At 70.5% G+C, this 46,541-nt stretch carries 28 protein-coding genes and 1 pseudogene; 13 read left to right on the top strand and 16 right to left on the bottom strand.

Features of this window, described 5'->3' with window-relative positions:
- Window positions 1-436: 436 nt before the first annotated feature.
- The 7 genes and pseudogenes from ACTMS2_RS28365 to ACTMS2_RS28335 form a co-directional block, all read right to left on the bottom strand.
- Window positions 437-1,474 (bottom strand): hypothetical protein, encoded by a 1,038-nt coding sequence (locus tag ACTMS2_RS28365; RefSeq protein ID WP_441178121.1) that lies wholly within the window; start codon window positions 1,472-1,474, stop codon window positions 437-439.
- Window positions 1,471-3,981, bottom strand: a complete 2,511-nt coding sequence (locus ACTMS2_RS28360) for a hypothetical protein (protein WP_441178120.1) — start codon at window positions 3,979-3,981, stop codon at window positions 1,471-1,473. Before ACTMS2_RS28360 ends, ACTMS2_RS28365 begins: the two co-directional genes overlap by 4 nt.
- Before the next feature lie 67 nt (window positions 3,982-4,048).
- Window positions 4,049-4,429: pseudogene (locus ACTMS2_RS28355) on the bottom strand (DUF7669 domain-containing protein); the annotation flags it as partial.
- 24 nt (window positions 4,430-4,453) lie between these two features.
- Entirely contained in the window at window positions 4,454-7,549 is a 3,096-nt protein-coding gene (locus tag ACTMS2_RS28350; protein ID WP_441178119.1) for a C-terminal helicase domain-containing protein, read from the bottom strand.
- Window positions 7,546-9,297, bottom strand: coding sequence for a hypothetical protein (locus ACTMS2_RS28345; RefSeq protein ID WP_441178118.1), 1,752 nt, complete (start codon window positions 9,295-9,297; stop codon window positions 7,546-7,548). Before ACTMS2_RS28345 ends, ACTMS2_RS28350 begins: the two co-directional genes overlap by 4 nt.
- Window positions 9,284-10,549, bottom strand: a complete 1,266-nt coding sequence (locus ACTMS2_RS28340) for a DUF6361 family protein (RefSeq protein ID WP_441178117.1) — start codon at window positions 10,547-10,549, stop codon at window positions 9,284-9,286. Before ACTMS2_RS28340 ends, ACTMS2_RS28345 begins: the two co-directional genes overlap by 14 nt.
- Window positions 10,533-11,288, bottom strand: a complete 756-nt coding sequence (locus ACTMS2_RS28335; RefSeq protein ID WP_441178116.1) for a DUF429 domain-containing protein — start codon at window positions 11,286-11,288, stop codon at window positions 10,533-10,535. The genes ACTMS2_RS28340 and ACTMS2_RS28335 overlap by 17 nt, the downstream gene beginning before the upstream one ends.
- 635 nt (window positions 11,289-11,923) lie before the next feature.
- Between ACTMS2_RS28335 and ACTMS2_RS28330 the strand changes: the two genes are divergently transcribed.
- The 3 genes from ACTMS2_RS28330 (at window position 11,924) to ACTMS2_RS28320 (ending at window position 20,429) form a co-directional block, all read left to right on the top strand.
- Window positions 11,924-18,481 (top strand): hypothetical protein, encoded by a 6,558-nt coding sequence (locus ACTMS2_RS28330; RefSeq protein WP_441178115.1) that lies wholly within the window; start codon window positions 11,924-11,926, stop codon window positions 18,479-18,481.
- Window positions 18,465-19,253, top strand: coding sequence for a hypothetical protein (locus ACTMS2_RS28325; RefSeq protein WP_441178114.1), 789 nt, complete (start codon window positions 18,465-18,467; stop codon window positions 19,251-19,253). Before ACTMS2_RS28330 ends, ACTMS2_RS28325 begins: the two co-directional genes overlap by 17 nt.
- Before the next feature lie 606 nt (window positions 19,254-19,859).
- Window positions 19,860-20,429, top strand: coding sequence for a restriction endonuclease (locus ACTMS2_RS28320; RefSeq protein WP_441178113.1), 570 nt, complete (start codon window positions 19,860-19,862; stop codon window positions 20,427-20,429).
- Here the strand turns inward: ACTMS2_RS28320 and ACTMS2_RS28315 are convergent.
- The 4 genes from ACTMS2_RS28315 to ACTMS2_RS28300 all read right to left on the bottom strand — a co-directional run bounded on the left by ACTMS2_RS28315 (window position 20,406) and on the right by ACTMS2_RS28300 (window position 28,775).
- Entirely contained in the window at window positions 20,406-23,990 is a 3,585-nt protein-coding gene (locus tag ACTMS2_RS28315; protein ID WP_441178112.1) for a CHAT domain-containing protein, read from the bottom strand. The genes ACTMS2_RS28320 and ACTMS2_RS28315 overlap by 24 nt on opposite strands.
- Window positions 23,991-24,104: 114 nt before the next feature.
- Window positions 24,105-24,716, bottom strand: coding sequence for a YdeI/OmpD-associated family protein (locus tag ACTMS2_RS28310; protein WP_441178111.1), 612 nt, complete (start codon window positions 24,714-24,716; stop codon window positions 24,105-24,107).
- A gap of 98 nt (window positions 24,717-24,814) precedes the next feature.
- Window positions 24,815-25,462 (bottom strand): NAD(P)H:quinone oxidoreductase, encoded by a 648-nt coding sequence (gene wrbA / locus ACTMS2_RS28305; RefSeq protein ID WP_441178110.1) that lies wholly within the window; start codon window positions 25,460-25,462, stop codon window positions 24,815-24,817.
- 49 nt (window positions 25,463-25,511) lie between these two features.
- Entirely contained in the window at window positions 25,512-28,775 is a 3,264-nt protein-coding gene (locus ACTMS2_RS28300; protein ID WP_441178109.1) for a BTAD domain-containing putative transcriptional regulator, read from the bottom strand.
- Between the two features lie 227 nt (window positions 28,776-29,002).
- Between ACTMS2_RS28300 and ACTMS2_RS28295 the strand changes: the two genes are divergently transcribed.
- Window positions 29,003-30,166 carry an MFS transporter gene (locus ACTMS2_RS28295; RefSeq protein WP_441178108.1) on the top strand — a complete coding sequence of 388 codons (1,164 nt, stop codon included), beginning with the start codon at window positions 29,003-29,005 and terminating at the stop codon, window positions 30,164-30,166.
- Between the two features lie 272 nt (window positions 30,167-30,438).
- Here the strand turns inward: ACTMS2_RS28295 and ACTMS2_RS28290 are convergent, their stop codons facing one another.
- The gene (locus ACTMS2_RS28290; RefSeq protein ID WP_441178107.1) at window positions 30,439-31,818 is read right to left on the bottom strand and encodes an MFS transporter; all 1,380 of its coding nucleotides are present in this window, start codon (window positions 31,816-31,818) and stop codon (window positions 30,439-30,441) included.
- 105 nt (window positions 31,819-31,923) lie between these two features.
- Between ACTMS2_RS28290 and ACTMS2_RS28285 the strand changes: the two genes are divergently transcribed.
- On the top strand, window positions 31,924-32,508 hold the full coding sequence (locus ACTMS2_RS28285) for a TetR/AcrR family transcriptional regulator (protein ID WP_441178106.1): 585 nt from the start codon (window positions 31,924-31,926) through the stop codon (window positions 32,506-32,508).
- A 121-nt stretch (window positions 32,509-32,629) separates the two neighbouring features.
- Here ACTMS2_RS28285 and ACTMS2_RS28280 read toward each other — a convergent pair whose 3' ends face one another.
- On the bottom strand, window positions 32,630-33,571 hold the full coding sequence (locus tag ACTMS2_RS28280; RefSeq protein ID WP_357714829.1) for an isopenicillin N synthase family dioxygenase: 942 nt from the start codon (window positions 33,569-33,571) through the stop codon (window positions 32,630-32,632).
- Between the two features lie 166 nt (window positions 33,572-33,737).
- On the opposite strand from ACTMS2_RS28280, the gene ACTMS2_RS28275 reads away from it, so the two are divergent.
- From ACTMS2_RS28275 to ACTMS2_RS28245, 7 genes are all read left to right on the top strand, one after another.
- Window positions 33,738-34,604 (top strand): LuxR C-terminal-related transcriptional regulator, encoded by an 867-nt coding sequence (locus ACTMS2_RS28275; protein WP_441178105.1) that lies wholly within the window; start codon window positions 33,738-33,740, stop codon window positions 34,602-34,604.
- Between the two features lie 243 nt (window positions 34,605-34,847).
- A complete protein-coding gene (locus tag ACTMS2_RS28270; RefSeq protein WP_441178104.1) occupies window positions 34,848-37,862 on the top strand; it encodes an amino acid adenylation domain-containing protein in 3,015 nt (1,004 codons plus the stop codon).
- Complete coding sequence (locus tag ACTMS2_RS28265) at window positions 37,862-38,620, top strand: leucyl/phenylalanyl-tRNA--protein transferase (RefSeq protein ID WP_441178103.1); 759 nt, start codon at window positions 37,862-37,864, stop codon at window positions 38,618-38,620. Before ACTMS2_RS28270 ends, ACTMS2_RS28265 begins: the two co-directional genes overlap by 1 nt.
- A 19-nt stretch (window positions 38,621-38,639) precedes the next feature.
- The gene (locus tag ACTMS2_RS28260; RefSeq protein WP_441178102.1) at window positions 38,640-39,383 is read left to right on the top strand and encodes an N-acetyltransferase; all 744 of its coding nucleotides are present in this window, start codon (window positions 38,640-38,642) and stop codon (window positions 39,381-39,383) included.
- Window positions 39,380-40,429 carry a methyltransferase gene (locus ACTMS2_RS28255; RefSeq protein ID WP_441178101.1) on the top strand — a complete coding sequence of 350 codons (1,050 nt, stop codon included), beginning with the start codon at window positions 39,380-39,382 and terminating at the stop codon, window positions 40,427-40,429. Before ACTMS2_RS28260 ends, ACTMS2_RS28255 begins: the two co-directional genes overlap by 4 nt.
- 94 nt (window positions 40,430-40,523) lie before the next feature.
- Window positions 40,524-42,251 carry an acyl-CoA dehydrogenase family protein gene (locus tag ACTMS2_RS28250; protein WP_441178100.1) on the top strand — a complete coding sequence of 576 codons (1,728 nt, stop codon included), beginning with the start codon at window positions 40,524-40,526 and terminating at the stop codon, window positions 42,249-42,251.
- Between the two features lie 3 nt (window positions 42,252-42,254).
- Window positions 42,255-42,887: a hypothetical protein gene (locus ACTMS2_RS28245; RefSeq protein WP_441178099.1), complete on the top strand. Its 633-nt coding sequence runs from the start codon at window positions 42,255-42,257 to the stop codon at window positions 42,885-42,887.
- 25 nt (window positions 42,888-42,912) lie between these two features.
- Here the strand turns inward: ACTMS2_RS28245 and ACTMS2_RS28240 are convergent, their stop codons facing one another.
- From ACTMS2_RS28240 to ACTMS2_RS28230, 3 genes are read right to left on the bottom strand one after another with little or no spacing between them, the layout of a single operon-like run.
- Window positions 42,913-43,398 carry a pyridoxamine 5'-phosphate oxidase family protein gene (locus ACTMS2_RS28240; protein WP_441178098.1) on the bottom strand — a complete coding sequence of 162 codons (486 nt, stop codon included), beginning with the start codon at window positions 43,396-43,398 and terminating at the stop codon, window positions 42,913-42,915.
- A gap of 3 nt (window positions 43,399-43,401) precedes the next feature.
- The gene (locus tag ACTMS2_RS28235) at window positions 43,402-43,899 is read right to left on the bottom strand and encodes a YbaK/EbsC family protein (RefSeq protein ID WP_089001724.1); all 498 of its coding nucleotides are present in this window, start codon (window positions 43,897-43,899) and stop codon (window positions 43,402-43,404) included.
- Window positions 43,896-44,759, bottom strand: coding sequence for a 3-hydroxybutyryl-CoA dehydrogenase (locus ACTMS2_RS28230; protein WP_441178097.1), 864 nt, complete (start codon window positions 44,757-44,759; stop codon window positions 43,896-43,898). Before ACTMS2_RS28230 ends, ACTMS2_RS28235 begins: the two co-directional genes overlap by 4 nt.
- A gap of 238 nt (window positions 44,760-44,997) precedes the next feature.
- On the opposite strand from ACTMS2_RS28230, the gene ACTMS2_RS28225 reads away from it, so the two are divergent.
- Window positions 44,998-46,230 (top strand): cytochrome P450 family protein, encoded by a 1,233-nt coding sequence (locus ACTMS2_RS28225; protein ID WP_357714802.1) that lies wholly within the window; start codon window positions 44,998-45,000, stop codon window positions 46,228-46,230.
- The last annotated feature ends 311 nt before the right edge of the window (window positions 46,231-46,541 follow it).

Below are 46,541 nucleotides of genomic sequence, written 5' to 3'. Positions count from 1 at the left end.
CTACCTCAGCCCGAACGAGTACGAGACCGCCTGGCACAGCCGCCAGACGCAACCAGCTGAGCCACCTATCGCCATCCATGCACCAGCCGGGAGCAGGTAACCACCGCTCCATCAAAGCGGGGGGAACTCAACTCCAGTCCGGAATGGAATGCGGGCTGCCGCCGCGCTGGCCCGCGGTCAGCACGATTGCCATGGCTTCTGCCCTTGCTCACAGCCCAGGTGCGGCTTCGTGATCAACCCACCCGCGAGCGCCGAGCGCGTGGTCGGCCGGCTCGACGCTGACGCCGGCAGGTTATTCGGCCCGGCGGCCGGCGGCTGTCGAGCCGACGCTCTGGCCGAGGCCGCGAGCTAGCAGCAGCGCGTGCGGACATCCAGTCCAACGCGATAGACGTCACCGTGCCACCGTCCTCGGCGAGCGCGACTGCGCGTTGAGTTGTCAGGGCGGATCGAGCGTTTGTAGCAGGGACGTGGCGTCGCGCATCGCCGTCAGCAGATCGAAAGATGTCGACCGCAGCAGTGCCACCGGGTAGGCATCGTAGGCGTCAGCGTGTGCGGCGACAGTGATGAACTGGGCACCTGCGGCGACCGTCCGCAGAACGCTGCTGGCGAATGCTACGCCCGGCGTTGGCGGCCGGTTGGCCGGGCGCCCGAGCACTGAGGCGAAGGCCTGGTGCCAGTCGTAATCCAGCGGGTCGGGCAGACGCAGCGCTGTGGCGAGATCAGTACCGACGCGACCGAGCGCCTCGGGCGACGTCCGCTGAGCTACTTTCCAGAGTCGGGCAACCACGGTGGTGCCGCTACGCGAGTCTGGCCGGAACGCACGCTTGTTGCGGACTGTGGCGCGGAAGCGGCGTGACCGCGAGAGGAAGTCGCTCAAGTCATACTTGTCGTCGAACCTCACGTGAACCCAGAACGCGTCCGCAGTCGCGGCCTCCGCTGCCTGGACGCTTGTGAGCCGCTCAAGCAGCGCACCGTCCAAGGTGAACAGCCCAGCGCAGATCTCAGGGACGGCCGACTCGCTGCAGTCGATCGCCGCGCTGCCGGTCCAGGTGAGGTCGCGCAGGTAGATTGGGACAACCGTGCCACCCACGCGGGGGAACCATCCAGGCATGATGGCCGGCGACGCCACCTGCGGCACCGTCGGAACGCGACGGGTCAGCAGCACGACGGTTACCGCTGGCGGATACTCGGGCAGCTCGCTGAGCACCTGCTCGAACTCGTCGCGATGCTTGTCGATCAGGTCGACGAACTCCGACTGCACGGCGTTCGGGTTGTCGAAGACGATCTCGCGGACGACGAGGACCACAATCGCAGAGCCGACCAGCAACCGGCGTAGATCGTCGGCGTACTTGTCCCGGTCGCCGCGCACCTCGTACCAGTACCCGGCGACCGGTGACTCCTCGGCGTCGAGACGGTCCGCCACCACCTGCGCCAGCCGCTGCGGTGACATGTGCTCGTCGATGTACCCGGTCACCCCACACCTCCGTGTGCGACGGCGGCGATCCGGCCGAGCAGCCGGATCCGCGGCCAGACGTGATGGTCGTCGTAGGCGAGGAAGTTGCTGTCGCTCGCCGTGGCAAGCAGCCGCCCCGCGTCTATCCCGTTCCGGACACCCGCGGCGATCTCGTCGAAATCGCTACGGGTACAGCTCAGGGTCTCCGGCGAGGACCGCGCCACGGCACGCAGAACCGCATAGACCTGGTGTAGCCACAGTGACCGTCGGCGACCGGCCTCGCTTAGCGCCTCCCGCGCGGCCTCGTGGAAGATGCCATAGTCCCGGTTGAGGCTCACCGCGCTGGGCCGCAGCCGGATGGCGGCGAACTGGTCGAAGTCCTCCCGGGTGAGCTCGAGCCTGTTGACAGGCCGTTTCTCGTCGATGAGCCAGTCGACGAGGCCCGAAAGCATCGACACAGTGAGATATGGGTGGCCGGCGGTCTCACCGTAGACGGCGTCGATGAACGACGCATCGGGGTTTACGGGGTTGGCGAGGACCTTCCGGATGAGCTGTGCGAACTCCTCCCTGGGCTCGCCGTGCTTGTGGGTGAAGAGCGGGAAGCAGTCCTGCTGCACGTAGGGGCTGAGCTGGTTCTGGTCCATGAGGATGTAGTGCGCGTTGGGCTGCTGCCCTAGGAAAATGATGAGGTTCTCACGAGAAAACTCGACCATCTGGTTCAGCAGTGGCTGCACGACGAAGTAACGCAGGTCGTTGTCCCGCCGCAGTGACGCGCTGAGCGCACCGAAGAGCGTCTCGTACTCGTCGAGGACGAAGACGGCGCGGTCAGAGATCGCCTGGCCGTCACCGCACCGCCGGACGAGATCCCGGAAGAACGTCTCCGGCAACCAGTTGCCCTCCGTCAGGGCCGCCTGCACCTGCTTGTAGAACATGTTGTCGTTGGGCGTCTCGCCGGTCGTGTCACAGGTTTGCTTGACCACGGTCACCTGACCTGTCGTGGCGTCGGCGTCGAGCCGCGCTCCCGCCGTCGTCTTTCCGCTACGTCGCACGCTGCACCAGAGGCGGACCCCGCTGCGGCTCTCGAATGTGCGGAATAGATCCCGCACGGACTGGCGGTGGACGATGTAGTAGGGCAGAAGGTTGGGGTTGTCACGGGGGAAGGCCCGGGCGACATTGTGTCCCAGCGGCTGCCGGCGCGACGAGGCGGTGCCCTGGTGGTAGGCCCGGGCGGCCAGCGGCGCCTTGATGGCGTCACGGGCGGTGGACACCTTCGACAGGTCTGCCTCGGCGGGCACGACCATCTGCCGGAACCGCAGGTCGGCCGGTGCGACGTGTGCTGACCCGGTGCTGACCGGGACCACAGCGACCGTGACACCCCGGCGGACGGCTTCTAGCAGATCCGGTTGCCGCACGTACCGTTCGCCGAGATAGCACTCGAGCTCGATCAGCTGCGGGTACGGCGAGAGTGCCGACGGCTTGAGCCAGACGTTCATCAGCCCGGCATCCGACCGTAGCTGGGAGAGTGCGGGCAGCGGCATGTGCTCCCTACCCTCACCGAGCGATTCGATTGCCTCCACCAGCGGTGTGAGGTAGAACATCAGACCGCGCACGAAGTCGTTGTGCTCGATGCGCTCCAACAGGGCGTCCAGGTCATCCGGGGTGAAGAAGGCGAGCGTGTGTGCCCACGACCGCGGGTAGCGGGCAAGTACTCCACCGCCCGTGTGGCTGCCGAAGTCGAGTTGGCTGTATCCGGTGAGGATCGCGGAGAGCATGCTCGACGTGAGCGCCCGCAGCCTCGTCGCCTGCTTCGTATCCGCCGCAGTCGATAGTCGGGCGGAGTAAAACTCGATCGGCAGGTCGAGAAAGCTCTGCAGACCCTTGAGGGACTTTTCGATCGCGAACTGCTCGGTCTCTCCCTGGTTGATCTGGTGGCGCCTGCCCTTCTCGAAGATCTCCGCCGAATGCGCCATGAGCGCCTCGTGGATCTTTTCCAGAACCTGCGGGTAGCGTACATAGCTGGCCAGCGCGTCCAGGAACCAGTCGAAGTCCTCCGAGAGCCAGTCGCGGTAGAGGGTCTGCCACTGGAAGATATGCTTCTCGCTCAGCTCGTGGAGCGCGTCCTCGAGGCCTGCCAGCCGGTCGTCTATCTCTGCCTGCGTGACCGGCCTCATCGCTGAGCGAACGGCGGGGATCTGGGGTGCCGGTGCGGCCGCGACGATCCGCCGGAAGACAGTTGCCGGGGTGGGCGGCCTAGCCGGTGCTGGTGGATGCGGCGGCTTTGGCGCTGTCAGCTTCTTCTCGAGATATTCCACGAGATGCCGACGGCGCTTCGGAAGAAACGCCTCGATGGCGTCCCGAAATGAGGGCTCCAGCGCCTTCAGCTGCTCCTGCTGGACGCTATCCATCAGCCTGGTCATGTGCTCTTGCGCGGGACCCGGCTGGGAAATGGCCATCCGCGCGATCTCCGCGAGAGCAGATTGCACCTGCGCGGCAATCTCGGTCTCGTCCGGGGGCGTCTCCACTGACACGGCCGTCAGGATATCTCCGCCTGACTCGGCACAAGGTCCGCGTGGCAAACATCCGACACTAGCTTGGTCAGGGTGTCGATATGGACGCAGTGTTGTATCGAATCGCGTCTGTGAGTTTGAGTGGGCGATAGCCGCCAAGGAAGCCACGGCACAGGTCAGGGCGCAAGGGCCAGATTCGGGTGGCAACGCGTACGAGGGTGAATCGGAGTGGGGTGGCGGCCCGTTCAGCCTGATGTTCCCGCCCGTACGTCAGCAGGGCAGCGACGATGGCGCGCGCGTCTGGTCGAGCGAGAACGGGCACGTGCCCGACGCGGATGAGTGGGGTCCCGCACGGGCTCGGTGGCCCGCCAGTGGTGTCCCGGGTCATTGCTTGGATGATCGGGCCGAGCGACCCTGGGCGCCGCGTCGGGTCAAGTCGTCGGGCCTCGTCGATCAGCTCCGCTCGGCTGAAGTCCGGCCTGTGGCCGGTTCATCATTGCTGTTTCCCCTCAGGAGCCGGTCGTAGATCCAGGACCTCGGGCACGGCTGCCCGGTCGGTGTCTCGCCGTCGCAGCAAGTTAAGTAGGTCTTCCTGCCGCGGTTGGCCGAACGCCAACCGGTACATCACCAGGTCCGACTTGAGCCGGTCGAGCTTCGCCTGATCGCGGCTGAGCGGGTACGGCAGGACGTGCCGTTCGATCTTCGCCGGCCCCGGGAACACCCAGTACGGCGCGAAGTCGCCCAGCTCTCCGGAGACCGCTCGTGCCGCGTCGTACAGGGCCTTCCACACGTCCGGCTCGGGGGAGCGCAGGGCCTCCGCACGGTGTGCGGCGGCGACGTTGCGGCGCACGGCGTGCCCACCGAACCGGTGCACCCGGCCCTCACGCTGCTCGAAGTCGACCGGGTTGGCGGGGGTGTTCCAGTGCACGACAGCCGAGCACCACTGGTGGAAGTCGATGCCCTCCTGGCCGGCGCTGGTGGTGGCGACGACGAACGGCCAGAAGGGGCTATTGAAGGCCCGACGTACGGTCTCCTTGCGGTTGACCTGGGACTGCTCCTCGCCGCGGCCGCCGTAGCGCAGCGCAAACCGGCCGGGCAGCTTGATCCGCTCGTTAGGGTGACGCGGGTCGAAGGCTTCGTACGTCGACGGTCGGCTGGCGATCGCCTGCCGCGCCTCGTCGGCGAGCCGGCAGAGTTCCTCGTCGTCGAGGCGGGTGTCGGCGGCACCGCTGCGCAGGGTGTGCAGGTGCTCGTCGAGGACGGCCTGCAGACCGCCGGCGGCGCAGTACCGCAGCACCGCCTGCCAGTAGACCGAGCCCATCGACAGGCTGTCGAGCAGCTGCGCGGATTCAGGCCGGTTGAACAGGGACCGCAGCCCGTTCGCCAGGACCGCCGCGGCGCGCCAGTGCCCTGCGGGTGTGACCGCATCGTCGGGGTGGATCAGCCGGGACAGTGCCCGCCAGGCGATGTTGCCCGGCCCGTGCAGGCCGATCTCCGCGACGCTGCCGAGCAGACCGTCGAGATGGTCTGCTGTCGGGTAGCGGGCGTCGCTGGCCAGCTCACGGGCTCGCTCCACGTGCCGGTCCAGGCCGGTGGCCGTTCCGTCCTCGTCGGCGGAGGTACCCAGGGCGGCAGCGGCGTCGTCCAGGTCGGGGTCGGCGCCGGGCCACCGGAAGACCAGTTCCCACGGCTCGGCCGGGCTCGCTTCGGTGGCCGCCGTATCGGCAGATGCGCGGGCGCATAGCCGTTCCCGAACCTCCCGTTCGGCCACGTCGAGCGGTGCGGTCTCGTCCGGCCGTTGCCGGGCTAGGGCCAGCGGGTCGCAAAGCGCGGCCAGGCCGGGATGGGGCCAGAACAGCGCCAGGACGCTCATCGCCGCCGGTCGCCCGTGCTCCAGTCGGTAGTCGAGGTGCCGATGCCGTTCCCCGGCGCGGCCGAGTCGCCGTTCGGCTTCGTAGCTGAGCAACCCTGCCACGGCGGTGGGTGTGGCGTTCCAGGACGAGAACAGCAGCCGCTTAGTGATGCCGTCCCGCGCTGCGGTGGTGAACGGCTCGCCGAGCGCGTGGTAGGGCATGGATGGGGGCAGCCACAGCAGCCGCCACCAGCCCTGGTCGACGGTGTCGGCGGCGAGCTGCCGGAGCCGACCGTTGCCGAGATCCACCGGTTCCCGTCGGTTGATCGCCTCAGCGTCGAGCAGCTGGGCGGAGGCCAGCAGCGCGGACACCTCGGGGTGTGGCTGGCCGTCGAGCGCGGCGCGGACCTTGTCACCGAGATGGTAGCCGTCGAGGAAGTTGAGGAAGTACGGGGCGGACTTCCAATACTCCACGGTCATCGGTGCGCCGACGACGTGTGCGATCTTGCGCATGGCCACGTAGCTGCGGACGTCGCGCGCGTCGATGTTGTCCGCCACGGTGAGGTGCTCCCGCAGCATGCCGTCCTGCACCAGCGCGGGCCGTTCGGTCCGGCACATGACCCGCAGCAGCAGGCCGCGCAGCCAGTCGCGCAGGTCACCGTAGGGCTCGCCGCGCACCAGCGCGTCCCGGTATTCCTCGAACGCCTTGGTCACGTCGGCGTGCCAGGACTCGTCGTCGCTGAGGAAACGAAGCACCTGCCGGAAGTCACTGTAGTGGTCCTCGCCGGCGGCAGCCTCCTCGGCGAAGGTGAACGGCTTGTACGGGGTGGCCGACAGCAGCAGCACCCGGGCGGCCCGGTAGTCGAACAGGTGGCGGGCGAGTTCCGCGCCCTCGCCGCCGTTCGGGTCGAGTAACTCCCGGAACCGCTGAAACTCGTCGAGGATGACCAGGTCGGGTTCGAGAACCTCGACGCCGGCGGTGGCCAGCGCCGTACGGAGGTCGCCGGTGAGCTTGCGGGCGGTCTCTCGCAAGGCATCGGGCAGGGCGGCGCGCCGACCGATGCCGTCAAGCAGCACGTCGAACTTGTCGAGCAGACCCCGCTGACGGGCACGGCGCAGAAACTCGCCGGTGATCGTGGGGTCGAGTTTCCCTTCGAGCTGATCCCACAGCCGGTTGCACTGCTCCTCGAACCGATCCGGCGTGGCGACGCCCGCCTGCAGAGCCCGTAGCGCGGCTCGGGTCCGCCAACCGTCCCACGAGCTCGCCTGTTCGAGGATCAGGAACAACAGTGCGCGCTCCTCGGCCGTACCGGTTCGCCAGCCCTGGTCGAAGGAGGTGCCCGGAGTGAACGCCACCAGGTTGATCGGCTTGCCGGAGGTAGCGGTCGCGGCGTTGAGCTGGTGCGCGTGCTTGGCGAGCAGGGTGAGCCGGCTGGACAACGTGACCGTCTCGTCTGGGGTGACCCGTAGCCGGGCGATGTTCTGCCGGGCGACGTCCTGGTTGGAGCAGACGTAGATGACATCCACCCGGTCGACGCTGTCGTCGTCCTGCAATCGCTGCAGAGTCTGGGCGATGACGCCTCGGGCGACGACGCTCTTGCCGAGCCCTGTCTCGTCGGCGACCAGGAACCGGCGGGTCGGATCGGTGCCGAAGAACCGGTCGATGACATGCGCGACGGTGGCGCGCTGGAAATCCTTCAAGCCGGCCATGACCGGGCCGGCGTCGTACCGCTTCACGCGCGCACCGCCTCTGTCATCGTGTCGCGTGCCGCTGTGATGACCCGCCACAGCTCGGGGAAGCCGGGCGGCAGCAGCCGCTTGCCGTCGCCGCTGGCTTCGATGCGGGTGACCAGCCGGGCCAGGTCGTCGAGCTGATCCGGCCGGTCCACGAGAGCGTTGAGCAGCAACTCGAGGATCCCGGTGCCGCCGGTGCGCCAGACGCCCTGTCCGCCGGCGTCGCCGCTCGCGGCGGCGGCAGCCTCGGTGCCGAGGCCGAGCATCAGCAGCAGGAACTGCAGGAACTTCTCCGGCGTGTCGATCTGCTGGGCGATGACGTGGTCGAGCCGATGCGCCGGGTCGCCGATCAGGGTGGCGAGGACGACGGTCTGCTCCCGGCCAGTGCCGTCCTCGGCGATGACGAGAACGAACGGGGTTATGTCGGCCAGCGCGAGCCCAGCGAACGTAGCGTCCACCAGCTGTCCCGGAACCAGCAGCACCGCCTCACCGCGGCGCGTGTGCAGCTGCGCCGTGATCCGTACGCCCGTCAGGTCAGGCAGGGCGTCCTCCGAGGTCAGCCGGATGCCGTACCCGCCGGCCTCGGGCGTGACGGTTGCCGACAGCGGGATGGCGGCGATGTCGCGGACCAGATCACGCAGGATGCCCGCCTCCGGCTCCGGCTCGGTGGCGTCCTGGCGTTCGTATGGCTCGAGGATCTCCCGGAAACCCGCCCCGGGACCGAGGAGGGCGTTGATGCCCCACTGGCTGCGGCTACCTACCAGCTCCACCAGCAGTTCGACGTTCCCGCTGAACGCCGCATCAGTGGCATTCGCGGAGCCGAGCAGGACCCGCGCCTGGTGGCCCTTCTCCACCACGTACACCTTCGCGTGCAGCCCGTGAAGCACCTCCTGGCCGGACGGCGCCTCCTCGGCGGGCAGGCCGGCCAGCGCGCTGACCACGAACGTCCCGGATTCCGCCAGGACCTCCGGTGGCAGACAGTCGAGCGCCTCCTGCCGGCTCACCAACGCCAACTGGCCATTCGGTGCACACCGATTCAGGCCACCCGGCGTGCAGAACGGCGAGATGACCAGGTGACGCGTCCCTTCGAAGTTTGGGGGGTGAGCACGAGGCACCCCCAGCGCGTGAAAGAACATCTCCCGCGCGCCTTCGGGACGGTCCCACTCGGCTCGACGCAGGTCCTCACCCAGAGCCTCGATGGCCGCCTGCCGGTCCGGTGGTAGCGGCGCCACCGCCAGCCGCACCGCATGCCGCAGGAGATCGAACAGAGGCCGGTTGTCCGCCTTCGGCTGTGTCCCGATCACGCCGTCCAAGCGCAGGCATACGTCCCAGCTGCGATCCTTGGTCAGGTTCCGGCTGAGTACCAGCAGCCGCAGTGACGTCTCCCCGGTTGTCTCGTCGTGGAAGCGCAGCGCCCACACCTTCGGGTGGAACAGGTGCCCGGGCTTGGGCTGGCGTACCTGGTGCACCATGGGCTCGACGAAGGCCAACAGCGCAGACTGGGTCGGCGGCACCGCGATCTGCCCCGCCTGGCAGAACACGTCGATGCGGTCGGCGCAGTGCCGTACGCCCTCCATCACCGCGATCGGGTCCGACGACCCGCGCAGGCCATGCGCGGCGAACGCCAGCGGGGCGACCAGCAGACTCTCCAGATCCAGGGTGTACGTCAAGGCCACGGCCCGGGACAGCCGCGCCCCCGGTGGTGGGCGCAAAGCGTCCAGCAGCAGCGCGCGGGAGTCAGGCGCGAGCACCGGCAGCCTCCAGCAGGTCGGCGGCGTAGCCGTCGTGGATGTCGGTGAGGATCCGGCGAACCTGCGACCAGCGGAACACCAACTGCCGACTGCCCGACGCGCCACTCCACGTGCGCAACAGCTTGTCGTTGACCAACCGCGACTGGCCCTTCTTCACCGACCGTTCCCGCTCGCCGACGAGGTTCCGCAGGGCCGGGTCGGTGGCGGCGTCACTGGCGGCACCGCTGGTCACCGCGTCGAGCCACCGCTCGATGAATAGGCGCGCCTTGACGTTTGTGCTGATCCGAAGATTCTGCTCGATGAGCCGGCTCCACATCCCCGACCGGTCCCAGCCCTTGAGGCCGTGCTCCGCTGACACCCGATCGCTCCACCCCAAGAGCTTGTCGCGGTACAAGACCGCCGGCTCCTCGTGCTCGGTCAGGCCCGCCTTCTCGTACCGCTCGGCGACGAGCAGGTTGTACAGCAGTGCCGCGCCGTGCATCGCCAGCGAGAATCGCTGCGCGTCCCGCACGAGGGAGCCGACCGGCTCCGGCGCGGCCAGCGCCGCCGGCTCATCCCACGGCGCCTCGCTGTCCCAACCCGGGCGGTCCTCGGGCTCGAGCAGGTACGCCATCAGCGTGTTCGGTGCCGCGGCGAGGAGTCTCTCGCGCAGCCAGCGGGCCTCGTCCGGGCGCAGCCTCAGCGCACCCTCGACGTCATTCGGGAAGTTCGCCGGTGCCGATGGCAATGTCGGGTGCCAGGTGCCGTTCGACCGTTCGGTCAGCTCATCGGCCTCAGCCAGGCCAGACGCCAGCCGTCGGTCCCCTGCGGCGTCGTCGTCACCGGTGCGGATGCCGTACCGCAGCAGCGCCGCCGCGTAGATGCTCGACGGCAGCGTCCGCACGCCGACACCGGCCCGCCGGCCGATCACGCCCTCGGTGTCGTCCCCGCGCAGCAGAGCGGCGATCACCTTCCGCTCGTTGCGGTCAACCTGCGCGGCGAGGCGGTCACCGCGCAGCCCACGCTGCTGCGCCTCCTGATAGCACCAGGGCACGATCAGCAGGTATCGCGCCCGGGTCTGAAGGACCGACGTACCAGGGAACAGCAGGTCACTGAACGCATCACGGACCTGACCGATGCCCAACTCGTCCCGGCTCTCCGTGTCGCTGAAGAGCTTGAGCAGCTCACGAATGCGTTGCTGGTCGTCGCGGGAGCTGTCCAGCCAGCTCAATCCTGAGGCCATGAATGCCTTTCGCTCATGCTTCTGTAACATCGATGAGGCCGCTGAGCGGACCGGTGGGCAGTGCGATCCAGCCCTCCGTGCGTGCGACCATTCGCTGCTCGTCGTCTGGCTGCCTCGCCATGCCGATCGCCGCGGCACGCGCATTCAGCGCCGCGATCACCGAGTCGAACGCGTCGTGGCTGCGTCGGCACAGAGCCTCGAAAGCACCCAACTCCAGCCAGGGCGCGGCACCGCAGAGTGCAGTCACAAGATCGGCATGCTCGTCCTTCTGACCCCGGCCCTTGTAACCGCGGTACGTCAACCCCCAGCGGCACAGGGCCGCAGCCGGGTACACCTCGACGATCCTGCCGCCGCCGCAACGGTCGATGTCCTGTCCGGCGGCGGCGAACATCGCCAGCAATCCGGCGCAGCGAAAGGCTGCATGAGCGATGCGATCCGCAGCCACACTGAGTGGGATGATGCCGGTTTCCTCCCGGACCACTTCGTCCGTTAGCCGGTAGGCCAAGCGCCGCCGCCACTGAGCACCGTCGTCGTTGGTGACGGTGACGTGGCCGGACTGGTGGGCTGTGACGAGCGCGACGAAGGATTCCGGCCAGCCGAGCGGGCAGTCCAGCCCGATCTTCTCCGCGTCCTGGCCTGCCTTCACGATCCGGGCATCGCTGACGTCGAGGACAAGGTCCCGCACCACCGCGCGGCCCGCCAGCCATTCGATAGTGGCCATCGCCGTTCGCTTGTCTGCCGCTGCGAGGTCGACGCCGAGGGTCAGCACCGCACCACTCTAGGTGCCGTTCGCCCCGGTGGCACATGCCTCGTTCGACGGTCGTTATAGGACGCTCGGTCGTATCCGGCTGCCGGTTTGGTGGGCCAGGAGTACCTCGTCCAAGTATTTATCATCACCTGCAACACGTCCGGCGACGCCCTCCAGCTGCTTTTGCAGTAGGTCAAAGGGTTTGCGCTCTCAGATGCGGCCATCGCGTCCTATTCTGCTTCTTTGACTTGATCGTCTTTAAGGATCAACGCGGTGACCGTCTCCTATCTACGCAACACGCCCATCACGGGCAAGTCGTACAACACGTACGCGGATGCAACCCGCAGGGTGTCGAGCAGGAGGAAACTGCACCGAGGAGCGCCCCAATGCTCCTGTGGGTCGGTGTGAAACATCGATCGTTCTTGCTGTCGGGGCTGTCGAGTCAGCGGCGAGCAGGCGGCTGTTTCGGCGGTCGGCACACGCACGCCGGATCTTGGATGACTGCACTACGCCTGCCGCAACACGGGTCCTTGCGCTCGGCCTTCCTGGTGGGCGTAACTTAGATCACTACAGGCACTCGATGCCCCGTGCAGGGCGGCAACCATGGGGAGGCTCCCGTTACTGTTCGCGAGTCCCGGGCGGGCGATGACTTTCACATGCTGTGGGCGGCACGTAGGTGTCTCGCGCTGCTCGATCCTCGCTCGGGGCTGCAGCTGGTGCGCCTCGAGGGGATGAATCCTGCAGACGTACCGGACGAGGACGATCAGTTTCTTGGCTGCGACCTCAGCGAGTGTTACGGATCTGACCGGCTAGTCAGTGCTGAGCGCGTCGTGTTGACGCAGCTGAAGTACAGCGTCCTCCATGCGAGTACGCCATGGACAGCTGCTCGGCTGAGTTCCGTGAAGCGGCGTGGTGGCGCCTCGGTCATTAAACGACTGGCCGAGATGTTCGCACGTATCGGCAGAGAGACCGACGCCGAGAAACGTCTAGCCAAGCTGACCATCGCGCTGGTCAGCAACCAGCCAATCGATGCGGGGCTGAGGAGCGCGCTTGCTGCGGCACGTGCTGCGCTAAACGGTCGCAGGCCGGGCACGTACGCTGGGACCGCCTTCACTAGCCTGTCTGCCACCGAGCGGGACCTCCTCGGAAAGCTTCGTCAGGCCAGCGGGCTGTCAAGTGGTGACTTCACCGATTTTGTCCGAGTTCTGGACGTAGACGGCTGCGGGTCTGGAAGCCGCCTGCTGCAGCGGCTTGAGCTCGGCAAGGAACTGTCTGCCCTGGCTCCCGATGGGGTGCAGGCAACACCCAATCTGGTGCAGCTGATGTACAGCTGCATGATGCCGGAGGCTGCGGGGCAGGCTGGGCTTCGTGCCCACGACCTGCTCGTAGCGTTGGGCGCCAGTGGCACCAGAAGCTTGTTCCCTTTCCCCCCACGGATCACTGAGCCCGCAATGCGCGTGCGGACCAGGCAGGCCGAACGGTTGGCGGAGGCGGTGGCCGCCGACACCACCCGCAGGCTGCTGGCCCACGGCCAGCCGGGGGTGGGGAAGACAACCACGGTGGCCAGACTCGAGGAGCAGCTACCGGTCGGGTCGGTATTGGTCGCCTACGACTGCTACGCGGCCGGGGATTACCAGAATCCGGCGGAGGCACGTCATTCCTCCCGCGCCGTTGTGCAAATCATCAACGACATAGCTCTCCGGACCGGGACCCTTCCACTCGTGGTGCGCGACGCTCTGCTCGATGAAGGGTCGTTGTGGCAACAGTTTCAGGACCGGGTGGCGGTCGCGGCAGGCACATTGCCGGCCGGTGCCGTGTTGGTCATGGTGATCGATGCCGCCGATAACTCTGTCACGGCTGCTCACCGGCTCGGCGAAAGATCGTTCGTTCATCGACTGTGGCGGATCACATTGCCGGACAACGTCCGCCTCGTGATGACAGCACGCAGTGCACGCCGCACCGACGTGCTCAGAGGAACGGACGACTTGAGCATCGGCGAGGTCAACATTCCGGCATTCGACCTAGCGGCGAGCAGCGACATGCTCCGGGCTACCTATCCTGCGGCCTCAGATGACCATTGCGCGGCATTCCACCACCGTAGCCGTGGGTTCGCCCGGGTGCAGGCCTATGCGCTCGGTGCCGGCGACATTCCACATGCCGCAGACCCCGGAGGCGTCGATCTTAAACAGGTCATCGAGCGCGCCGGACGCCAACTGTCCGAATTGTTCGACGAGGTTCTAGACACAGCCCTGGCCGCGATCGAGGACCCGGACAAGCGACGGGCGCAAATCGCGGTACTGGCGGCGATGGCCAGGCCAGCCCGGATCTCGACCCTGGCTCAGGTCATGCGTGTAAGGGAAGACAGCATCGACCGGCTGGTTCACGACCTGGCGCCGGGTCTCGTTCTCGGCGATGCCGGAGTTGGGTTCTACGACGAGGACTTCGAGCAGCATGTGCGAGATGTAGTTGATGCAGATGATCTCGCCTCCGCCCATGAGCGGTTCGCGGACTACTTCAGCCCGCGTCGGCATACAGACGAGGAGGCCGCGCGACTGCTCGGCGAGCACTTGTTTAACGCCGGACGAGGACACCACCTGGTCGACCTCATCCTTGACGAGGGCGTACCAACCGCGATAACCGACGGCCTTCTCCGGGCGCAGACCTTCCGTAGCAGTATCAGTCTCGCCCTGCGCTCGATCGCACAGCCAGCTGACCCAGACACGCCAAGTAACGTCACCGCCCCGGCGGACATCGTCCGGCTGGTTCTCGCCGCTGCGGATGCGGCGCGAACGGACTCGAGCCACATCGACACCGTGCGAGCGGCTCCGGAACTAGCCGTCTTGAACAGCAGCCCGTCCGCGATCGCCGCGATCTTGATGCGCGAAGACAGCCAGCCATGGCGAGGCAAACTGCATATGCGTGCCGCCGCTGTCCTCGCCGCCTGCGGGCGACGGGACGAGGCAGCCGAACAACTGGCGATGGCCAAGGCGTGGCTGCGGGCCTGGGCGCGTCAGGCAGACGCTGGTCGGTCTCAATTCGGCGCTTCAGATGTGGCACGGGCGGCGGTCGCCGCGTTCTTGCTAGAAGGCGTCGAGTCAGGGCTGCGGCTGGTGGCGGGATGGCGTCCGCTGGATTTCGTCGAGCGGGTCACGACGGAGTTTCTAAAGTTGGCGCCCCGACTGGTCCCGGTTAAGGACATCGTTCAGGCGTTGCGGGCGTCCTCGGCCGGCACGTTGTTGCAGGCGCGGGCCGCCGCTGCGTACGTCGTCGCTGGTCAAGTCGTGCCTTCCGTCTGGGTTCGGCAGATATCGGCTCGCCTTGATCGGCTGCCTATGCGGCGGGTGCCCCATCGAACAACGTGGGGTGTCACGTTCTGCGAGCTCGCACTTGCCTCCGGGGTTTCGAGAGCCCGGGTCCGACGGCTGCTGGCACGGCTCGGCCCGCCCGTCCCCAGCCACTTGTCTGACCCCGATGCTCACTCCAAGGTCCGTCGCTACCTTGAGGCGGCTTGTCTTGAGGCAGCAACGCGCGGAAGGAGGGCCGATCCGGAAGCGCTGGCCGCTGAGCTGCACATCGAAGCGGAACGCCAGGACTATGCGGATCGTCAGCGGTCGCTCTTTAGGAGCGCCTGTAGCAGGCTCATTCCGGTGCTGCAGGCACGAGCCGAGTGTCTGGTAGCAGCGGCCACCGGAACAAATCCCGCCACCGCCGTCGACATTGTGATCACAACCGTGCGCCGGGACGTGGAAGCGCTGACACGGCGCTCCTCGTATCCGCAGGATTCACGCAGCGACGGTCAACGGGTGTGGTTCAGCGCTGCGGCCACGGCGGTTGTTGCCGGTATGCGGGCCACGTCACCTCAGAACCGGGAGGCGCAGCAGGAGCCTTCTGGAACGGGTTTGGCCGGGCAGACCCCGGCCGCCGAGCAGCTACAAACGCTTCTTCGCGACCTCTCCCATGCCGCCAGCGTGGTCAACAGCGAAGGAGCGCCGTGGATCTGGATGCGGATGGCCCGTGACATCCTCCCAGTTGCAACCGCCGCGCAGCTAGCAATTGACCTGATCGGTGAGGCAGCGGATGCCTTCGAAGCTGGCACCTTGCCCGCCAGCGAAATCCGTGACCTGCTCCTCGAGGCCGCTGGCGTCGTCCATCAACACGATCCCGAGTTCGCCGCCGATCTGTTCGAGCGGGCGGTGCGGGCCGCCGAAGGAATCGACGCGGACGTCGCCGTGAGACTTCGCACACTGACGCATATAGCTGCCGGAGCTGCGGGAGCTACCGGATCGCTTGCCACGAGCCCGGAGGCGTCGGCCACGCTGGCACGCGCGCTCACAGGTGCACTGGAAGACGCCACTCCCTTCGTCTACGATCCCCGAGAGCACCTGCCCCACCGGTTTGTGCTCGACGTCGCCGCAAAGTTGCACGGCCCGACCGGGCTGGCGACCGCCCTTCGGTGGGCCCAAGAGAACCGGATCGACCTCCGAGACGCCCTGGCAACGGTGCTTCCGCAGATAGCTACAAACCACACCGTCAACCTGGCGAACGCCTTCTGGCTCCTGCGGCTACTGGGCACCAGCGGCACGATCGTGGACGCTGCCGCCCCGATCGTTACAGCCGCCGCATCGGCCGGACCCGGTGGGCGCACCCTGGCCGCGACGCAGCTCGCCGTCTTGGCAGAGTGGGTGGCCCGGGACATCACTCCCGCGCAACGCCGGACCGCGGCCGACGAGCTGTGCAAGCTCGCCGACCGGCTCGGATTCAACGACCTTGCCTGCATCGCCCAGACCCGGCGGCTCTTAGCGGTACTCCGCGAACTCGAGTCACCCATCGACCCCGGATCCACCATCACCAGCAGGAACTGGTCCGGGGCAGGGGATAACGCCGAGGGTGAGGTGACCCTTGCCCGGCAGATGTCATCCGTCGACGAGGATCTCGGAATACTGGATCGCGGATACGTCGGCGATCAAACCGTCGTCGAGTATCTCGTGACCACTGCCAGCGCATGCTTACGCTCCGAAAGGGTTGCGGTGCTCGACCAGCTGGTCGGGCTAGTGGACCGTAACGTTCCCGGAGCAAGCGCCCGTACCATCGCGGTTGCTGTCCGATCGCTGCTGTCGATGTGGCCCACAAGCACACCGGTGCGCTTGTGGGCCCTCCGGCGGCTGCCGACCTTCGTGACCGACCACCTGCCAGAGTTGTTCGCCAGCGGCTCCGATCCGGACGGAGCCTACGTCATCTCAGTGGTTCTTCCCTCCGAGGCGGAGGCACTAACGGCGGCGTTGATCGAAGGGACGGCTGCTCACCTGGAGGGCCTTACGACCGCGCAACTGCACGCCATTTCCCGGATTATGTCCGACGTCCTCCTCGGCCCACAGGCCCGCGCATCGGTCGTCCTTTCAGCGCTCGCGCCACCAGAGGCGCCGCCCGACTCGCCGCTAACGATGAGGGTTGCCCAGGTTCGCGTAGACCGGGAAAATCTCCCCGACCCGCCCGAGGACCAGGTCGGGTTGCTAGCTGCGACCCTGTGGTCCTTGCTGGGTCACGAGGATCGCCGTTATCGGTGGCTGGCAGCACATACGCTCCGGCTTCTGGTCACTCACGGTTCTGGCAGACCGCTGATCCGCTACCTCTGGGATCTTGCGAATCGAGTGATCGCGGGCAGTGCCGACCCGAATGAGAGTAGAAGTAGTTTTCGAGCACTCGACCTGGAGTTCCTGGCGATGTCCGCAGTCCAGTGGCTCCTACTCGTTATCGCGCGGGTAGCTCACGATAAGCCAGATGCGGTGGTGCCCATCGTCGATGAGCTGAGCGAATGCGCTTTGAACACCTCGTCTCCGCACGCCTCGATTCGAGAGCTCGCTCGCCGTGCCGTCCTCGCGGTAGCCGTAGCGTCCGCCGATGCAGTTCCGGCTACTATGGTCGAGCGTCTCCGCTTCGCCAACGCCCCGACGGCATGTAGCGTTGATCGGAATCCTTTGCGTGGCTCTAATCGCACCACTCATACCCGTTTCCATTTTGACACCATGGACACCGTTCCCTACTGGTTCGAGCCGCTCGCTCGCGTCTTCCATAACCTCACCACCGCTGACGTTGCGCGTCACGCTGATGCCTGGATCACCGACCGGTGGGGTCGCTCCAACAATCAAGAGCAAGACCCCTGGCTCAAGCGTAACGCGGACTCATGGGAGCTGACCAGCAACGGCCACGGCAGCATACCGACGATCGAGATACATTCCACCTATTTGGAGTACCACGCCATGCTATGCACGGCCGGCGAATTGGTGGACGCCGGCGCTCAATTGGAGGTGGACTACCGAGGAAGGGATGCCGGCGATCCGTGGGAGGAGTGGTTGGCCTCCTTCATGCCGCAATCGGTTGACGTGTGGCGTGCGGACATGCGCCAAGCCGCCCCACTGCGGCCGATCACGACCGGCGCCTGGGCTAAGGCCACTTCTCGTTTGATCGTTCGCGAGGACCAACCCCGCGAGTCCGCCGGTCTGCACGACTTCGACCCAAAGGCTGCCGTGCAGCAGATGCTGGAGCACCTGCGAGAACTCGATGACGACCCGGAGATGGTCCTCGTCAGTGGGACGATCTCCACCTATAAGCACGAATGGTCGTGCTCTGCCTGGATGACCAGTGCGCTGGTCATCCCTTCCGCCGGACGTTCGCTGCTGCATGCACTTGCCGAGGATCGAGCGCAGCCCCGCACTCTCCCGTTCGCGGGTGCCGGGGTGTCTGCCTGGGATGAGATTGACGCGCCTGGCCTTCGACTTCAGGGCTGGCTGGTAGAAGAGCGTCCAGATCGAGAGGGCATGGACAAGCATGACCCCTTGGCATGCGGCCTCAGCCACCGCCTGACGTTCCCCGCCGGAGACGCCCTTACCGCGATGAGCCTTGTCCCGGACCGGACCCATACCCGTTACACGGAATCGTCTGGCGCCCTCGGCGCACGCCTGCGCTGCTGGGACGAAGAAGACCAGTTCCGCTGGCGCGGGCAGGCCCCACATCAGTCTTCGGGCAACTACCTGGCGATCCGCCGTGACTTGCTCAACGACTTTCTGACTAAGCGTCAGGTCAGCCTCGTGGCTGTCGTGCACGCAAGTCTGTATCGCCGCAGGGAATCAAGACGAGACACTCGGCACGCAGCCACGCGCTACCTGCTGATCCGAGCGGAGGGAACCGAGGAACAACTAGATGCCAAGGCAAAGTGAACACAGCTACGGCGCTAACGCCGCCCCTCCCACCAAAAGCACGCTGGACCCTGGTGCCGAACCTCAGGACGAGGTCGCCTCTCTCCTTGACCGACAAATTCTCGAGCTCGGCAGGCGCATCGTCGATGAACTCGGAGGCGAGCAAGCGTCGCTGCTGTCTCGGTGGGCCGCTTACCGCATTGCTGAACTCATCCACATCGCCGAAACTGCGACCCACCCAGACGCCCAACGCGAAGCCATGGCAGCCTGCACTGAACTCGTCCTACGGATTTGGCAGGAGCGCAGCAACTGGCCCGAGGGCTGGCCGCCTCCGGCGGCCGGCGGGATTCTCGACGCGCTTCGCGAGAGATCACGATGGCAGCGGGCGGCCGTCCCGAACGAACCCGAGAAGTACACATGGACCAGCACCATTCCAGCGATCATCGACTCCCTCGACTACGAACGAACGCTCTGGATGCTTGCCGCTCTCGCCGAACAAGATCCCGACGAGTTGGAGTCGTGGCTTCAACAGGAGGGTGCCACCCTCGGGGCTCAGGAGAGAGAGACGCTGTCGGTGATTAGTGAAGCCGCGAAGGAAGCTCCTACCCGTCTGCGCGCTTTGCTCTTCGAGGATTCCACCGGGAACGCTGGCGGGGCGGCCAAGGGCGACCCAGCCAGCCGCGCTACGACGGTACTTCGGGCGCTTCAAGAGACCACGAGGTCCAGGATCAAGATCGCCCAGCAGGTCGTCATAGCATCAGCTGGAGAAGCTGAGGAGACGGCCAAGCCCTGATCATCAGGAGGGGTCGAGGACGGGGCGGCATGCGCTCCCACGCCGCAGCGCGCCTGCCCATGGTGCTCCGCGGGTGCTCGCCCGCCGTAGACGAGTGAGCTCGTGGTGGACGCCGTGGTGTTCGCATCCAGCGAAGCCTGGGGGAGAGATGATAAAAAAGGGACTAGTCGGACTGGCGGGGACAGGAGTGCATTGATCAACGCCGGCTCTTAATCCGCGGGTTCGGGGTTCGAGTCCCTGGCGGCGCACCAGCAATAAAGGCTCTGGCCTGGTGGTTTCCACCTGGCCGGAGCCTTTTTCGCGTACGTGGGTGGTGGGGGGTCGCTCGGTGGGTGCTCGGGAGTCGTTGGGCCGGGCTGGCGCTGCCGGGGCACGTCGTTGTTCCGTGGAAGCCCGCGCTCATCCTCATTCTGAGGTGGCAGCCCGCACCGGGCCTCAGGCGGAGTGTCGCTGGTCGTGCCAGGACCGGCTTCGGTCTCGGATCCGTGGCGGACTGCTGCCGACAGGGCAGGTGTCGATGTCGATGCCATGTCCGGCTGACCGGGCGGTCGCGCCGGGAGTCGTCCTGTCCTGACTGCGGTGCGGCGCAACGGGTAGCGTTCGCGTGTGATCGAGGATGACTACGCCGTGGTGCGATTTCCGCCGGCCGAGATCACCCCGGCACGGTTCGAGGCCTTCGTCGCCGAGGAGCTGCTGCGATCCGCCGGGCCGGAGGTGGACGACCTCGTGGTCACGCTGCACGACAAGGTCACCGGTCTGGACGGCGGCTACGAGCTGGATGCGACCGTCCGGTACCGGTTCGCGGGCCTGGCGTTCCTGGTGATCGTCGAGGCGAAGCTGCACCGCAATCCGATCAAGCGCGAGCTCGTCCAGGTGCTCTACCAGAAGGTGCAGAGCGTCGGCGCGCACAAGGGCGTCATGGTGGCGACCGCGCCGTACCAGTCCGGGGCGGTCGCTTTCGCGCGGGCCCATGGGATCGCCCTGGTGACGGTCGTGGAGGGCCGGTTCGTGTTCGTACACCGCACGTCGGGGACTGGTGCGCACCCGGCCCTCGTGGCCTATGTCGAGGGTGGCACTACCGGCGGGATGGTGCTGTCGGCCGCGGACGAGGACCATGCGGAGTGCGTGGCGACGCTGGTGCTGGGCCGTAGGTCAGGGGCCGATGTGGATGTGTGACGCCCAGACCGATGGGTTGTCGGGCCAGCGGTCGCGCATGCGCCGGGTGGCGCCGTGCACGGCGGTGGCGATGTCTGCGCCGTCGGCGAGTGCCGCGTAGACGAGTTCGGCGACGTCCACGGCGTGCCGGTCGCCGACCGGCCAGAGCGTGCCGACGACGTGCCGGAAGCCGGCCAGCTGGAACGCTGACGCCAGGTGGATCACCTCGTCGTTCAGTCGGGCGCCGGGCTGCGCGGTGGAGCACGCGGACAGGTATGCCAGTTCGCCGCCGCCGAGCCGCAGCCCGGCCACGTCCACCACGGTGAGCGGCCGGTCGTGGTGGTCGGCGAGGAGGAGCCGGCTGCTCGACGGGTCGTACAGGTCGGTGTAGCCGTGGCAGGCGAAGTGCGCCCACCGCGCCTCGGTCAGGGCGGCGAGCACGACGTCGCGCGTCGCCGCCGTACCGCTGAGGACATCGACGCTGCCGGGGCAGTACTCCTCGACGATCTCCGCCTCCGTCTCCGCGCCGAACAGGTCGGCGGTGCCGCCGGGGGTGTATGGCATCGCCACCACGAGTCCCCGGAGGTTCCGGGTCCGATCCGCGCCGGTGCGGCGGGCGTGGGCAAGGGCTCGCAGCGTCGGCGTGGTGGACGCGATCACCCGGTCATGCACCGTCCGCGGCGCCGCGCCCGAGGCCGTGTCGTGGTGGCCCGCGGCGTGCAGGGGCAGCAGCGTCAGCAGGCCCGCCGGGCACCACCACAGCCGCGGCGGGCGTTGCCCGGCGACCGGCGCCCCGGTGATGCCCAGGTGGTCGAGTACGGGGCCCGCGATGGTGTCCCACAGCCAGCCCAGCGTCCGGCCCAGTTGCTCCTGGCCGCGCGCCCGCTGCCGTGCCGCGTTCGCGTCGATGTCGTCCAACGCGTCCAGGTACGCGAGGACCTCCGTCAGCAGGCCGTCCGGCGTGAGTTCGGGCAGCGCGACGGCGGTGAGGTTGCCGGCGGCCGGCAGGACGACCGCGTAGGAGCCGAACGCCGACACGGTCACGATCACCGCGTGGCCCTCGTCCGGCCGGAGCTGCTCGACCGTTGGCGGACGCAGGAAGTCGCCGAACTCCGGCAGGTCCCGGATGTCCGCGACGAGCCGGTCGAATGCCGCGGCCGCCGTGCGCAGCGCCACGGCGTCGCCCGCCGGGCCGGGTGAGTCGAGCTCCTGGCTCAGCGCCGTGAACCGCTCGGCCGCCTCGGGGTGGCGTTCGGCGAGCGCGGTGAGGTCGGTGCGGCTGTCGAGCGCCTGACTCAGCAGTATGCCGCGTCCCTGCTCGAACAGCTCGACGCCGCGGCCGATCGCACCGGCCCGCACGCACGACGCGACGGCGTCGGCCGCCGTGCCGCCCATGCCGTCGAGCAGGTGTTCCCGGTCGCTGCGGGTGATGTGCCGGGCAACGGTCCGGGCCGTGAGGTCGGCGGCGGCCGCGTACCCCGTCATCGCGTCGGCCCAGCGGCCCGCGGCGGCGGCGAGGCTCGCCTGGAGCGCCGCTGCCGCCGCCCGGAACCGGGTCGGTCCCACCTCCGCGGACGCCGCTTCCCGGGACACGGCGATGGCCTGGTCGAAATCGGCGGGGTCGCCGGTCCGGGTCCAGCGCTGGCGCAGCGTCTGGCCCAGGTTGAGCAGATACGCGGTGTGGTACGGGTGATCGGCCGGCGTCTCGCCGATCGCGGCCCGCACCGCCCGCACCGCCTCGTCGAGGTCGTCCGGCCGGTGCAGGTGCTCGTATCGGCTGCGTAGGGCGAGTGACTCGTTCGACAGTGCGGCGGGCCGGCCCGAATGGCCCGGCGGCAGCGCCCGCACCGCCGACCGGCTCGCGTCGACCGCCTCGTCCAGGTCGGCGACGTCCGCGCCCACCTCGAACCGTGCCCGCAACGCGACGGCGAGATTCGACAGCCGCGTTCCGAGGGCCGTGTGACCGGCCGGCGTCAGCTGGACGGCCGAGCGGCCCGCGTCGATCGCCTCGTCGAGATCCTCGCGTCGGCGCAGCGACTCGTAGCTGATCTGCAGGGCGCCGCAGAGGTTGGCCAGCACGGTCGCCCGCTCGGGACTGGCCGCAGGCGCGGCGAGCGCGGCAAGGCGCAGCGCGTCCAGCGATGCGGCCAGGTCGGCCTGACCGCCCGTCTGCCGGAACCGGGCCAGCAGGGCGGCGCCGAGGTTGCCCAGGAACGCCGACCGGTGCGGGGCGTGCGGCGGCGCGATGTCGACGGCAGTCCGCCCCGCCGCGATCGCCTCGTCGAGGTCGGCGGTTCGGCCGGTGCGCTCGGCCAACGAGCACAGGGTTACGCAAAGCGACGAGAGGCGCGCGGCGCGGCTGGGGTCGGCGGCGAACGTGCCGTCCACGGCCCTGCGGCCGAGCACGGCGGCCTCCTCGATGTCATCCAGCCCACCGGTCACCCGATACCGGCGATTGAGGGCGTTGGCGAGACGCGACTGGTGCCCGGCAAGCTCCGGATCCCCGGCCGGGGTCGCCGCCACCGCCGCGCGGCCGTGGGCGACCGCGTCCTCGATGTCCTCGCTGTGTCCGAGGTGAACGAACCTGCTCAGGAGGAGATCGGCGAGCCGGGACCGGTGTTCGGCCCGCTCGGCGTCGTTGACCGCTGCGGCGAGGGCGGCCCGACGCACCTGGATCGCCTCCTCCAGATCCGCTCGATCGCCGGCGTGGTCGAACCGGGTCTGCAGCAGATCGCTCAACTGCTCCGCCGACCCGGTCCGCGCTCGTTCGATCATCCGGTCCAGCTCGCTGACCTGGTCGCGGAACCGGGCCCGGGCCCGCAGAGCGAGGTCGAGGTTGGCCCGCATTCCGGCGTGCTCCGGATCGTCGGGCCAGCCGGTCACTGCCGCCTGATGTGCCTCGATCGCGGCGTCCAGGTCGGCCTCGCTCGCCAGCTGCTCGAACCGGGTCAGCAGGGCGTTGCCCAGGTTGCTCAGATAGGTTCCGCGCTCGGCGTCGTCGGGTGCGGTGGCGTCGACGGCCGCCCCGGTGAGGTTGATCGCGAACTCCAGGTCGTCCAGGTCGCCTGCGCGTTCGAATCGGGTCAGCAGCATGCTGCCCAGGTTGGTCAGGCTGCGCGCATACTCGGGGTGGTCGGGCTCGGCCAGCGCGACGGCGCGGGTCAGCAGGGCGACGGCCTGGTCCAGGGTTCTCTCGTCAGGACTGGACAGCGTCCGCCCGTACAGCAGTCGGCCGAGCGACGCCAGCGTCGAGGCCGTGTCCGGCTCTGCCGGCGGATGGCGCTCGAACTGCTCGCGGACCACGTCCGGCACCTCATGCCCGCACAGGTACACAGGGGCGAGCAGCTCCAGCGCCACCATCGCCTTTGGCACCGCATCGGCGTTGGCAGCAGCGGAGACCTGGGTCAGCAGCAACAGCCCCGCGGCCTGGGTGACCGGGAGGTCGTCGAGAGGGTCCGGCACCGAGCAGAGTAGGTCGACCAACTCGCCGATCGCCTCCGGCGCGAGTACCGGCTCCGGGGCGCGGGTGGTGAGGTGCCGCTGCACGCGGTCCCGCAGCTGCGCAAGCCGTTGTTCTCTCAACGGTGATACCCCGTCCCAGTGCCCGCTCCACATTGACCGCGGTACCTTACCGTTGCCCTGGTATCCACGCAGAGTGCCCTGCCCGTGCGTGAGGCCTCGAACGAGCGGGTCTGATCACGATGACGGCGAGCGCGGAGGCATGGCCTTCTGCGGATAGATCGTCTCGTGGCGGGCGAGCATGGCGACGAACTCGGCGATCTTCCGCTCGCGGGTCTGTGCCCGCTTGACGGCGTTGAGGCGGTGGATGAGAGCGAACCGGTTGGTCTTGGTGAGGACGTCGAACATGGCCTGGGCGGCGGGCTCGGCGGCGATGGCGGCGAGGAGGTCGGCCGGCACCTCGGCCTCCGACGGCGGGGCGTAGGCGGCCGCCCACCGCCCGTCGGCTTTCGCGGCCTCCACCGCGGCCCGGCCCGCGGGCAGCATCCGCCCCTGGGCTTCCAGCCGGGCCACGTGGGCGACGTTGCGTTGTGACCAGGAACTGCGGGGCCGGCGAGGGGTGAACCGGATCCAGGAGGTCTCCTGGTCCCGTTTGCGGGCCTGCCCGTCGATCCAGCCGAAGCACAGGGCCTCGTCGACCGCCTGCTGCCACGTCAGGCTCGTGACGGTGCCGCCCTTCCTGGTCAGGGCGAGCCAGACGCCGGGCGACGTGGCGTGGTTGGCCGACAACCACGCGCGCAGCGCCTCGGCGTCCGCGACGATCAACTCATCCAGTTCCCCGCTCGCCATGACGGCAGACTAACCGTCGTGCCGGTGCGGCAGCCCTGCCGTCGGCCCGCCCGACTCACCGGGGTCCAACCGACCCATCCCAGCGGTCCGGCGGTCCATCAGGTAGCACCGGGCTGGCCGTCCGCTCGTGCGGCGGCGACGGCGGCTGCCAGGCGGGTGAGGCGTGCGCCCTGGAAGCGGGCCGTCTCGAGGACAGCCTTGGCGTACTCGGGATCCCGGCCGGCGCGGCTCTCCACAAGGCTGACGCCGTACGGGTTTCCGCCAGCGGCGTGCGCCGTGTCGTAGTTGAGGTAGCCCGTGGGCAGGACGATCGCTCCCCAGTGGTGGAAGGTCTGGTAGAGGCTGAGCAGGGTCGCCTCCTGGCCGCCGTGTTCCTCGTAGGTGGCGGTGAAGCCGGTCGCCGGCTTGTCGGCCAGCTCCTCCGCCTGCCACGGGGCGGTCGTGGTGTCGAGGAACTGGCGCAGTTGGGAGGAGACGTTGCCGAAACGGGTCGGCGTGCCGAAGGCGTACCCGTTGGCCCACCGCAGGTCGTCCAGGGTGGCGAGCGGGATGTCGGCGGTGGCGTCGAGGTGGGCCCGCCACTGCGGTTTGGCTTCGACGACGTGCTCCGGTGCCAGCTCCGCCACCCGGCGCAGGCGGACCTCCGCGCCGGCGTCGGCGGCTCCGTCGACGAATGCCTGTGCGAGGCGGTGCACGGTGCCGGTGGCGGAGTAGTAGATGACGGCGATCCTGGCGCGGGTCTGCATGGTTTCCTCCGGGGTCGGCTCGGTTCCCGGTCAACCGTGCCGAGCAGGCTTACCGTTCGCTGACCATCCCCTCACCGCCGCCGCCGAGCGCCTGTTCGTCGAGTTCGAGCTGTGCGCCGCGACTCGTCTCGGCGGCGAGGTCCTCGCCGCCGAGCGCCTCCCGGAGGCGGCGGGTGATGCGCTGGACGTCATGCTGCTCGCCGGGGGGCAGCGGCGCTCCGACGGCCTCGCGCAGCGCCCGGGCCGCACCGAGCAGCCGCGCGGCGGCGCGATGGTCACCGCCGAGGCTGGTGGCCCCGGCCAGGCCCTCGAAGGCCAGGGCGACCGCCCGGTGGTCCCCGGTGGCGCGCGCCGCGTCGAGCGACTCCCGGTGGCGGCGCTCGGCCAGGACGGCATCACCGCGATGCTCCGCGATGAACCCCAACTCGGCCAGCGCGAGCGCGCAGCCCGGCAGGTAGCCGGCGCTGCGGTTCCAGTCGAGCAGGTCCCGCTGCCGGGTCTCGGCGGCGTCGAGGTCGCCCCGCCGTCGCGCGATCATTGCCAGGCCCGTGCCGGCGAAGGCGGCGGCGGAGCGGCTCGACTGTTCCCGCGCGACCTGTAGCGCGCGGTCGTGACTGGCGGCGGCCTCGTCGAGGTCGCCGCGCAACAGGGCGAGCCGGCCGATGCACGCCAGCTGCCGGGACACCGACGTCCACAGCCGCAGGTGTTCGGCGATGCGTAGCGCCTCGCGGTAGTGCGCGGCGGCGCGGTCGTAGTCGCCGTGGATCTCGGCCAGGGTGCCCAACAGGCTCGTCGGATGCACCTGTCCCCAACGGTCGCCCAGCTGCCCGAACAACGACCGGCTGGTCTCGCAGTCGCGCTGCGCGGCGGCCAGGTCGCTGCGGAGTACGACTGCGAGGTCCGCCCGGGTGGCGCAGGCGGCTGCGATGCCCCACCGGTCCCCGTCGGCGCGGAACGCGGCCAGCGCCGCGGCGACCAGGACGCCGGCCTCGTCCGGATCTCCGGAACCGAGCATCATGGACGCGAACAACCACTGCGCGAACGCCCTCTCTGCTCCGTCGGCGTCCTGGTAGGACTTCAGGACCCGTTGCCGGGGGGCGGTCGGGTCCCCGTCGCGGGTGGCGAGAGCGGCCAGCCACATGTCGGCACGCCGCCGCAGCGCGTCCGATGCGAGGTCGTCCTCGCTCCTGGCGACGATGTCCAACGCCGCACGCAGCGACCTGCTCATCTCCCCGTACCGGCCCCGCAGCAGCCGGTACCAGGCCAACGAGGTGGCGAGCGTCAGGCCCACGCCGGCCTGGCCCTCGGCGGCGGCGACGTCGAGGGCCGCCCGCAGGTTCGCGTTCTCGGCGTCGAGTTCGCGTAGCGCAAGACTCTGATCGTGACCACGGAGCCGCCCGGCGGCCCGCTCGGCGAGGCGCGCGAAACACGTGGCGTGCCGGCGACGGGTCGCGGGCAGTTCGCCGGCGCTGTCGAGCTGATCGAGGCCGTAGGCGGTCACCGTCTCCGCCAGCCGGTAGCGTCGCGGACTCTCGCCGTGGCGCACCATGACCAGCGACCGGTCGATCAGCCGCGCCAGCACGTCGAGGACCCCGTCCGAGGCCACCTGCCCGCCCGCGCACACCTGCTCGGCGGCTGCCAGCGTGGCGCCGTCGGCGAAGACCGCCAGCCGGCGCAGCACCGCGCGTTCGGGAGGCGACAGCAGCTCCCAGCTCCAGTCGAGCACGGCGCGGAGGCCCTGCTGGCGGGCGGGCGCGGTACGCCGGCCGGAGGAAAGCAGCCGGAAACGGTCGTCGAGCCGCGCCGCGAGCTCGCCGGGGTCGAGCACGGGCAGCCGGGACGCGGCCAGTTCCAGCGCCAGCGGTACGCCGTCGAGGCGCCGGCAGATGGTGGCGATCGTGTCGGTGTTCCGCTGGTCGACGGTGAACCCTGGCTCGGCGGCGCGGGCGCGGGCCACGAAGAGCCGGACCGCCGGGGCCACGGCGATCTGTTCCGCGTCAGCTCCGGGCTTCGGCAGGGCCAGCGGCGGCACCGGTAGGACGACCTCGCCGGGGATCCCGAGCGGTTCGCGACTCGTCGCCAGGATGCGCAGGCCGGCCGCGGCACCGAGAAGTCTCTCGGCCAGCCGGGCGACCGGCGCCACCACGTGTTCGCAGTTGTCGAGCAGCAACAGCATCCGCCGGTCCCGCAGCGCGGCGAGAAGGCGGTCCATCGGCTCACGCGGTCGGTCACCGGCCAGGCCGTCGTCGCGGATCTCGAGGGTCGCCGCCATCGTGTCGACGATGTCGGTGCAGGTCGTCTCATCGCCGCAGCGCGGCTGGCCGGCCAGCTCGACGAGCCAGACTCCGGCGGGGAAGGTGCCGGCGAGCACGCGGGCGACCTCGAGCGCCAGCCTGCTCTTTCCCACCCCGCCCAAGCCGGTCAGCGTCACCAGCCGCCCGCTCGTCAGCCGCTCCCGTACCGCCTCGACGGTCGTCTCGCGCCCGATCAGTCCGCCGTACGGGCCAGGGGACAGCGGTGCCGGCAGGTTGGTCCGGGCCGGAGCCGTCGGCGGCGCCGAGGGGTGCAGGGCGGGATCCTGGCGCAGGATCGCCCGATGCAGCTCGGCCAACTCCTGCCCGGGATCGATGCCGAGCTCGTCGCGCAGCTGCCGACGGAACCGCTCGTAGGCGGACAGGGCTTCCCGCTGGCGTCCCGAGCCGTACAGGGCGCGCAGGTGGGCGGCCCGTAGCCGCTCCCGCCACGGGTGGCGCGTGACCAGGTCGGCCAGCTCCCCGGCGAGCAGGTGGTGCTCACCGAGATCGAGCCGTGCCTCGGCCAGCTCCTCCAGCGCGGCCAGGCGCTGGTCGTCGAGCCGCTCGGCCGCCTGGCGCACGAACCGCTCGTCACGGAAGTCGGCGTACGGGGAACCGCGCCACAGCGACAGGGCCTCCGTCAGCGCCGCCGCCCGTTCGACCGGTTCCCGCTGCGCGCCCGAACGTGCCAACAGAGCGGCGAAGCGGCCGGCGTCGACCGATTCCGACGACGTCCGCAGCCGGTAGCCGGCGTCGCCGGACTCGACCAGCGCACGGCCACCCGCCTCACCCGCCTCCAGCGCCCGACGCAACTGCGACACCTTGGTCTGGAGCGCCCCGAGCGCGTTGCCCGGCGCCGTGTCACCCCAGAGGTCCTCGATCAGCCGGTCGGCGCTCACCGGCCGTCCCTCATGGACCAGCAGGTCGGCCAGGAGGGCACGGACCTTCAGGCCGGGCACGGGGACGGGTGTGCCGTCCGACGTCCACACCGCGATCTCGCCCAGCACTCCGAACCTCACGGCCTCACACTAGCCAGCCAGCTCTCCCAGCTCCGCGAACGTCCGTCGGCCGCCGGGCCGCCCACCGGGGCTCGGTGCCGGCGTCACCGACGCGTCCGTCAGCCGACGATCAGTCGGCGGTAAGGGGTGCCGGACAGGCTCGACCGACCCGACACCGGAGGAATGAGATGGATCGTCTTCAGCGGCGCGGAGCCGCTCACGGCCATGGGCAGCCCGCACCGGGGCGTGTGACCACACCCTGGCTCGCCCTGCTGGCCGGTCCGCTGTCGTACGGGATCGCCGCACCGGCCCTGCTCCTCGACGACCTGGCGCGCGCGACCGGGACCGGGGAACGGGCCGCCGCGGCCGGCGTGACGGCCTTCGGCTGGGGGATCGCGTTGGGTACGCCGCTGCTGGCGGCGCTGCTGGCCCGTCGCGGCGTACGGGCGGCCCTGACCGCCGCGGCCGCGCTGGTGGCCGCGGGAACGCTCGTCCTCGTGCTGGTGCCGACCGTGCCCGCGCTGGTCATCGGGGCGGCGGTGCAGGCACTGGGCTCCGCCGGCCTCACCGTGACCGCGATGAAGCTGGCCGACTCCGCCCGGCAGATGGGGGTGGTCGCCGCGTCGCTGGCGGTCGTGGGGGCCACCGGTCCGCTGACCGGCGCGCTGGTTGCCGACATCTCCTCGTGGCAGGCGGCGCTGGCGCTGCCGCTGCTGGCGGTGCTCGCCGTGCCCGCGGCCCGCCGCGGCAGCGCCCCGCCGGACGCGGCGCCGACGCCGTTCGATCCCCTCGGCATGGCTCTCCTGGCGCTGCTGGTCACCGCAGCCGTCCTGGTCCCGCACCGGCCGCTGGTGACCGGCCCGGCCACCGTCGCGCTGCTGCTCCTGCTGGTGGCCTGGATCAGGGTCCGTCCGGACGGTTTCCTGCCTGCCGCGGTGGCGCGCGACGGCCGGTTCCTCGCGGCGTGCGCGCTGGCCTTCGCGCTGGGAGTGGTGAACTTCGCCCTGCTCTACGCCGCGCCGGACCTGCTGCGGCAGCACGCGGGCTGGGCAGGCGCCCGGAGCGGGGTGGTGCTGCTGGCGCCGTACCTGATCGGCGGCTTCTGCTCCGGGTTCCTGGTCGCGGCGTCCGCGCGGGTGCCACGCCGCGTCGCGGCCGCTGCGCTGCTCGCCACCGGCGCCGCCGCGCCGCTGCTGGCGGCGGTGACCACCGCCGTACCGCTGCTGCTGGTGGCGATGACGCTCGCCTCCCTGGCCGCCGCGACCGGCCAGGGCGTACTCGCCCTGCACGCGACCGGCGTCGTGCCCGCCGCCCGGCGGGCCGAAGCCCTGGGTCTGTTCAACCTCGCCTACCTGCTCAGCGTCGCGTTCGGACCGGCGATCGCCGTGGCGCTGTCGCAACCGACCGCCTGACCACCTGTCCGGTGCGGCAGGCAACCTCGACCAGTGCCACGGCGACAGCATCGGCGCCTGGATCGCCCCCCCGGGTCCGCCGGTGATCGCTGCCGGCCCCTGGGTGGTCGGTGGTCGTGGGCTTCCGGGAGTTGAGGCACGTGCTGTCGGGCATCGCGGGGCTGCTTCGGCGCCGGCAGGGCCGGAGCGCACGGCGGGCCGGGCGTACGGTCGGCGCGGGGTGTCCGAACCGGTGGTCGGCGGGCGGGCCCCCGCCGACCACCGGTCCGGGGTCAGCGGGCCGGTCGCGGGGTGAGGACGAAGGTCAGGACCGCGGCGACGACGGCGATGACGGCGCCGGTGGTGAAGCCCCGGGAGAAGCCGGCGGTGCTGGTGCCGGCGATGCTGGCCGCGGCCATGCTCGACACCACGGCGGCACCCAGCGAGGCGCCGAACTCGTGGAAGGTGCTGACGATGCCGGACGCGAGACCGGCCTCGTGCGGCGCGACCTGACCGAGCGCGACGGCGGAGGCCACGACGAAGAGGACGCCCGTGCCGGCGGCGGCGACGGCCACCCCGACGACGAGGGCCAGGGTCCCGTCGACGAAGGCCGGGACCGCCATGCCGGCCGCCGCGACGAGCAGCCCCAGTACGCCGAGGGTGCGCGCCCCGGTCCGGCCGATGGCGCGGCCGGCGGCGTTCGCGCCGAACATGGTCGTGATCGCCACGGGCAGGAAGAGCAGCCCGGTGCGCAGGGCGCCGTAGCCCTGGTGGTCCTGGAGGTAGAACGTGCCCAGGAAGAAGACGCTGATCATCAACGCGGTCGCGACGAGGATCAGCAGCGCCCCGACCGCCACCGGCCGGCGGAGCAGGAGCCGTAGGTCCATCAGCGGGCTCGCGGCGAGGCGCTGGCGGACGACGAACGCGGCGTAGAGGAGCACGGCGGCGACCAGCAGCAGCAGGATCGTCGGGCTGCCCCAGCCGACGTCGCCGGCCCGGATCAGCGCGTAGATCAGCGCACCGGTGGCGGCCGTCACCAGCACCGCGCCGGGCACGTCGAGTCGGGCCGTCGCGCCGGTGGGCGCCTGGGGCGGAAGCTGCATCCGCAGGGCCAGCAGCAGGATGATCCCGACCGGCACGTTGATGAAGAACACCCAGGGCCAGCCCGGCCCGGCGGTGAGCAGGCCGCCGAGGAGCACGCCCAGGGCGGCGCCGCCGCCGCCGAGCGCCGACCAGATGCCGAGCGCCTTGTTGCGCTCGTCGCCGTCGAAGATCGTGACGATCAGGGACAGGGCGGCGGGGGAGAGGATCGCCGCGGCGACACCCTGCCCGACGCGACCGCCCAACAGCAGGGGGCCGCTCGTCGCCAGCCCGGCCGTCAGGGAGGCGGCGCTGAACAGCAGGAGCCCCGCGAGGACGAGGCGTCGGGCGCCGAACAGGTCGGCGGCGCGGCCACCGAGCAGCAGCAGGCCGCCGAAGGCGAGGGTGTACCCGCTGACGACCCAGGTGAGGGCCTCCCGCTCCAGCCCCAGGTCCGCGCCCATGTGCGGCAGGGCGATCGCGACGACGGTGACGTCCAGGATCAGCATCAGCTGGGCGATGCCGACGAGGCCCAGGATCCGCCAGCGCTGCGGGTGCGGGCTCGCGGGTGTGGTGGTTTCGGTTGCGGTCACAGGTTCCGCCATGGCTGCCAGGCTCCTCCGCCAAGTTGAACGGTAGTGTTCAAGTTACGGAGACACGTTAACTCATGCACGCCTGTTCGACTTAGGGGAAGTTCCATGACACGCCCACTCGCCAAGCCGGCCCGTCGGGCCGACGCCCAGCACAACGTCGAGAGAATCCTGGAGGCGGCGGTGAGCTGCCTGAGCCGTGACCCCGACGCCAGCGTCAGCGAGATCGCGCAGGCGGCGCGGGTGGGGCGGGTGACCCTCTACGGCCACTTCCCGTCGCGGGACGCCCTGGTCGAGGCCGCGCTGACCCGGGTGCTGGCCGAGGGGGAGGAGCTCCTGGCGGGCCTCGACCTGACCGGCGACCCGCGGGACGCGCTGCGCGTCCTGATCCGGTCGAGCTGGCTGCTGATCGCCCAGTCGAGCGCCGTCCTGGAGGCGGCGCAGGCGTCGCTGCCGCCCGAGCGCGTGCACGAGCTGCACGCCGAGCCGGCGCGGCGCGTCGACCAGCTGATCCGTCGGGGCCAGGACGAGGGGGTGTTCCGGGTCGACCTGCCGGCCAGCTGGCTGACCAGCGTCCTGCACCACATCATGAAGGGCGCCGCCGTCGACGTGGCCAGCGGGCAGGTGGACCGGGCGGACGCCCCGCGCCTGATCTCCGAGACGGTCCTCGCCGCCTACCGCGTCGACGGATAGCGCGAACGCGTACGCCCGGCGGGTGTGCCGACCGCGTGGCGCGGGTCGGCGACGGCCCGGGCCCACCGGCGACCCGGCCCGCCACCGGCCGGAGCGCGGGAGGGCGCTCCGGCCGGTACGGCTACGCGGACGCCTGGTACGTCGACTGCATCTTGTGCGAGAACCACTCGCCGACGGTCACCCGGTCGAGCCCGGCCTCGGCGCTCTCCTGCGCCAGCGGGCGCATCGGCTCGATGGTGGTGTCGTGGTTGGGCAGGTAGAAGAAGGGGATGGAGACGCGCGAGGGCGCGTCGGTCCCCTCCGGGTTGACCACCCGGTGCACGGTCGACGCCCACCGGCCGCCGGTCCAGAACGCCATCAGGTCGCCGATGTTCACCACGAAGCTGCCGGGGATGGCGGGCACGTCCAGCCAGTCGTCGTCGTCCCGCCGCACCTGGAGCCCGCCCAGTTCGTCCTCCACGTAGAGCACCGTCAGGCTGCCCCAGTCGGTGTGCATCTCCCGCCGCAGCACGCCGTCGTCGGGTGCCGGGTAGTAGTAGTTGGCGATGATCAGCGACACGTGCTCGTCGAACTTGCTGTCGAAGAAGTCCTCCGGCAGCCCGAGGGCGAGCGCGAACAGCCGCATGATGTCCGCCGACAGTTCGGTCATGGCGGCGATGTACTCGTGCCAGACCGCCTTGAAGTCGTCGTCCGGCCAGATGTTCGCCGCCTTCCAGGTGGCCGGGTGCGTGCCGAGGGCCGCGCGCTCCTCGTCGCTCAGGTCGCCCGTCACGTGCGCGGCGAACGCCTCGTACGGGCCGCCGGGGCGGCGCAGCCCCGACACCCCGGAGCCGCGGTTCGCGCTCCGGTCCTTCTCCTCCTCCGGGCGGGTGAAGAAGCCCTTCGTGGTGGTGTACATGCGGTTCACCAGGTCGTCGGGCACGCCGTGCCCCACGACGGTGAAGAACCCCGAACTCTCGCACGCCTTGCCGATGGCCGCCGCGATGGCGGCGCGCCCCTCAGCGGTGGCGCGGCCCGACAGGTCGATCGCCGGTACGAAATCCTGGACCACAACGGGTTCCACAGCTGCCCGCCTCTCTAGCGATGTCAATACATTGATCGAAGCAATCCCCGGTCACCGGCCGGGAATTCGCCGCGACCCCGCCTCCCCCATGTGTGGGTAATTGCTCGACGCACCTGGCGGTAAGGCAATGTTGAGAGCGACAGACATTCACATGCACGATTGCGTTGTGGCGTACGAGGACGAGCAGGTGTCGCAGATGGTCGGGACGCTCGCCGAGGCGGGCCGCCCGCTGCCCGCGGCGGCCGTGGGTCGGCTCGTCGCCGACGTGTCGGGGATCGCGGTGGAGCCGACCGTGGACGTGCTCGTCGCCGCCGCGGCGGGGAACCGGTTGCTGCTGACGGCGCTGCTCGAAGGGATCCGCGCCGAGGGCGTCACCGACGGGCCCGGGCGGGCGCGGACGCCGAGACGGGTCCAGGAGGTGGTCCGGGCCATGCTGCGCGGCACGCCCACCGGCTCCTGGCAGCTGCTGCGGGTGGCCGCCGTGCTCGGCCGCCGCTGCCAGCTCGCGGAGCTGGCGGCGATGACCGGCCGGAACACCGCCCAGATGCTGCCCGACCTGGACGCGCTGCTCGACGCCGGCCTGCTCGACTGGGCGGGTGACGACCTCGCCTTCCGGTACGAGCTGGTGTGGTGGGCGGTGCTCGACGCCCTGCCGCCCGCCGTACGGCAGGCGCTGCGCGCCGACCGCGAACGCCTGCGCCGACGCCGGGCCGTGGCCGGTGCGCCCCGCGTCGCCGAGCCGTCGGCGGAGCCCGTGGCCCCCGCCGACCTGCGACGCAGGATCGGGCTGCGCTCCGCGTCCGCCGCCCGGGAGCGCCGCCCGGACGCCGGCGGCGCGTGGGAGTCGTTCAGCGGCGTCGAGCGGGCCATCGCGCGCCTGGTCGCCGAGGGCATGACCAACCGGCAGATCGCGACCCGGGTACGGCTGTCGCCGCACACCGTCAACTACCACCTGCGCGGCCTGTTCCGCCGGCTGGGCATCTCCTCGCGGGCGGAACTCGTGCGGCACGTGCCGCTCTCCTCCGCCGCGTAGCGGCGGTCCGACCCTCCGGGCGCCACCGCCACATCGCGTTTTCCGGCGCCGTTCAAGCCGAATTCGACGTGGGTTCGACCGTGCCGGAATGACTACCCTGATGAGTAGTGCCGAATCGGTCGGGTGCTCATTCTGGTAGTCGGGGGAACCGCCGCCAGGCAGTAGTGTCGCCCGTATCGAAATTCGTTGGGTCAGCGGCAGGTAAATCCACGGGTACGACCGTGCTCACACCCGAGGGAAAACATGAACATCCGTACGCAACCGCGTGTCCACGAACTTATCGCCGTCCGCGCGGCATCGCAGCCCGACCGGATCGCGGTCGTGCAGGGCGACGCGCGCATCAGCTACGCGGACCTGGAGCGCCGGGCGAACGGCCTGGCCCGGCACCTCGTCGACCGGGGCGCCGGCGCGGACTCCGTGGTCATGGTCCACCTGGAACGGTCCATCGACGCCGTCGTCGGCCTGCTCGCCACCTGGAAGGCGGGCGCGGCCTACCTGCCGGTGGACCCGGGGCTGCCGGACAGCCGGGTCGAGGCGTTCGTGAAGGAGACCGACTGCACCATCGTCATCACCCACGAGCGGGACGTGGCGCGCTTCGCGGATCTGCCGGTCACGGCGCTGACCGCGACCGTCGCGGCCGGCGTCGCGACGGCCCCGGCCGTGGCGGTGGGCGGCGGGGACGCCGCCTACGTCATCTACACCTCCGGCTCCACGGGTACGCCGAAGGGCGTCGTGGTCGAGCACCACTCGCTGAGCCACCTGTGCGGGGAGCTGGCCGGCCGCTACGGCGTCACGCCCGACGACCGGGTGTTGCAGTTCGGCGCGCTCTCGTTCGACACCTCCATCGAGCAGATCACGGTCGCGCTGCTCGGCGGCGCGACGCTCGTGCTGCCGGAGCTGAGCTGGGCGCCCAGCGAACTGCCGGAGCGGCTGCGGCACCACGGCGTCACCGTGATGGACCTGACCCCCGCGTACTGGCGACGCTTCCTCGCCGAGGCCGGCGCGGAGGCCCGTGACCTGCCGGTGCGCATGGTCATCGTGGGCGGCGAGGCGGTCAACGCGGAGGACTGCCGTACGGCGCTGGCGCTGATGCCCGGGGTGCGGCTGGTCAACGCCTACGGGCTGACGGAGACCACCATCACCTCCTGCCTGATGGAGCTGACCGCCGACGTGCTGCCCGACCGGGGCGCCGCCCCCGTCGGCAGGCCGCTGCCCGGCACCGCGGTGTACGTCCTCGACGCCGACGACCGACCGGTCGCCCCCGGCGAGCGCGGCGAGATCCACATCGGCGGCCGGGGCGTGGCGCGCGGCTACCTGACCGAGGACGACGCCGGCCGCTTCCGGCCGGACCCGTTCGCCCCCGAGCCCGGGGCGCGGATGTACCGCACCGGCGACCTGGGCGCCTGGACCGCCGAGGGCAACCTCGAGGTGGTCGGGCGCATCGACCGGCAGGTCAAGATCCGTGGCTTCCGGGTGGAGCCCGGCGAGATCGAGGCGACGCTGGCGGCGCACGACGGCGTCGACACGGTCGCGGTCACCACGTACGAGTACGACGGCCAGCGGCGCCTGGTCGCGTACCACACCGGCCCACGGCCGCTGGACGTCGCGGAGCTGCGCGGGTTCGTCGGCCGCTACCTGCCCGACTACATGGTGCCGACGGCGTTCGTCGCCCTCGACGAGCTGCCGCTGAAGGCGAATGGCAAGGTCGACCTGGCCGCGCTGCCCGCGCCGCAGGCCACGGCGGTCGCGGCGGAGAGCGTGGACGACACCCCCGTCGACCTGGTGGAGCGCGGCGTGGCCCGGCTGTGGGGGCAGGTGCTGGGCGTGCCCCGGGTGCTGCCGGACGACAACTTCTTCGCCCAGGGCGGCAACTCGATCCTCGCCGCCGAGCTGCTCGCGAAGATCCGTGGCTCCTTCGGCGTGCTCATCACCCAGGTGCGCCCGCTGATCCGGCTGCTGCTGGAGGACGCGACGCCGCGCGGCCTGGCCCGGGCGGTACGCGAGGCGCGGGCCGGCACGCTCGCCGGCGACGACACCCGCAAGCGGGTCGACTTCGCCGCCGAGACGCGGCTGGACGTGGAGATCCGGCGCGACGTGTCCGACGAGCCGCGCTGGCAGGACCCCCGCCACGTGTTCCTCACCGGCGCCACCGGCTTCCTGGGCATCTACCTGCTGCGGGAGCTGCTGGACACCACGGACGCCGTCGTGCACTGCCTCGTCCGCGCCGACGGCCCGGAGCAGGGCCTGGCCCGCATCCAGGCCAACGCGCGGCACTACTTCGGCGAGGACCTCGCCGGTCACCGGGCGGCGGGCCGGATCGTCGCCGTCCCCGGCGACCTCGCGACGCCCGGGCTCGGCCTGTCCGAGGCGGCCTTCGACGAGCTGGCGCGCACCGTCGACGTCATCCACCACCCCGGCGGGACCGTCAACTTCATCTACCCGTACTCGCACATGCGGCCGGCGAACGTCGACGGCACCCGCGAGATCATCCGGATGGCCGCCCGGCACCGCAACGTCCCGATCCACTACACGTCGACCATGGCGGTCGTCGCGGGCTTCGGCACCGGCGGCGTCCGGCACGTCGACGAGGACACCCCGCTGGCGTACGCCGACCACCTCTCCGTCGGGTACGTGGAGAGCAAGTGGGTGGCCGAGGCGCTGCTGCACCGGGCGGCCGAGCAGGGGCTGCCGGTGGCGATCTACCGGGCCGCCGACATCTCCGGCGACCGGGTCAACGGCGCGTGGAACATCGCCACCGAGATGTGCGCCATGAAGAAGTTCGTGGTGGACACGGGCACCGCCCCGGTCGCGGAACTGCCGCTGGACTACACGCCGGTCGACGTCTTCGCCGCCGCGGTCGCGCACATCGCCCGGGCGTCCCGCCCCGCCGGCGAGGTCTACCACCTCACCAACCCGGGGAAGGTCAACATCTCGGTGCTGGTCGAGCGCCTGCGGGCGCACGGGCACGACATCCGCGAGGTGCCGTGGGCCGAGTGGCTCGACGAGATGGTGCGGGTCGCGGTGGAGCAGCCCGACCACCCGATGACCCCCTTCGCGCCGCTGTTCATCGACCGCTGCGCGACCGGCCAGATGAGCGTCGCCGAGATGTACCTGGAGACGACGTTCCCGGTCTTCTCGCGTACCAACGTGGAGCGGGCGCTGCACGGCAGCGGCATCGAGATCCCGACCGTGGACGCCGGGATGCTCGACCGCTACATCGGCTACCTGACCCGCACCGAGTTCCTGCGGGCCGCGTGATGGGCTGGGAGACGCTCGACCTCACCGAGGCCCCCGCCGACGGGCCGGTCGCGTTCGGCGACGACCTGTCCGCGACGACGCTGCTGGACGCGTACCGGCACGGGCTGTTCCCGTTCCCGGCCGACACCGAGGAACGGAAGATCGTCAGCGAGTTCACCTACGAGGCGGACGTCGCCGCCGGTCGGATCGCCGTCCTCGCCGGCAGCGCCGACCCGTACGCCGTCGCCTGGTGCTCGCCCGACCCGCGTCCGGTCATCCACGTCGACCAGGCCCGCATCCAGCGCAGCCTGCGGCGGCAGCTGCGCAACAAGGTCGAGTGGACGACGACGCTCGACGCCTGCTTCGACCGGGTCGTGCAGCACTGCCGCGCCGGCCGCGAGCCCCGGTGGCTCACCGACCGGCTCGTCTCGACGCTGCGCGAGCTGCACGCGGCCGGGCACGCCCACAGCGTCGAGGTGTGGGAGGGCGACGAGCTGGTCGGCGGCACCTTCGGCGTACGCGTGGGCGGCCTGTTCAGCGCCGACTCCCAGTTCGCCCTGCGCAGCGGCGCCGCGAAGGTCGCGGTCGCGTGCCTGGTGCGGCGCGTCGCGGACAGCGGCGGCGCTGCGGTCGACGTCCAGCACGACGGCGACCACGCGAAGCTCATCGGCGCCGTCGCGGTGCCCCGGGCCGAATACCTGGCGCTGCTGCGCAAGCACGCCGACGACAACTGCGCCATGCCCGCGGACCCGCTGCCCGCGCGCAGCCTGGCCGCCTGACCGACGGGAGGTGACCCGCATGCGCGTGCTGACGCTCGCCGAGCGACCGGACCTGCGCGACGGGATGCTCCACATGGAGGCGTCCTGGCCCGACTACATCCCGCCCGAGCCGATGGTGGTCGGCTGGGCCCTCGACCGGTACCCGGAACACCAGCTCGTCGTGCTCGACGCCGACGACACGGTGATCGCCCGCGCGGCCAGCGTGCCGTTCGCCTGGGACGGCGACCCGGCGAGCCTGCCCGACACCGGCTGGGACGCGGTGCTGGGGTTGAGCATGCTCGACACCGCCGCCGGCCGCGAGCTCACCGCGCTGTGCGCGCTGGAGATAGCCGTGGTGCCGGGGATGCAGGCGCGGAACATGTCGGGACGCGTCCTGGCGGCGGTCAAGGACAACGCCCGCCGGCACGGCCTGCGCGACGTCGTGGGCCCGGTCCGGCCCAGCGGCAAGCACGCCGAGCCGCACGAGCCGATGACGGGGTACGCCGCCCGGACCCGCGACGACGGGCTGCCGGTCGACCCGTGGCTGCGCGTGCACGTCCGGGCGGGCGGGCGGGTGCTCCAGGTCTGCCCGGCCTCCATGACGATCTCCGGCAGCCTCGCGCAGTGGCGCGCCTGGACGGGGCTGCCGTTCGACACCAGCGGACCGGTCGTCGTGCCGGGTGCCCTGACCCCGGTCGCGGTGAACGTCGAGCACGACCACGCCGTCTACGTCGAGCCCAACGTGTGGGTTCGACACCCTCTCGCGGAAAGGCATGACCGATGACCAGCACCGTTCCGGCCACCCTGGCCTCCAAGATCCGTAACCGTGCCGCGCTGATCGAGATCATCGGCGGGTACATGGCCTCGCAGTCGCTCGCGCTCGCCGCCGAGCTGAAGCTCGCCGACCACATCCACGACGGCCGCGTCACGAGCGCGCAGCTCGCCGAGGCGACGGGCACCCACGCGCCGTCGCTGCACCGGCTGCTGCGGACCCTCGTGGCCGTCGGCGTGCTGACCGAGCCGACGCCGGGGGAGTTCCGGCTGACCGAGGTGGGCGAGCAGTTGCGCACCGACTCGCCGAACTCGCTGTGGGCGTTCACCCGGTTCTTCACCAACCCGACGCTGTTCTCGTCCTGGCAGCAGGTGCGGCACTCCATCGAGACCGGTGAGTGCGCCTTCGACCACGTGCACGGCAGGAACGCCTACGTGCACCTCGCCGAGCACCCCGAGCTGTCCGCGCTGTTCAACGTGGCGATGGGCCAGGAGTCCAGGGCGTCCGCCCAGCTCGTCGCCGACGGGTACGACTTCTCCGGCGTCCGTACGGTGGTGGATGTCGGCGGCGGCGACGGGACGCTGCTCGCCGCGATCCTCGGCACCCACCCGCACCTGCGGGGGGTGTGCTTCGACAGCGCCGCGGGCGTGGCCGAGGCCGCCGGCGTGCTCGCCGCCGCCGGGGTCTCCGAGCGCTGCGAGATCGTCGCGGGCGACTTCTTCTCGTCGGTGCCGGGCGACGGCGACCTGTACATCATCAAGAGCGTCTTCCAGGACTGGGACGACGAGAACGCCCGCAAGCTGCTGGCCACGGTGCGCGCGCACCTGCCCGCCGGCGCGACCCTGCTGATCGTCGGATCCGTGCTGCCGGACACCGCGAACACCGACAACCCGGTGATGTTCTACACGGACATCAACATGCTGGTGACCGCCGGCGGCCGGGAGCGGACCGAGAGCGAGTTCCGGTCCCTGCTCGCCGAGACCGGCTTCACCGTCGAGTGGTGCGGCCACGGCGCCGCCGGCCCCCTCTCGCTGATCAAGGCCGTGCCGGCCAGCTGACGCGTCGACGACGGACCACGTCCGCACCGCCCCGGCGGGCGGACGTGGCCCGTGCGCGTCCCGCACCAGAGCACCCGCCGACGGGGAGGCAACGATGTCCAGACCGAGTTTCGGCAAGGAACTGCTGCGCGGCAGGCTGCGGATCGACCTGCTCGACCCGCTGCCCGACGCCGGGATCGACGCCGACGCCGAGGCGTTCCTCGCGCGGCTGCGCGCGTTCTGCACGGATAAGGTGGACGGCCGGCTCATCGAGCGCGACGACCGGATCCCCGACGAGGTGGTCGAGGGCCTGCGCGACCTCGGCGCGTTCGCCATCAAGCTCCCCCGGGAGTACGGCGGGCTCGGCCTGTCCGGGGTCTGCTACCACCGCGCCCTGATGATCGTCAGCAGCGCGCACTCCTCGCTCGGTGAGCTGCTCGGCGCGCACCAGGCGATCGGCCTCATCCAGCCGCTGCGGCTGTTCGGCACCGACGCGCAGAAGCGCGAGCTGCTGCCGAGGTGCGTACGCGAGATCTCCGCCTTCGCCCTCACCGAGCCCGACATCGGCAACGACCCCTTCCGGATGCGGACCACCGCCACCCCCACGGACGACGGCGGCTACCGCCTCGACGGGGTGAAGCTGTGGACGACCAACGGCACCATCGCCCACCTGATCGTGGTGATGGCACTGGTCCCGCCGTCGGAGAGCGGCCCGGGAGGCATGTCCGCGTTCGTGGTCGAGGCCGACGCGCCGGGGGTCACGGTGGAGCACCGCAGCTCCTTCCTGGGCCTGCGCGGCCTGGAGAACGGGGTCGTCCGGCTGCACGGGGTCCGGGTGCCGCAGGGCCGCCGGATCGGGCCGGAGGGGCAGGGACTCCAGGTGGCGCTCGCCGCGCAGGACACCGGCCGGCTGTCGATGCCCGCCGTCTGCGCCGCCGCCGCCAAGTGGAGCCTGAAGATCGCCCGCGAGTGGTCGGGCGTACGCGTGCAGTGGGACCGGCCCATCGGCGAGCACGAGGCGGTGGCGGGCAAGATCGCGTACATCGCGGCGACCGCCTTCGCCCTGGAGGCCATGGTCGAGGTGTCCGGCCGGCACGCCGACGCCGGCCTGCTGGACACGCACACGGAGGCCGAGCTGGCGAAGCTGTTCGCCTCGGAGCAGGCGTGGCGCGTCGCCGACGAGCTCCTGCAGATCCGGGGCGGCCGTGGGTACGAGACCGCGGAGTCCGCCGCTGCGCGCGGTGAGCGCGGCGTCCCCGTCGAGCAGCTTTTCCGGGACCTGCGCGTCGGCCGCATCTTCGACGGCTCCAGCGAGGCGCTGCGGGTGTTCGTCGCCACCGACGCGCTGGCCGACGAGGAGGAGACCCCCGGCGAGCGGAGCGCGCCGGTCACGCCGCCGCCCGGCTTCGGCGACCTGGCCGGGCACCTGTCGTTCGTCGACGCGACAAGCGCCGAGCTGGCCCGGCACCTCGCCGACGGCCGGCAGCGGTGGGGCGAGGCGGTGGCCGAGCGGCAGCTGTTCCTCGGCCGCGTCGTGGACGTGGCCGCCGAGCTGTACGCGATGACCGCCGCCTGCGTGTACGCCAGGGCACTCGGCGGCACCGCGCCCGAGCTGGCCGACGCGTTCTGCCGGCAGTCCCGGCAGCGGGTGGCGGAGCTTCGCCGGCGGCTGCGGGACGACACCGACGGCGACGACGTCGCGCTCGCCCGGCGGGTGCTGGGCGGGGACTTCACCTGGCTGGAAGAGGGCGTGCTCGACGCGTCCATCGAGGGGCCGTGGATCGCCGAGCCCGCACCGGGACCGGCGACCCGCCCGAACCTGCACCGCACGATTCGGAGGTGACCCGTGGACGAACACGTGGCAGAGCTGGTGGCGCAGGGCCGACGGTCGCTGGAGATGGCGCCCAACCGGTTCCTGGAGCAGCTGGAACGCGGCGAGGTGCCGGTGGAGCGGTTGGCCGCCCTGGCCGGCGAGCTGCACCACCTGGTGTCCAGCGACCGGAGCAGTTTCGCGTTCCTGGCGGCCCGCTTCCCCGAGCCGCTGTTCCTGGCCATGGCCGGCGCGGAGGAGGAGGCGCTGGGGCTGCTGCCGGACTTCGCCGCCGCCGTGGGAGTGGGGGAGAAGGAGCTGCGGGCGTACGAGCCGCGGCCGCTGGCCCAGGCGTACCCCTCCTTCATCGTCCGGACCGCCGTGTTCGGGCCGCGCTCGGCGATCCCGCTGGCCCTGCTGGTCAACGTCGAGGAGTCGGGCGGCTTCTACGCCCGGGTGGCCGACGCCCTCCAGGCGCGGTACGGCTTCTCGGACGCGGCGGTCGCCCACTTCCGCTACTTCGCCGAGACGCCGGCCGAGGTGCTGGAGCAGGCGGCCGGCGTGGTGTCGGCGGGACTGGCGGCGGGCGACGACCCGGTGGAGGCCCTGCGCGCGGCGCGGATGGTGCACGCCTACGAGGCGGTGTTCTGGGCGACGATGACCGGGTGAGGCCGGGACCGGGGTGGACCCGCCGTCAGGGCAGGTCCACCTCGATCCGGCGGTCGATCCGGTCCTCGATCCAGGTGCTGGTGTCGACGAGCCACACGCGGTCCGGCGTGACCTGGTAGATGCGGTGCTCGGCCGGCGGCAGCAGGGCCGACACCGGCAGCGTGTACTCCGCCCTGCTCGCCTCGTCGGGCAGCAGGGCGTCGTAGAAGGTGGCGTGGTGGGTGCGCACCTCGTCGGGGGTCAGCTCCCGGCAGGTGCCGGTGAACTGGGCGCCGTCGACCTCGGTGAGCCCGCCGCCGGTGACGAAGAGCGCCCCGCTGACCCTCGGCCGGGCCGCCACGTGCCTGCTGTGCCGCGACTGCGTCGCGGAGCCGAACAGGAAGCGCAGCGGGTCGGGCAGCCACGCGTACTGGAGCACGGACGTCCACGGCCGGCGGTCGGCGGACAGCGTGGACAGGGACAGGTACTTCGCGTCGGTGAGGACGCGGTGCAGCCGGTCGGCGAGGTCCATGGTTCAGCCCACCTCCGCGAGGGACGTCCCGGCGATGTACGCGATCCGCGGCCCGGCCAGGCGTACGTAGTCCCGCGTGTCCAGGGCGATCGACATGTCGAGCCGGGCGGCGTTGAAGTAGATCTCGGGCTCGTCGAGCAGTCGGGGATCCACCACGAGTTCCAGGTCGTCGCGGAAGCTGAACGGGATGATCGTGCCGCTGACGCAGCCGGACAGCTCCTCCGCCGTCTCCCTGGTCGCGAACGACACGTACGTGCCGTCCCACATCTGCCGTACGGCGTCGAGCGCGACCAGCCGGTCACCGGGGACGACGGCCAGCACGAAGCGGTTCACCTTCTTGCCGAGCTTGACCCGGGCGACGATGCACTTCGCCGCCTGGCACAGCGGGTGGCCGCGCAGCCGGCTGGCCGGCGAGGTGACGCCCTGCGGCTCGTGCGGGATGAGCCGGAACCGCGCGTCGTGCGACTCCAGCAGACCGGTCAGCCGCTGGTAGGTGTTCATCGCCCGTACTCGTAGAAGCCCCGCCCGGACTTCTTGCCGAGCAGACCGCCGGCCACCATGCGGGCGAGCAGCGGCGGCGGCGAGTAGAGCGGCTCCCGGAACTCCTTGTACAGCGACTCGCCGGCCGCGGCCACGATGTCGAGCCCGATCAGGTCGACGAGGCGCAGCGGGCCCATCGGGTGCGCGCAGCCGAGCGTCATCGCCTTGTCGATGTCGGCGACCGACGCCATGCCGGACTCCACCATCCGGACGGCGGCGATCAGGTACGGGATCAGCAGCGCGTTCACCACGAAGCCCGCCCGGTCCTTGGCGCGGACGACCTGCTTGCCGAGCACGTCGGTGACGAAGGCGTCCACCGTGTCGACCGTCCGTGGGTCGGTGCGGACCGAGCCGACGACCTCCACGAGCGCGAGCACCGGCGCGGGGTTGAAGAAGTGGATGCCCACCACCTTCTCGGGCCTGTTGGTGACGCCACCGAGCTGCACGATCGGGAAGGACGACGTGCACGAGCCGAGGATCGCCTCCTCGTCCTCGACGACCTTGTCGAGCGTGGCGAACACGTCGAGCTTGATCGACTCCTGCTCCGACGCCGCCTCGATCACCAACTGACGGTCGGCGAAGTCGGTCAGGTCGGCGGTGAAGGCGATCCGGGCCAGTGCCGCGTCCCGGTCCGCCTCGCTCAGCTTGCCCCGGCTCACGGCGCGGTCCAGCGACGCGGTCAGCCGCGCCCGACCCGGCGCGACGGAGGCTGGTCGCGACACCGCGACGAGCACGTCCAGCCCGGCCCTCGCGCACGTCTCGGCGATCCCGGCGCCCATGACCCCGCACCCGACGACGCCGATCCGGCGAATCCTGTCCATGTTTCTGCCTCCGCACACGCGTTAACAAATGGTTTGCCGCGGATTTCGGTGAGTAGGGCGGGATCGCCGCTCCCTGACAAGTGTCGTGGAAGGACGATAGGTTGGGCCGCTGTGCCGACGCAATGATCTGCGCCTTTGTCCAGTCGAATTCGTGGCGGGCGCGAGAAGGTCGTTACCCGGCAGTTCCCGATCGACAGTTACCTTTTTTTGCGTTAACTCATCAGCTAGGAGGCGCACTATGGTCGACTTCAGCGCTGCCCCCACCACCCAGATCGACAGCCGCGGCGGCAAGTGCCTGTACGCGCAGATCGACGAGTTTCGCGCCGCCGGCCCCGCGGTGGCCGTCGAGTTGCCGGAAGGCATGTTGGCCTGGTCGATCACCCGCGGCGACGTGGTCCGGCGCCTGCTGACCCACCCCGGGGTCTCCCGCAACGTCACGAAGAACGTGCCCAGCTACACCCCCGGCGAGATCAAGTGGCTGTCGCCGTGGGTGGACGTCGAGTCCATGTCCACGGCGGAGGGCCGCGAGCACCAGCGCCTGCGGCAGCTCGTGGCGCCGGCATTGACACCGAAGCGGATCGACGCGATGCGCCCGCACGTGGAGCTCGTCGCCGAACGGCTGCTCGACGACCTGGCCACGCGCCCGTCGGACGAGCCGGTCGACCTGCACACCATCTACTCGCAGCAGTTGCCGACCAGGGTGATCTGCGACCTCTTCGGGGTGCCGGACGATCTGCGGTCCGAGGTGCTGCGCATCCTGCGCGTGGTGCTGAACACCGACAACGTGCCGGAGGAGGAGTCGGCCGCCGTCTACGTCGACATGAACGTCGCCATGCGTACGCTGATCGACCTGAAGCGCCGCGAGCCCTCCGACGACCTGACGAGCTTCCTGATGGCGGCCCGGGTGGAGGGCGAGGAGCCGCTCAGCGAGCAGGAGCTGGTCGACATGCTGCTGCTGCTCATCGGCGGCGGCAGCCAGACGACCGTGACGCTGATCGACCACACGGTCCGCGAGCTGCTCGCCCACCCGGACCAGCTGGCCACCCTGCTGGCCGACCCGGCCCGCTGGCCGGACGCGATCGAGGAGGCGCTGCGGGCGCACTGCCCGGTGGCGGCGCTGCCGATGCGCTGGGCGAAGGAGGACATCGACCTCGGCGAGGGGATCGTCATCCGGGCGGGCGACGCCATCCTCATCAGCTACCTGGCGCACGGGCGCGACCCGGCCGTCCACGAGAACCCGGGGGTGTTCGACATCGACCGGGAGAACAAGGAGCACCTCGCGTTCGGGGCGGGCCCGCACTTCTGCCCCGGCGCCCGCCTGGCGCGACTGGAGGCGGCCGTCGCGGTGCCGGCGCTGTTCGCGCGCTTCCCGAACCTCGCGCTGGCCGTGCCGCCGGACGAGATCGAGCCGCTGCGCTCGTTCATGGCGAACGACGTGGCGTCGCTGCCGGTGCTGCTGCGACACGGTTAGGCGACCACCGCGCCGCCCCGGCCCGGGGACCCGGGCCGGGGCGGTGGCGTGGGCACGGTCAGGCGCGGCAGCACGCGACGGTCGACCGACCGCCGGGAACTGCCGCGCCTGACCGTGCCCGGCTGTCGTCGCGGCGGCGCGGGGGAGAAGGCCGGGTCGACGCGTCCGCGTGGCGGAGGCGGCCACGGCCCTCGCTTGGGTGTCGCTCACCCCACCAACGCCGGTACCTGGATCTTGGTGTCGTGTTCGAGGATGCGGTGTTGGAGTTCTTGGAGGCTGCGGCCGGGTTCGAGGCCGAGGCCGTCGATGAG

This window comes from Micromonospora sp. SD12 (assembly GCF_052068495.1).
In the GTDB taxonomy this organism is placed as follows: domain Bacteria; phylum Actinomycetota; class Actinomycetes; order Mycobacteriales; family Micromonosporaceae; genus Micromonospora; species Micromonospora echinofusca.
The sequence above is the reverse complement of the archived record's forward strand: the minus strand, read 5'-3'. Positions and strand labels throughout refer to the sequence as shown.

Coding starts and splice junctions, on each gene's coding strand:
- ACTMS2_RS28340 (WP_441178117.1), bottom strand. CDS start 10,549: ATGTTACAGAAGCATGAGCGAAAGGCATTCATGGCCTCAGGATTGAGC.
- ACTMS2_RS28330 (WP_441178115.1), top strand. CDS start 11,924: ATGCTGTGGGCGGCACGTAGGTGTCTCGCGCTGCTCGATCCTCGCTCG.
- ACTMS2_RS28325 (WP_441178114.1), top strand. CDS start 18,465: ATGCCAAGGCAAAGTGAACACAGCTACGGCGCTAACGCCGCCCCTCCC.
- ACTMS2_RS28310 (WP_441178111.1), bottom strand. CDS start 24,716: ATGGCGAGCGGGGAACTGGATGAGTTGATCGTCGCGGACGCCGAGGCG.
- wrbA (WP_441178110.1), bottom strand. CDS start 25,462: ATGCAGACCCGCGCCAGGATCGCCGTCATCTACTACTCCGCCACCGGC.
- ACTMS2_RS28285 (WP_441178106.1), top strand. CDS start 31,924: ATGACACGCCCACTCGCCAAGCCGGCCCGTCGGGCCGACGCCCAGCAC.
- ACTMS2_RS28270 (WP_441178104.1), top strand. CDS start 34,848: ATGAACATCCGTACGCAACCGCGTGTCCACGAACTTATCGCCGTCCGC.
- ACTMS2_RS28265 (WP_441178103.1), top strand. CDS start 37,862: ATGGGCTGGGAGACGCTCGACCTCACCGAGGCCCCCGCCGACGGGCCG.
- ACTMS2_RS28260 (WP_441178102.1), top strand. CDS start 38,640: ATGCGCGTGCTGACGCTCGCCGAGCGACCGGACCTGCGCGACGGGATG.
- ACTMS2_RS28255 (WP_441178101.1), top strand. CDS start 39,380: ATGACCAGCACCGTTCCGGCCACCCTGGCCTCCAAGATCCGTAACCGT.
- ACTMS2_RS28250 (WP_441178100.1), top strand. CDS start 40,524: ATGTCCAGACCGAGTTTCGGCAAGGAACTGCTGCGCGGCAGGCTGCGG.
- ACTMS2_RS28240 (WP_441178098.1), bottom strand. CDS start 43,398: ATGGACCTCGCCGACCGGCTGCACCGCGTCCTCACCGACGCGAAGTAC.
- ACTMS2_RS28235 (WP_089001724.1), bottom strand. CDS start 43,899: ATGAACACCTACCAGCGGCTGACCGGTCTGCTGGAGTCGCACGACGCG.
- ACTMS2_RS28230 (WP_441178097.1), bottom strand. CDS start 44,759: ATGGACAGGATTCGCCGGATCGGCGTCGTCGGGTGCGGGGTCATGGGC.
- ACTMS2_RS28225 (WP_357714802.1), top strand. CDS start 44,998: ATGGTCGACTTCAGCGCTGCCCCCACCACCCAGATCGACAGCCGCGGC.